Genomic DNA, 53593 nt, shown 5'->3' on the forward strand with positions numbered 1-53593 from the left:
CTGCGGGCCGAGCTCGCGCGGCGGACCGATCCGGAGGCCCGGGTCGTCGACCGGCTCTCCGAGATCCTCGCCGACGTGCCCTCGCGGCACCGGACCTCGGCCCGGCACGTGACGCTGTCGACTCCGCGCGGCGAGGAGTACCGGCGGCTGGCGGCCGAGATGCTGTCGGAGGTCGAGCTGTCGGACCTGACGGCCCGTACGGACGAGGAGCTGCACACCGCGATGGGCCGGCTCGCGGGGTACGAGCAGCAGGTCTCGCGGCGCCGGCAGCACCTCCAGCGGACCGCCGACGACTGCAGCGGGGAGATCGCCCGCCGATACCGGGAGGGCGAGGCGCAGGTCGACGACCTGCTGGCCTGAGAGCAGCGGGGCGGGCCACGGCGCGGGCGGGGAGTGGCGCGGGCGGGCCACGGTGCGGGCGGGGAGTGGCGCGGGCGGGCCACGGTGCGGGCGGGGAGCGGGCCGGGAGCGGTGGGGGAAATCGCGTGCGGTTCCCGTACGGCCGTGCGTAGTGTCGGGGGATGAGTGTCGACATGCGCGCGGTGGTGGAGTCCGAGTTCCCCGGCTGGCTGCTGGCCCTGCAGACCGGTTTCCTCCGGCCGCCCACGGCGCCCGACGAACTGGTCGCCGACCGGCTGGCCAACGCGGACCTCGCGCGGACGCTCGGTGTCTTCGACCGGGACCGGATCGTCGGTACCTTCCGGTCGTTCCGGCAGGAGGTCAGCACGGTCGGCGGCGGCAGCCTCACCGCCGACGCCATCACCCAGGTCACCGTCTCCCCGACGCACCGCCGGCAGGGGCTCCTCAGCCGGATGATGACCGCCGACCTCGGCGCCGCGAAGGAGCGGGGCGACGCGATCGCCACGCTGATCGCCGCCGAGTACCCGATCTACGGGCGGTACGGCTTCGGCCCGGCGAGCTGGGCCGCCGAGTGGAGTGTGGACGTACGGCGGGCCGGGCTCGACCCGCGGCGCTCGGGACAGCCGGAGGACGGCGGTCGGATCGATCTGGCGGACGGCGAGGAGATCCGCAAGATCGGGCCCGAGGTGCACCGCGGGCTCGCCGGGGTCCGCGCCGGGGTCACCGACCGCTCCACGCGCGGCTGGGAGCTCGGCACCGGCCTCGGCTACCAGATCGACGGGTGGAAGGAGCCGTTCTACGCGGTGTACCGCTCGGAGTCGGGTGCGGTGGAGGGGTTCGTCGCCTACTCCGCCGACGACAAGTGGGACGACTCCAAGCAGCCCGTGAACACGGCGACCGTACGGGACCTGCTCGCCGTCACCCCGGCCGCCGAGCGCGCCCTGTGGCGGTACCTCTGCTCGATCGACTGGGTCGGTACGGTCCGCTCCGGCTACCGCGCGCCCGACGACCCGCTGCCCCTGCTCCTGCCGGACCCGCGCGCGGCGAAGACGCTGACGTACGTGGACATGCTCTGGGTCCGGGTGCTCGATGTCGTCCGGGTCCTGGAGAGCCGTACGTACCCGGTGGAGGACGGCCTCGTCCTCGACCTGCGGGACGCGGACGGCCTGGCGGGCGGGCGCTACCGGCTGGACGCCTCCCCGGCGGGCGCGCGCTGCGTCCGTACCACCGAATCCGCCGATCTGGCCCTCGACATCGCGGAGTTGGGGGTGCTGGCGTTCGGCGACGAGTCGGCGGTGCGCCTCGGGCGCCTCGGTCGCGTGGAGGAGCTCACGCCGGGCGCGGCCGTCCGCGCCGACCTGTTGTTCCGTACGCCGCTGCGGCCGTTCTCGCCCGACATCTTCTGAGGGTCACGCGTACAGCGTCGTGAGTTCCGCGCCGATGCGGGCGAGGGCCGTGCGGGCCTCGGGTGGGTCGAGGAGCTCCACGCGGGCGCCCAGGCCCGCGAGTTGGGCGGCGACGACCTCGGGTGAGGGGCCGTCGATCTCGACGTGCGTCCAGCCGTCCGGGGCCCGTTCCCCGTACCGTATCCGCGCGCCGAGGAGGCCTTCCAGGACGGACTCCGTGCCGGGGGCCGCCCGGCCCCGGACCGTCGTCGCGACCATGCGGTCCTCCATGCGGGCGGCCAGCGCGCGCCACGCGGTGGGGAGGTCGAAGCCCTCGGGCCGTACGGCGGGGGCGCCCGTCTCGGTCACGGAGGTGACGCGGCCGACCCGGAAGGTGCGCAGGCCGTTCTCCGTACCGGCGACGAGGTAGCGGACACCCGTCTTCGTGGCGATCCCGAGCGGGTGGACGGTCCGTTCGCGGGGTTCCCGGCCGGGGCGGGCGTATCCGATCCTGAGCTCGCGCGCGTCGACCACGGCCCGCTGGAGCGCGGCCAGTCGGGGTTCCTCCGTGTCCGCGCCCGTCCAGTCGGTCCCGTCGGCGGTCCCGGCGCGGGCGGCGGCCTCGGCGCCCTCGCGGAGGGGCGGGGGGAGGGCCCGTACGAGCTTGCGCAGGGCGGTCCGGGTCCGTGGGCTCGGGCTCGCGGTGGCGTCCGGGCCGGTCAGGAGGAACAGTTCGTGGATCTCGGGGGCGGTGAGGCCCGTCAGGTCGGTGCGGGCGCCGCCGACCAGCGACCAGCCGCCGCCCTTCCCCGCCTGGGAATAGACCGGGACCCCGGCGCTCGCGAGCGCTTCGAGGTCCCGGCGGGCGGTCCTTTCGGACACGTCCAGTTCGGCGGCGAGTTCGGCGGCGGTGGCGCGTTGCCTGGTCTGGAGGAAGAGCAGGGCGGCGACGAGGCGGTCGGCTCTCATGGCGCCATTGTCACAGGGTGGTGAGTACGGGCTCCGTGTTCTTCCGCGAGGCTTCCTGCTCCTTGCCCTGCTCCTGTCCCTCCGGCCGGCGCGCCGGGTTGCGCAGGACGGTGAAGGCGACGGCCAGGGCGGCGAGGACGAGCGCCGTGCCGACCGCGAAGGCCAGGTGGTAGCCGCCGGTCAGGGCCTCGGCGGTGGACCGGCCGGCCGCCGTGAGGGACTCGGTGCGGGAGGCGGCCAGGGTGGAGAGGACCGCGACGCCGAGGGCCATGCCGATCTGCTGGGTGGTGTTGAAGACACCGGAGGCCAGGCCCGCGTCCGCCTCCTCGGCGCCCGACATGGCGAGCGAGGTGAGGGCGGGGAGCGCGAGGCCGAAGCCGGCGGCGAGCAGCATCACGGGGAGCAGGTCGGTGACGTAGTCGGCGTCGGCGGGGAGGCGGGTCAGCAGGCCGAGGACGCCGACGAGCAGCAGGATGCCCGCGAGCAGGACGTTCCGCTCGCCGAACCGGGCGATGAGGCGGGCCGAGACGCCGAGCGACACGATGCCGATGACGGCGGCGGCGGGCAGCATCGCGAGGCCGGTCTCGGCGGCTCCGTATCCGAGGACCTTCTGCAGGTAGAGGGCGACGAGGATCTGGAAGGAGAAGAGCGCGGCGACCATGAGCATCTGGACCAGGTTGGCGCCGGCCACGCTGCGGGAGCGGAGGATCCGCAGGGGCATGAGCGGGTTGGCGGCCTTGGCCTGGCGGAGGACGAAGCCGGCCAGGAGGGCGACGGCGAGTCCGCCGAGGCCGAGGGTGTGCGCCGAGCCGGCCCCGTACTCCTCGATGGTGACGACGGCGTAGATCCCGGTCATCAGGCCGGCGGTGACGAGCAGCGCGCCGAGGACGTCCGCGCCGGCCTTGAGGCCGAGGCCGCGGTCGGCGGGGAGGGCGGGGAGGGCGGCGAGGAGCGCGGCGATGCCGATGGGGAGGTTGATGAAGAAGATCCAGTTCCAGGCGAGGGCGTCGGTGAGGACTCCGCCGAGGACCTGGCCGAGGGAGGCTCCGGCGGCGCCGGTGAAGCTGAACACGGCGATGGCCTTGGCGCGTTCGCGGGGTTCGGTGAAGAGGGTGACGAGGATGCCGAGGCTGACGGCCGCGGACATGGCGCTGCCGATGCCCTGGAGGAAGCGGGCGGCGATCAGGACGCCGGGGGAGGCGGCGACGCCGGCGAGGAGCGAGGCGGCGGTGAAGAGGCCCGTGCCGAGGAGGAACATCCGCTTGCGGCCGATGAGGTCACCGATGCGGCCCGCGAGGAGGAGGAGCGAGCCGAAGGCGATGAGGTAGGCGTTGACGACCCAGCTGAGGCCGACGGGGGTGAAGCCGAGGTCGCTCTGGATGGCCGGCATCGCGACGGTGACGATGCTGCCGTCGAGGATCGTCATGAGCATGCTGGTGGCGAGGACGCCGAGGGCGAGCCGGCGGGAGGTGTCGGTGCGGGTGCTGGCAGGCGCGGACATGAGCACTCTCCTGTTCGATGGAGGCAACAGGAGAGACGTTAGCAGATGGTTTTGTTGCAGACTATTTTTTACGGGAGTAATGCTCGGCGCGGGCGGGGCTCAGCCGCGCTGCCGCGCCCGGCGGGCCGTCCCGGGGCCCTCGACGGGGGTCTCCAGGTGGCCGGTGACCAGGCGGTTCAGTGCGCGCAGCAGGATGTGGCGCTCGTCGTCGGGGAGCGAGGCGAGGGCGTTCTCGTGGATCCCGTCGACGATCCGCTGGCTCTCCTGGGCGACCTTCGCGCCCTCCTCGGTGACGGCGATGATCCGCGCCCGCCGGTCGGTGCTGGACGGCCGCCGCTCGGCGAGCCCGGCCTTCTCCAGGGCGTCGACGGTCACCACCATCGTGGTCTTGTCCATGTCCCCGATCTCGGCGAGCTGCGCCTGCGTGCGCTCCCCCTCCTGGGCGTGGACGAGGACGCAGTGCATGCGGGGCGTGAGGCCGATCTCGCCGAGCTCCGCGGTCATGCGGGAGCGCAGGACGTGACTGGTGTGGTCGAGGAGGTAGGAGAGGTCGGGCTCGGTGCGGGTGGGCGCCATGGCAGTCATGCCTGCCAGGGTAACGAAAGTCGATCCGTCGCGGATCGTTTGGAAGTGGATGAGTGGCGGGGGTCGCCCTCTACGGGCCCGGCATCATGGGGGGCATGACGGCACTGCTGTTCCTGGACGTGGACGGGCCGCTGATCCCGTTCGGCGCGCGTGACGGGGCGGGCGACGGGACGCGCGGGGGCGCGGGCGCGGGCGGCGGCGCCCATCCGACGTATCCGCCCGCGCCGCCCGCCTCCGTGAGCCCGCTCCTCGCGCGACTCGACCCGGCGCACGGGGCGCGGCTCGCGGCGCTCCCGTACGAGCTGGTGTGGGCGACGACCTGGGAGGCGGACGCCAACGCCTGGGTCGCCCCGCGCCTCGGACTGCCCGAGCTGCCGCTCGTCGCCTGGACGGACGGGCCCGAGGTGCCCGGGCTCCACTGGAAGACGCCGGCCCTCGTGGCGTGGGCGGCGGGGCGGCCGTTCGTCTGGGTGGACGACGAGATCGGGGACGTCGACCGGGCGTGGGTCGCCGACCGCCATCGCGGACGGGCGCTCCTTCATCGGGTGGATCCGCGGTGCGGGCTCGGCGACGCCGACTACGCGGTGCTCGCCGCCTGGGCGGGGTGAGCGGGGCCGGGCGGTCCTACATGCCGGTCGCGCCGTCGATGCGTTCGCGGAGGAGGTCGGCGTGGCCGTTGTGGCGGGCGTACTCCTCGATCATGTGGACGAGGACCCACCGCAGGGAGACGGGTCCGCGCCAGTCGTCGTGACCCGAGACGTCGAGGTCGGGGGCCTCCGCCGTGAAGCGTTCGGCGAAGTCGACCGCCGCGTGCCAGGCCTCCCAGGCGGCCGCGACGGCCGCCGGGTCGGGGGCCGCCCCGTCGAAGTCCCCGTCCGGGTCGGCCGGGGACGAGAACAGTGGGGTCGCGTCGGCCTGGCCGGCGAGGATCCGGCGGAACCAGCGGCGTTCGACGTCGGCGAGGTGCCGCACCAGGCCGAGGAGGGAGAGTGTGGACGGCCCGGCGGAACGGCGGGCCATGGCCTCCGCGTCGCCCGCGAGGCCCGCGCACTTCAGCGCCAGGGTCGCGCGCTGGTCCGCCAGGAACCCGGCGAGCAGCTGCCGCTCGTCGCCGGTCGCGGGGCCCGTGAAGCGCCGCCGCCGCTCCGGCCGATCCGACTCGTCGAGGACGTCCGCACGGCGCCGGGGGGCCACCGCGTCCCGCCCCGCACCGCCCCGCTTCGCCTCGTCCTTCTCGGCGTACGGAACGTCCAGCCGGCTCCGTGTCCCCTCAACTGCCATGCCGGGCCTCCCTGTTGGCTCCCCGTCATCCTGGCACGACGGGGGTCCGACAGGTGTGGGCGGCGCTCAGCCGGTGCGGGGCTGGGAGAACCTGAGCATGTTGCCCGCCGGGTCGCGGAAGGCGCAGTCGCGGACGCCGTACGGCTGGTCGACGGGCTCCTGGAGCACCTCGCCGCCGGCCGCCCTGATGTGCTCGAAGGTGGCGTCGACGTCTTCGGTGGAGAAGATCACGCCGCGGAGCATCCCCTTGGCCAGCAGCTCCGCCATGGCCTGCCGGTCGGCGGCGGAGGCGTTGGGGTCGGCGAGCGGCGGTTCGAGGACGATCTCCACGTCCGGCTGCGAGGGCGAACCGACGGTCACCCAGCGCATCCCCTCGAACCCGACGTCGTTGCGGACCTCCAGGCCCAGGGCGTCGCGGTAGAAGGCGAGCGCCTTGTCGTGGTCGTCGACGGCGATGAAGCACTGCGAGAGTGTGACGTTCATGGCTTCGACGCTACGGGGAGGAACCGGAGTTCGCTTCTCCGATCGTGACCGATCGCGATCGGTGGTCCCGCCCGGTCAGCCGTTCCTCGTCGGTCGCGTGAGGACCTTCGCCACGCACGCCGGGATCACGGCGCCCGTCTCGTGCCGCCGGGCCCGGTACGCGCTCGGGCTCTCGCCCACCAGCTCGGTGAAGCGCGCGCTGAACGACCCGAGGGAGGTGCACCCGACGGCGAAGCAGACCTCGGTCACGCTCAGGTCGCCCCGCCGCAGCAGCGCCTTCGCCCGCTCGACGCGGCGGGTCATGAGATAGCTGTACGGAGTCTCGCCGTAGGCGGCGCGGAAGCTGCGGGAGAAGTGCCCGGCGGACATGAGCGCGACCCGGGCCAGCGCGGGTACGTCGAGCGGCGACGCGTAGTCGCGATCCATCACGTCCCGCGCCCGCCGCAGCCGTACCAGGTCCTCCAGCGTCATGCTCCCCAGCATCGCACGGGCCGGGCGACGGCTCCCGGGGGAGAGGCGACTATTGCAAGCGCCTGCTTGCAATAGTTAGCGGAGGCTGGCATGGTCGGGGCATGGCATCGCTCAACGTCGGCAATCTCGGTGAGTACCTCCGCGAGCAGCGGAGGACCGCACAGCTGTCCCTGCGGCAGCTCGCCGACGCGGCCGGTGTGTCGAACCCGTACCTGAGTCAGATCGAGCGGGGGCTGCGGAAGCCCAGCGCGGAGGTGCTCCAGCAGGTCGCCAAGGCGCTGCGGATCTCCGCCGAGACGCTCTACGTGCGGGCCGGGATCCTCGACGAGAAGGAGCGGGAGGAGCTGGAGACGCGCGCCGTCATCCTGGCCGATCCCTCGATCAACGAGCGGCAGAAGCAGGTCCTGCTCCAGATCTACGACTCGTTCCGCAAGGAGAACGCCGCCGAGCAGGCAGCGGAGGCCGCCGCCGAGAAGGCGGCCGGCACCGGCACCGACACCGCGCCCGGCACCGGCACCGACACCGCGCCCGGCACCGGCACCGACACCGCGCCCGGCACCGGCACCGACACCGCGCCCGGCACCGACACCGCCGCCACACCCGATGCCACACCGTCTTCGAGCTAGTCCGACACACCCGGGAGGACCACCAGCATGGCCATCATCGACGAACTGCGTACCCCTCTCTACTTCGCCGCCGGCACCGCCGACCTCGCCGTGCAGCAGGCCAAGAAGGTCCCCGGCCTGATCGAGCAGCTCGCCGCCGAGGCGCCCGCCCGCATCGAGGCCGTGCGGAAGACCGACCCGAAGGCCGTGCAGGAGAAGGTGACCGCGCAGGCCAAGGAGGCCCAGGTCACCGTGCAGTCGAAGTTCGCCGAGGTCGTCGGCGGGCTCGACACGGACCTCAAGAAGCTCGGCGAGACCGCCCAGGACCTCGCCCTCCGCGGGGTCGGCGTGGCAGCCGAGTACGCGGTGAAGGCGCGCGAGAAGTACGAGGAGGTCGCCGCCCACGGCGAGGAGGCCGTCAAGGCCTGGCGCGGCGAGGCCGCCGAGGAGATCACCGAGATCGCCGTCGTCGTCGAGCCCACGTCCGAGGCGGACTCCGTGGCGGACCCCGTCGCGGAGGAGGCTTCCGCCAGGAAGCCCGCCGCCCGCAAGGCCCCCGCCAAGAAGACCCCGGTCGCCGCCGAGAAGGAGTAGCGAGCGGTACGCGGACGCGTACGGAAGAAGCAGGTGCGGGCACCAATACGGGTACCCGAGGCGTTGTACCGGGTACCTTGACCGCGAGGCGCTCTCTCCACATCACCACTAGGCGGTGCTCAGCATGTTGCGCGCGGGATTCGACTCCCTTCTCACCCTGGTGATCTTGCTGGTCTTCACCGGCTTCGCCGTCGCCGCGCTCGTCTTCGCCGCCATGGCGCGCGAGGACGCCTACCGCGCCGCCGAGAAGCAGACGAAGAAGTTCTGGCTGATCCTCCTGGGCATCAACCTCGCCCTGAACCTGCTGCTGCCGATGCTGTTCCTGCAGATCGCCGGGCTGATCGCCGCCATCGTCTTCATGGTGGACGTGCGCCCCGCGCTCGCGCAGGTCTCCGGCGGAGGCCGCGGAGGCCGCCGTGGCGGCGGCTCGAGCAGCGACGGGCCGTACGGTCCGTACAACGGCGGCCGGTAGCCGCCGCCGTACGGTCCGGTACAACGGCGCCGGTAGCCGCCGCCGTACGGTCCGTATAACGGCGCCGGTAGCGCGAAGGCGGCCACCGGCGGCCGAGCGGACGTGGACAGGGCCTGGGGGCTAACCCCGGGCCCTTTCCCTGTCTCTGTCTCTGCCCTTGTCCCTGTCCTTGTCCCGCTCCAGGGCCAGGACCGCGACGTCGTCCGTCAGCTCGCCGCCGTTCAGCGACCGCACCTCCGTCACCGCCGCCTCCAGGAGCTCCTCGCCCCGCAGGCCCGAGGACAGCTGCCGGTTGATCATGTCGACCATCCCGTCCTGGCCGAGCCGCGGCGAGCCGGGGCCGGCCGAGCGGCCCTCGATCAGCCCGTCCGTGTACATGAGCAGGCTCCACGCCCCGCCCAGCTCCACCTGGCGGCGCGGCCAGCGGGCGCGCGGCAGCAGGCCGAGGGCCGGGCCGCCGTCCTCGTACGGGAGCAGTCTGGCCGCCCGCCCGTGCCGGGCGATCAGGGGAGACGGGTGGCCGGCGAGGCAGAGACCCGCCCGGCGTCCGTCGGGCGCGATGTCGACGGTGCAGAGGGTCGCGAAGATCTCGTCGCTCTCCCGCTCGTGCTCCAGGACCTGCTGCATCGTCGAGAGCAGCTCGTCCCCGCACAGGCCCGCGAAGGTCAGCGCCCGCCACGCGATCCGCAGCTCGACGCCGAGGGCCGCCTCGTCGGGTCCGTGCCCGCAGACGTCACCGATCATGGCGTGGACGGTGCCGTCGGGCGTGCGGACGGTGTCGTAGAAGTCGCCGCCGAGCAGCGCGCGGGAGCGGCCGGGCCGGTAGTGGGCCGCGAACCGCAGGTCCGAGCCCTCCAGGAGCGGGGTCGGGAGGAGTCCGCGCTCCAGGCGGGCGTTCTCCTGGGCCCGCAGCCGGGACTCGGCCAGTTTCACCTGGACGGCGTCGGCGCGCTTGCGCTCGACCGCGTACCGGATGGCCCGGGTGAGCAGCCGCCCGTCGAGCTCCTCGCGGAAGAGGTGGTCCTGGGCCCCGACCCGTACCGCCTCGGCCGCCAGCTCCGCGTCCGCCGAGGTCGCGAGGGCGAGGACGGCGTGGCGCGGGGCGAGGCGCAGGATGTGGCGCAGCGGGGCGAGCGGGTCCTCCCCGGCGGCGCGGGGGCCGGGCAGGGAGAGGTCGACGAGGACGCAGTGGACGTCGTCGGTGAGGAGCCGCTCGGCCTCGGTGAGGTTGCGGGCGGTACGGATGCGCACCCGGGTGCCGGCGGCGTCCGCCGCGTCGAGCAGTTCGGGTACGGCGAGGACACCCGCCGGGTCGTCCTCGACGACCAGGAGGGTGAGATCGGTGCGATCGCGGTCGGTTCCTGTGCCTGTGCCAGTCATAGCGGTGGCGTCCATAGCGGTGGCGTCGCCGGGTCCCGCGGCAGCAGAGACGATTCTCTGGCGCGGTACGGATACGGGCATCGGTCCGGAGCTTCCTTCCCTCCCCCCGAGGGTGCGCAGGGCGCCGGGTGGCGCCCCGCCCGTCCCGGACCATAGCGGTAGGTCGGGGCGCAGCGGAATGGTGATCAGCGCGTGGGTGGCCTCCCGGGTCTTGGCATATGCCGCGGAAGGGGAGGTAGTTGTCGCGGGATGGGCCGGGGAACGCCGGAGGAGCGGTCCCGGGGCAATGAGAAAGGTCACGCCGGGCGGGCGAGGTCCGTCAGGTCGGTGGAACGAATCCCGCCATGCGGGACGGACGGTTCTCGCCAGGTGGTGCGGGGTGGGGCGGGGTGGTGCGGGGTGGGGCGGCGTGGGGCGGGGTGGGGCGGCGTGGGGCGGCGTGGGGCGGGTTGGGACGGGTTGGGGGTGATGTGGGGCGGGAGGCGGCTCCCGGGCTGCGCTCCTGCCGGCCCGTGCCGCCTCCGGCGCCCGGTCATCCCGGCCGGACGACCCCCAGGATCTCCATCGAGCCCGCCCCCGCGAGGGTCACGTTCCGTCCTGGGCGTGGGGCGTGCACGATCGCGCCCTTGCCGATGTACATCCCGATGTGGCTCGCGTCCTTGAAGTAGACGATCAGGTCGCCCGGGCGCATGTCCTTGATGTCCACGCGCGGCAGCAGTCGCCACTGCTCCTGCGAGGTGCGCGGGATCGGGAGGCCCGCCTTGCCCCAGGCGAGCTGGGTCAGGCCGGAGCAGTCGAACGAGTCGGGGCCCTCCGCCCCCCACACGTACGGCTTCCCTATCTGCGCCGTCGCGAACTCGACCGCCTTCTTGCCCTGCGGGGTCGCCCCGGTCTTGAGGTCGCCGAGGATGCCGGTGTCGAGCCAGGTCGTCTGGGCCCGGTACTGGGCCTGCTCCTCCAGCCGGCGCAGTCGCTCCCGCTCCTCGGCGGCGAGCTCGGACTCCAGCTTCTTGGCCGCGGCGATCTTGTCGTTGATCTCCTTCTTCGCCTGGGCCTGCTTGACCCGGTGGGCCTCCAGCTTGGTCCAGTTGTCGCCGGCGTCCTTGGCGTAGGTGCTCAACTCCGCCTGGGTGCGGGTCATCTCGCCGAGGAGGTCCGTCGTGGCCTTCGACCCGGCCTTGAGCCGCCCCGCGTTGTCGAGGAAGAGCTGCGGGTCGTTGGTGAGGACGAGCTGCGCGCCGTCCGGGAGGCCGCCGTTGCGGTACTGCGCGCGGGCTGCGGCGCCCGCCTTGGCCTTGAGGTCCTCGATCTTCTCGCGGCCCTCCACGATCATCAGGGCGAGCCGGACGATCTCGGCGGACTGCTCCTTGGTCTTCTCCTCGGCGAGGTTGTACGCGTCGGTGGCGACGGCGGCCTGCCGGTACAGGACGTCGATCTCCTTGCGTACCTCCTCCAGGTTCTTCTTCGGCGGAGGAGGCGGCAGCGGAGCGGCGGCGGCCTGGAGGGTCAGCGCGGGTGAGGCCAGCACCGTCAGGGCGCAGATCACGGTGATCGCGGCGGTGGTGTGGCGACGTCGGTTCACAAGCTCCCCCTCGTAAACGGCCCGCGGTCCATCTGATTTACCGTCAGTAACTTAGCGGCGGCCTTGGCGATAGTGCCATGCGAAACCGGAAAGCAACAGGGGAAACCGGGGCCTGTCGGGTCGATCCTCACCTGGGGGGACGAGTGATGTGCGGGAGGCGTTCCCGACGTACGGGAAATTCGGCGGCCGTTGGGGAAAGAAGAGGGAAGAAGAGGAAAGGGCGAGGAAGGATCGACCCTCAGGTCCGCGGTGCCAGCGCCTCCCACCGCACCGTCACCTCGCCCTGTCGCCACCGTCGCGGACCGTCCGTCAGCGGCCAGTCCGCCGCCAGTTCACGGACCGAGCGGATCCACCGCTGCCGCGCGCCCAGCGAGGCGTACGGGGCGGCCGCCGCCCACGCCCGGTCGAAGTCCCGCAGGAAGGCGTGCACCGGTTCGCCCGGCACGTTGCGGTGGATGAGCGCCTTCGGCAGCCGTTCCGCCAGGTCCGAGGGCCGCTCCAGCGAACCGAGCCGGGTCGCGAAGGTCACCGTGCGCGGCCCGCTCCGGTCGAGGGTCACCCACACGTGCCGCCGCCCGATCTCGTCGCAGGTGCCCTCGACGAGCAGCCCCTCGGGCGCGAGCCGCCCGCACAGTCGCGCCCACACGGCCGCGACCTGCTCCTCGTCGTACTGGCGCAGCACGTTCGCCGCCCGGATCAGGGACGGCTGGCCGGGCACCGGCACCTCGAAGCCGCCGTGAAGGAAGGAGAGGCCCTCGTGCTCGTACGGCTTCGCGGCCTCGACCCGGGCGGGTTCGATCTCGATGCCGTAGAGGCGGGTGCGGGGCTCGACGGTGCGCAGCCGGGCGAGCAACTCGACGGCGGTCCAGGGGGCGGCCCCGTAACCGAGGTCGACGGCGAGCGGCGGTTCGGCGGAGCGGCGGAGGGCGGGGCCGTGGACGGCGGCGATCCAGCGGTCCATGCGGCGCAGCCGGTTGGGGTTGGTGGTCCCGCGGGTCGGTGTGCCGACGGGGCGGGTGGTGCGCGGGGCCATGGCACGAGCGTACGGGGTGGGGCGCGACCGACCGGCCACGCCCGGAGGGCCCGGAGGACCCGGAGCGTCCGGAGTACCCGGCGTACCCGGAGTACCCGGAGTACCCGAAGTGCCCGTCGTACCCGGCGCACCCCCTGGATACATCCGCCCCACCCCCTGCCCAACCGGTAATGAATTGGCAAAGCGCCGTGCCCGGCGGAAATGAAAGGGGTCATTCCGGTGTTGTCGCGGCTGAAGGGCGCCACGCGTCCTTCAGCTGTCATGCCCGACAGCCGCCCCCAGCTCAGTTCCCGAGCGGAAGGACCGCCGACGTGAGCCAGTACGTGTCCCGGTTCGCCGGTGCCCGGCACCGGCACCAGGCGCCGGCCCGGCTCCGGCTCCCCGGCCGGAACCGCACCCCGCGCCGGATCGCCATGCTCAGCGTCCACACCTCGCCGCTGCACCAGCCGGGCACCGGCGACGCGGGCGGCATGAACGTCTACATCGTCGAGCTGGCCAAGCGTCTCGCCGCCATCGACATCGAGGTGGAGATCTTCACCCGGGCCACCACCGGCGGCCTTCCGCCGGTGGTCGAGCTCACCCCCGGCGTCCTCGTCCGGCACGTCGACGCCGGCCCGTACGAGGGTCTGGCCAAGGAGGAGCTGCCGGCCCAGCTCTGCGCCTTCACGCACGGCGTGATGCAGGCGTGGGCGGGCCACCGCCCCGGCCACTACGACCTCGTCCACTCCCACTACTGGCTCTCCGGTCACGTCGGCTGGCTCGCCGCCGAGCGCTGGGGCGTCCCGCTCGTCCACGCCATGCACACCATGGCGAAGGTCAAGAACGCGGCGCTCGCCGAGGGCGACACCCCCGAGCCCGCGGCCCGCGTCATCGGCGAGACCCAGATCGTCTCGGCCGCCGACCGGCTGATCGCCAACACGGCCGAGGAGGCCGACGAGCTCGCCCGTTTCTACGACGCGGACCCCGGCAAGATCGCGGTCGTCCACCCGGGCGTGAACCTCGACCACTTCCGTCCCGCCGACGGCCGCGCCGCCGCCCGGGCCCGCCTCGGGCTCCCGCAGGACGCCTTCATCCCGGTCTTCGCCGGCCGCATACAGCCGCTGAAGGCCCCGGACATCCTGCTGCACGCCGCCGCCAAGCTCCTGGAGCAGGACCCGTCGCTGCGCACCCGCATGGTGGTCCCCGTCGTCGGCGGCCCGAGCGGCAGCGGCCTCGCCAAGCCGGAGGGCCTCCAGAAGCTCGCCGCGCGGCTGGGCATCGCCGACATCGTGCGCTTCCACCCGCCGGTGGGGCAGGACCGGCTCGCCGACTGGTTCCGCGCGGCGAGCGTCCTCGTCATGCCCTCGTACAGCGAGTCCTTCGGTCTGGTCGCCATCGAGGCGCAGGCGGCCGGCACCCCGGTCGTCGCGGCGGCGGTGGGCGGTCTGCCCGTCGCCGTACGGGACGACGTGACCGGTTTCCTCGTCCAGGGGCACGACCCGACGGACTACGCCCGCGCGCTCGGCCGGTTCGTGACCGATCCGTCGCTGACGGCCCGGATGGGCGCGGCGGCGGCCCTGCACGCCGGTTCGTTCGGCTGGGACACGGCGGCCTCGGGGACGGCCGACGTGTACACGGCGGCCATGCACGACCATCGGGTGCGCGAGAACCGCCGTCGCGTACGCTCCCACCATGGCTGAGGACGTACGGCAGGTCATCGAGTCCACCTTCGACGACGCGGAACTGGAGTGGGAGTCCCCCGAGCCCGGCGCGTACGTCGTCAAACTCCCGGGCACGCGCAAGCTCTTCACGACGCTCTCGCTGCGCGCCGGCCGTCACTCCCTCTCCCTCAACGCCTTCGTCATCCGCCACCCCGACGAGAACGAGCCGGGCGTCCACCGCTGGCTCCTGGAGCGCAACCTCAAGCTGTACGGGGTGAGTTACGCGATCGACGGCCTCGGCGACATCTACCTCGCCGGGAAGCTCCCGCTCTCCGCCGTCACGCCCGAGGAGCTGGACCGGCTGCTCGGGTCCGTCCTGGAGGCGGCGGACGGCGACTTCAACACGCTGCTGGAGCTGGGGTTCGCGTCGGCGATCCGGCGCGAGTACGAGTGGCGGGTGTCGCGCGGCGAGTCGACCCGCAACCTCGACGCGTTCACGCACCTGATCCAGAAGTCCGACCGCTGACGGGCGGCTGTTCCGCCGCCCGCGCCCGGTACCGGCCCGGCGTGGTGCCGAACTCCCGCCGGAAGGCGTGCGAGAAGGCGTACGGCGTGCTGTAGCCGACGCGCCGGGCGACCGTGGCGAGCGGGTCCGGGGTGTCCCGGAGCAGGGCGGCGGCATGCGTCAGCCGCCACCACGTCAGGTACGCCATCGGGGGCCGGCCGACGAGTGAGGTGAAGCGGCGGGCCAGCGTGGGCCGGGAGACGCCGGCCTCGGCGGCCAGCAGCTCGTTGGTCCAGGCGGCGGCGGGGTCGGAGTGCAGCGCCCGCAGCGCGGCGGCGGCCACCGGGTCGCCGAGGACGGCGGGCCAGGCGCCGCCGGTGCTCTCGGCCATCCAGGAACGGATCATGTAGACGAGCAGCAGGTCGAGCAGGCTGGGCAGCGCGATGGAGGCGCCCGGCCGCCGGCCGTCCAGCTCGCCGCCCAGGAGCTCGATGGCGGCGCGGAGTTCGGGGTGGCGGCCGACGCGGTTCGGCAGGTGGACGAGCGGGGGGAGCTCGGCCAGGAGCGGGTGCGCGTGGCTGCGGTCGAGCCGGTACTTGCCGCAGAGCATCTCGACCTCGCGCTCGGGCGTGTGGAAGGCGGGCTGCGGCAGCGGCGGTCGGGGCGGCTTCCGGTCGGCCCACCGGGTGAACGACACCGCCCGCGCGACCGTCGCCGCGTCGGCGGGCGAGTCGGCGATGACGTGCCCCGTACCGTGCGGGAGCAGCACCGCGTCCCCCGCGCCGAGCGCGATCGGGGCGCCGCCGTCGGGCAGCAGCCAGCAGCTCCCCTTCAGGACGACGTGGAAGCCCGCGCCGTCGTACGGGTCCAGCCGGGCGCACCAGTCGCCGCCGACCCGCACGCGGTCGGAGGAGGGCCGGCCCACGCGTACGGCCGAGATCGCGTCGCTCACCACGTCCATGGCGCCAGCCTATGCACATGGCCCTCACCGGTGAGACGCATACGTATCAGGGAGAGCGAATCGAGCATTGAGAGGCTCGCTCCCCTCTCCCTAGGCTCGACGACATGAGCACGGAGAGCGCGCAGACCATCGTCCTGGGAGACGTCGAGATCATCCGGATCGCCGAGTGGCAGGGGCCGTTCGGTCCGGCCCGGGGCATCGTTCCGGGGGTCCGGGCCGAGGTGTGGAAGGAGAACGAGGAGTGGCTGGCGCCGGACCACTGGGCGCCGGACAGCGGCAGCGCGGTCATGGCGCTGCAGAGCTGGGTGCTGCGCAGCGGGGGACGGACCGTCCTGGTCGACACGGGCGTGGGCAACGGCCGGGAGCGGCCGCACTCGCCGCACTTCCACCGGCAGCAGGGGGACTTCCTCGGCCGTCTGGAGAGGGCCGGCGTCCGCCCGGAGGACGTCGACGTCGTCGTCAACACCCATCTGCACGCCGACCACGTCGGCTGGAACACGCAGGACGTCCAGGGGGAATGGGTGCCGACCTTCCCGAACGCGGAGTATCTGGTCCCGGCCGCCGACGACTTCCACTTCGGCCCGGAGAACGGGTACGGCAGGGGGGTCCGGGAGGAGGACCGGCTCGTCTACGAGGACAGCGTCGCGCCGGTGCACCGCGCGGGGCAGGTCAGGCTGTGGGACGGCGCCCACCGCATCGACGAGCACCTGACGCTGGAGGCGGCGCCCGGCCACACGCCCGGTTCCGCCGTGCTGCGGCTGGCGTCGGGGGGCGACAGGGCGGTCTTCGTCGGCGACCTGCTGCACAGCCCCGTACAGATCCTCGAACCGTCCTGCGAGAGCTGCTTCTGCCTCGACGCGGTCCAGGCGGCGGCGAGCCGCCGGAGGGTCCTCGGACGGGCGGCGGACGAACGGGAGCTGGTCGTGCCGGCGCACTTCGGCGGGGCGGGTGCCGTCGAAGTGCGCCGGGAGGGGGAGGGATTCGGCCTCGTACGGTGGGCGGCGTACGAGGCGGGGTGAGGCGGCGGCGAGGGGATCAGGCGCTGACGGAGGCCTGCCCGGCACCGGCACCGGCACCGGCTTCGGCACCGGCTTCGATTTCGTCGCCCTGGCCCTCGCCCTTGTGAACCTTGGGAGCGCCCTGCTCCGGCGAGGTGGTGGCGTCCGGGGTGGCGTTCGAGGTGCCGTCCGCCAGGGCCTTCCGCAGCCGGGTGTAGTAGCCGATGGCGGCGAGGACGCCGATGGCGGTGGTCGCCGTCCACAGGACGTCGGGGCCGGGCCCGTCGACGATGGCGCCGGCCGCGATCGGGGCGACGAAGCCGGCGACGGCCCAGGACATGCCCATGACGCCCTGGTAGCGGCCTCGGGCGTGCTCGGGGGCGAGGCGGGCGGTGGCGGCCGCGTTGGTCGGGACGTGGATCATCTCGCCGATCGTCCAGACGATCACGGTCGCGGCGAAGGCCACGGGGGAGCCGGCGAGCGCGGTGGCGCCGGTGCCGAAGGCGAAGAGGAGGGCGGAGAGGCTCAGCAGGAGCACGGGGGAGCGCTTGTCGGTGAGCTTGTTGACGAGCAGCTGGAAGGCGACGATCACGATGCCGTTGACGGCGATGACCATGCCGAAGGAGGAGGGGTCGAGGCCCTGGCCGGCCATGGTCAGCGGGAGGCCGATCCACGGGGCGGTGAAGACGAGGCAGACGAAGAGGTTGAGCAGGACGAGCGTGCGGAAGGGGGCGTCGCGGAGGACGGTCAGCATGCTGACCTTCTCCTCGGCGACGGGCTCGCCCCGCTGGTCGACGGCGGCCTCGGGCCGGGTCTCGGGGAGTCGCAGGAAGACGATCACGGCGCACAGGACGGTGGCGACGGCGTCGACGACGAAGAGGGTGCGGTAGCCGAGGAAGGCCGCGGCGCCGCCGCCGATGGCGGCGATGGCGAAGCCGAGGTTGAGGGCCCAGTAGTTGAGGGCGAAGGCCCGGCGCACGTCGTGCTCGGGGACCATGTCGGCGATCGTCGCGTTGATGGACGGCCGGACGGCCTGCATGGCGACGCCCATGAGGAGGACGACGGTGGCGATGGCCCAGGGCGCGGTGACGACGGCGAGGGCGGCGGCGCAGGCGGCGGCGGCCAGGTGCATCGTGATCATGGTGGGGCGCCGGCCCCAGCGGTCGGTGAGCGTGCCGCCGAGCGGGGAGCCGGCGATGCCGCCGAGACCGTGGAGGGCGACGACGAGTCCGGCGAACCAGGCGGAGTGCCCGAGCTCCTGCGTCAGGTACAGGGACAGGAAGGTGAGGACGAAGGCCCCGGTCCGGTTGACCAGGGTCGACAGCCAGAGCCACCAGAAGCCCTGAGGGAAGCCGGAAACCGTCGCGCGAGCTGATCGTCTGAGCGAGTCGATGGACATGTGTGGCCGGCCCCTTGTTGTCTGTAAGCCCCTATCACGGCCCTCGTAACTTACGTATCTCTCATGCCGGACGCCAGCCAATTGACGACGCGTGTCAATCGTCGACGGTCGTTTACGCTCATACGCATGGCCGACGCACCGTACAAGCTGATCCTCCTCCGCCACGGCGAGAGCGAGTGGAACGAGAAGAATCTGTTCACCGGTTGGGTGGACGTGAACCTCACCGCGAAGGGCGAGAAGGAGGCGACGCGCGGCGGCGAGCTGCTCAAGGACGCCGGCCTGCTGCCCGACGTGCTGCACACCTCCCTCCAGAAGCGCGCCATCCGCACGGCGCAGCTCGCGCTGGAGTCCGCGGACCGCCACTGGATCCCCGTGAACCGCTCGTGGCGCCTCAACGAGCGCCACTACGGCGCCCTGCAGGGCAAGGACAAGGCCCAGACGCTCGCCGAGTTCGGCGAGGAGCAGTTCATGCTGTGGCGCCGCTCGTACGACACCCCGCCGCCGGCGCTCGCCGACGACAACGAGTACTCGCAGGCGGGCGACGCGCGCTACGCGACGATCCCGCCGGAGCTGCGCCCGCGGACGGAGTGCCTCAAGGACGTCGTGGAGCGGATGCTCCCGTACTGGTACGACTCGATCGTCCCGGACCTCCTCGCGGGCCGCACGGTCCTGGTCGCGGCCCACGGCAACAGCCTCCGCGCCCTGGTCAAGCACCTGGACGGCATCTCGGACGCCGACATCGCGGGCCTGAACATCCCGACGGGCATCCCCCTGTCGTACGAGCTCGACGAGAACTTCAAGCCCCTCAACCCGGGCGGCACCTACCTCGACCCGGACGCCGCGGCGGCGGCCATCGAGGCCGTGAAGAACCAGGGCAAGAAGTAACCCTGACTTACGAAAGAGCCCCCTACCTGCGGTTTCTCCGCTGGTAGGGGGCTTCTTCGTGACTTGGGGCCGTCTGTGGGCCGTCAGGAGGATGGGGCTGTGCTTTCCCCAGGCTCTGGCTCCGCCCGCCACTCCGCTCCGGCGCCGGCGTTCCGGAGCACCGAGACGGCGGACCGGGCCTCGTAGTCGGGCTGCCCTTCGAGGACGGTGACGGGGGCTTGCCGAGCCAGCTCCCGGCAGCGCCACAAGCTCAGTCCGGTCAGCTTGCGCAGCGCCAGGATCACGTCCGTCTCGCGCGGCCCGCAGTCGACGAGCACCACTTCGTGGGACGGATCATCGCAGAGCAGCGTGTAGTACTCGACGGACTCGTCGTGGGCCATCTCGCCCTCCCCTTCTCGGCGACCAGGAGCGTAGACGCCCTCGAAGACGGCAGCCATGGCTTTTTGGGTGCGTTCCTGGCTGCTCGGCATGAGGTGGGTGTACGCACGCAGGGTCGGGGTGGTCGCTGAGCGCCCCATTGACACCAGAACTTGAACGCGTTCAAGATGATGTTCGTCGCTTCGTTGAGGCGTTGCTACCGGGTATGTCCGAGACGCGAGAGGCAGGGTCGTATGGCTGCCGACCGGCATCAGCGGATACGACGACGGGCATTCATGCGCGCCGCGTGGGGATGTGCGGTGCCGTTCCTGCTCGCCTCCTGTTCCGGCTACTACCCGGTCGAGGTCGACACCGTCGATCGGCTGACGGGCGTGTGGTCGGACTGGACCGGGGCGACAGTCGAGTTCAAGGAGGACGGCACGTTCACGGCCACGGGCCTGGACAAGGCGGACGTCATCGGCTGGGGGTGCACCGGGTTCGCCGAACGGCAACATGGCACCTGGTCCCCCACCGGAACGTACGACACGGTCACCTTCGACGGCGTGGACTGCGAGGACCTGAGCCTGGCCTTCTACGGCTCCCCGGAATCCTTCGTCTTCTGCTTCACCCGGGACGTGACCGCCGGGGGATGCTCGCACGAATTCAGCCGGGATACAGGCTGATCCGAGTGCTCCCGGCGCCGGGTGTCCTGGGGCTGTCCTGGCGGTGTTCCGGGTCTGTGACATAGCGGTCTCCGGTACTGCCGCGAGGGCTGGGGCGTTGCTACGTTCCGATTCTGGGTGCGGCCCTGGGGGCCGCCCGAAGAGGGGGAGTCCCGGATGAACGTCGATCGCCTCAGACCCACCGTCCTGACGCTGGCCGCCATCACCCTGGCCGTCGCGCTCACCGGCTGCCAGGAAGGCGGTTCCGCCGCCGGGGGCGCCGCGCCGAGTGTGACCGCCGAGGCGCCCGAGACGTCAGGGGACCCCGGGCCCACCGCGGAGCCTGCCGAGGAGCCGTCGGCAGAGCCCCCGACCGAGGCCCCGACCACTCCGGCCGCCCCCGGACCCTCGACGAAGAAGCCCTCGACGAAGAAGCCCACGACGAAGAAGCCCTCCACGAAGAAGTCCGGCGGGTCGAAGTCCGGGGCGTCCGACGACTCTTCGGCCGACTGCGTCGACGCGCCGCCGAGCCCCGACGACGTCGACCCCGACGAGATCGCCCTGTACCGCATCGAGGAACTCGACGGCAGCACCGGGAAGGTGAACCTCGTCCTCCAGCACGGAGCCTGGGGCTGCGGCATGGAGGACACCGACGGCGCTCCCTTCGTCGGCACCGGCGAGGAGAGCCGCTGGGCCCTCGACCAGGCCGCGTACGTCACCGTCACCACCCCGATCGTCGAGAGCACCGAGAACCAGCGGATCGGCGTCCAGGAGCTGATCGACTGGGTCGACGCGCATCCGGACTCGGGTCTGGTCTTCCGGTACGAGACCGGTGACGACGGGGCGATCCACCGGCTGGAGCAGGTCTTCACCCCGTGAGTCGAGAGGGGGCGGGGGCGGCGGCCCCGCTCGTCCGCACGGGTGACGGCGAAACCTTACGGCTGGCGGGCGGCGCATAGGAGACGAGGGGCGCGGTACATGTGCCGGTGACCCCTTCGTCTCACGAAACGAGAGTCCTCGTGCGTCTCCGGCACTCCGTCGCCGCCGCTTGCGGCGCCCTTGCCCTCACCGCCACCCTGGCCACCCCCGCCCACGCCGCCACCGGTGACTTCGGCTACCGGTTCGTCGGTCTGTCCGGGGAGCCGCAGGCGGCCACGCTGCACGACCCGGCGAGCGGTGAGTGCGTCACGATCGCCGAGGCCGCCGACCCGGGCGCCTCCGGGCCCGCCTTCGCTCCGCACAACGACACGGACGAGTACGCGGTCGTCTTCACCGAGCCCGACTGCAGCGGCGACTCCTGGACCCTCCGCCCCCACGGCCGCCCCGCCACGGACCGGCTCACGCTCCGCTCGGTCGTGTTCCTCCCGAACTAGGGCCTGTCCGGCCCTAGGAGGGGCCGGACCGTCAGAACCCCTCGCACGCGCGGTCGCGGAAGTCCTCCACCGTCGTCGTGCGGACGCGGTCGCCGATCGTGTAGCTGACCTGGCCCGGGGCGAGCCCGGCCAGGTCGGCGAGGGTGAAGGAGTGGTGCCCCGTCGACCAGGAGTTGTCACGGGCCGCCCCGTACAAGGTGTAGAGCCGCCCCGCCTCCAGCGGTCGCGGGGCCGCGTCCGGTGTCCATCCGCCGGCGCCCTCCGGGCTGGTCAGCGGCCAGGACGTGAAGCCGGTGACGGGTTCGGCGGCGGTCCAGTGGTCCGTGTACTCCGGCTCCACGGCGTCCGCGGTCACCTCCGCGTCCGGGTCGCCGATCGGCTCGTCCGGGTAGAACAGCGCCGAGTCGATCCGGTCGTGGCACATCAGGATCACCCCGAGGGGTTCGCCCTCCGCCGTCACCGAGACACCGGTGATCCCCGCGACCGGGACACCGCAGCCGGCGAGCAGGGGCAGCGCGGGCAGCATGACGGCGGCGAGCAGCCCGCGACGGAGTACGAGGCGGGGTGCGCGACCGGATACGCGACCGGATACGCGACGGAGCCGGGGAGCCATGTCGCCATCCTGGCCCGTGCCGCCCCGCACCGATATTGACGGGCGTCGATCGCCCCGAATCGTTAGCCTCCAGGCCATGAGCACGTCACTCCGCCTGGAGAAGGTCACGCCCGAGAACGTCGACGCGGCCCTCGCGCTGCGCGTCCACCCCCATCAGGAGGGCAACGTCGCCCCCGTCGTGCGCTCCCTCGCCGAGGCGTACGCCTTCGGGGAGACCGCCTGGCCACGGCTGATCTTCGATGGGGACGAGCTCGTCGGCTTCCTGATGGCCTTCCTCGACATCCCGTGGAACGAGAAGGAGGAACCCGCCGAACGTCGCAGCGGGCTCTGGCGCCTCAACATCGCCGCCACCGGGCAGGGCAAGGGGTACGGACGCTTCGCCGTCGAGGCGGTGCGCGACGAGCTCCGGCGACGCGGTACGCGACAGCTGTACGTGACCTGGGAGCCCGGCGACGACGGCCCCGGCGAGTTCTACCGCCGGCTCGGCTTCCGTACGACCGGCGAGGTCAGCGGCAGGCAGACCGTCGGCGTCCTCGAGGTCTGAGAGCCCCCGAGAGATCCGGGGCGAGAGGACCAGGGGTGGGGAGGGGCGGGGTGTGACACCCCCCCCCTCCCCACCCGCACCGGTCAGCCCGAGCAGCCCCCGCACTGGCACGGCGCGCCCGACTGGCAGCCGCAGCCGCAGCCCGAGCCGCAGCCGCAGGCACCGAGGACGGGCAGGAACTCCGCCCCGCGCGGGGCCTCCTGCTGGGGGTCGGTCGTCATGGGGGATTCGGCCATGGGGGTCCCTCCCTTTCGAGGCGCGCGTCGCCTCCCCCCATTGCATGCCCACTCGGACCGGCGCATCAACGGCGCATCGGCGCCCGTGCGCTCAGGGCCTGTCCGGTGGAGCACGGCCGGGGCCGCGGGACAGGCCCTACGCGCCCTCCACCGGAGCGTCCGCCGCCTGCAGCTCGTCCGCGTGCTCACCCGTCACCAGGTACACGACGCGCTTCGCCACCGACACCGCGTGGTCGGCGAACCGCTCGTAGTACCGGCCGAGCAGCGTCACGTCCACGGCCGTCTCGATGCCGTGCTTCCAGCGGTCGTCCATCAGGTGCTGGAACAGCGTCCGGTGCAGCAGGTCCATCTCGTCGTCGTCCTGCTCCAGCTGGAGCGCCAGGTCGACGTCCTTCGTGATGATGACCTCCGCGGCCTTCGCCATCAGGCGCTGCGCGAGCTGTCCCATCTCCAGGATGGTCGCGTGCAGGTCCCGCGGCACCGCCGTGGCGGGGAACCGCAGCCGCGCCAGCTTCGCCACGTGCTGCGCGAGGTCGCCCGAGCGCTCCAGGTCGGCGCTCATCCGCAGCGAGGTCACCACGATCCGCAGATCCGTCGCCACCGGCTGCTGCCGGGCGAGCAGCGCTATCGCCCGAGCCTCCAGGTCGTGCTGGAGGTCGTCGACCTTCTGGTCCGCCGCGATCACGCTCTCCGCGAGCTTCAGGTCCGCGTCGAGCATCGCCGTCGTGGCGCGCCCGATCGCCGAGCCGACGAGTCGGGCCATCTCGACCAGGCTCTCGCCGATCGAGTCCAGTTCCTCGTGGTACGCGTCCCGCATGGATGTCCCTCTCTACGCAAAGCTCCGGGGTCCGGGTGGGGCTTCGGACCCCCACGCTCCCACGTTCGGCCCCCTACGCGTCCGGCTTCACCACCTCATGTGAACCGTCACTTTCCCCAAGGTGAACTCTGGGCGACACGCGCCACTGTCGCCGTCAGGACAAATGAACCAGCACCGTCTCCACGGTGAACTCTGGGCGACGACTGTTCGAGCAGCCACTCGGACGGCTGGGAGAGTGTCCGTCACCCCGCATAACCTGGTGGGCATGGACGTGAACGCGGCAGTCGCCGCATTGGCAGCGATCGCCGGCGTGTGCACCGGTGTGATCGCCATGCTGGCGTTCCGCTGGAGCGAGCGCGACCAGGCGCGGCCCACCCGAACCTCCCTGCACACCGACGCCGTGCTCCCGCCCGGCGTCGACACCGTACTGTCCGTACTGCGCTCGTCCGCGGTCGTCCTCGACGAGAGCGACTCCGTGGTCAAGGCCAGCTCGGCGGCGTACGCCCTCGGCCTGGTCCGGGGCGGCAAGCTGGCCGTGGAGCCCATGCTCAACATGGCCCGCGACACGCGCCGCGACGGAGAGATACGCCAGGTCGAGCTGGACCTGGCCCGGCGCGGTACCGGACGCGGCGAGGCCCTCGCCGTCTCCGCCCGGGTCGCCCCGCTGGGCTCGCGGCTCGTGCTGCTCCTCGTCGAGGACCTCACCGAGGCCCGCCGTATCGAAGCGGTACGGCGCGACTTCGTCGCCAACGTGAGCCATGAGCTCAAGACACCGACCGGCGCGCTCTCCCTGCTCTCCGAGGCGGTCATGGACGCCTCGGACGACCCCGAGGCGGTCACCCGCTTCGCCGGCCGGATGCAGATAGAGGCGACCCGCCTGACCAACCTCGTACAGGAGCTCATCGACCTCTCCCGCGTGCAGAACGACGATCCGCTGGAGGACTCCGAGCCGGTCTCCGTGGACGAACTCGTCGTCGAGGCGATCGACCGCTCCCGGCACACCGCCTCCACCAAGCAGATCAGCATGGTCTCCGGCGGAGCGGCCGACCTGCGCGTCTGGGGGAGCCGCGGCCAGCTCGCGGCCGCCCTCGGCAACCTCGTGGAGAACGCCGTCAACTACTCACCAGCCCACACCCGCGTCGGCATCGCGGCCCGCAAGGTCGCCGCGCCCGGCGGCGACCTGATCGAGATAGCCGTCACCGACCAGGGCATCGGCATCCCCGACAAGGACAAGGAGCGCGTCTTCGAGCGCTTCTACCGCGTCGACCCGGCCCGCTCCCGTGCCACCGGCGGTACGGGCCTCGGCCTGGCCATCGTGAAGCACGTGGCCGCCTCGCACGGCGGGGAGGTCACCGTCTGGAGCACCGAGGGTCAGGGCTCCACCTTCACCCTGCGGCTGCCCGAGGCCGGCTCCGTACGGGACCGCCGGCCCGTCTCCTCCCCCACCCCAGATCTCATGACCGAACCGCTTCCCGCCCCGGAGGTCCTTCCGTGACCCGAGTGCTCGTCGTCGAGGATGAGGAATCCTTCAGCGACGCCCTGTCGTACATGCTCCGCAAGGAAGGCTTCGAGGTCGCCGTGGCGGCGACCGGGCCCGACGGCCTCGACGAGTTCGAGCGCAACGGAGCCGACCTCGTCCTCCTCGACCTGATGCTTCCGGGCCTGCCCGGTACCGAGGTGTGCCGCCAGCTGCGCGGCCGCTCGAACGTCCCGGTGATCATGGTGACCGCCAAGGACAGCGAGATCGACAAGGTCGTCGGCCTGGAAATAGGAGCCGACGACTACGTGACCAAGCCCTTCTCGTCGCGGGAGCTGGTGGCCCGCATCCGCGCGGTGCTCCGCCGCCGCGGCGAGCCGGAGGAGGTCACCCCGGCGGCCCTGGAGGCCGGCCCGGTCCGTATGGACGTCGACCGCCACGTGGTGACGGTCTCGGGCGGCAAGGTCGACCTGCCGCTGAAGGAGTTCGACCTCCTGGAGATGCTGCTGCGCAACGCGGGCCGCGTGCTGACCCGTATGCAGCTCATCGACCGGGTCTGGGGCGCGGACTACGTCGGCGACACCAAGACCCTCGACGTCCACGTGAAGCGCCTCCGCGCCAAGATCGAGCCGGACCCGGGAGCCCCGCGCTACCTGGTGACGGTCCGAGGCCTGGGCTACAAGTTCGAGCCGTAGACCGCACCCCCCCCGTACGCGGGGCGGTGGTTCGAGCCGTAGACGACGGACGTACGCGTGAAGGGGCGCCCCCACCGGGGGCGCCCCTTCACGTATGTCCTGCCGCCGCGGTCAGTGACCGGCGGTCGTGGCCTCGCCCGAGGGCTCGGCGCCGTGTCCGGCCTCGCCCTCGCCCTCGCCGTGGCCGGCTTCGGCGGACGCCGAGGCCGTCGGCGTGGCGCCCGGGGGAGCCGGGACGATCGACGGACCGAAGTCCTTGAAGTAGCTCGTCGCCGGGACGACGAAGGCGCTCAGGCCCACGTCGCCGGTCTTGCTGAGCTTGAAGACGACCTTCTGGGCGTCGCCGTTCCTGGCGGCCTCGGTGCCGTTCTCGATCACGGCGGTGGCGTTGCCGGCGCCGCCGATCACGACGGAGCCCAGCGCCGGGACGGTGATCGGGCCGGTGCCCTCGGCCGGGGTCAGCTTCACCGTCGCGGTCGTACCCGGCAGGGTGATCGCGTCGAGGGTCTGCGGCGTGTTGCCGTTGTTGAAGACGGTGGCCGAGACGACGGCCGGACCCTTCACGCCCTGGTGGGGCTGGGTGATGACGAGCGCGTTCTGGATCTTGACGTCGTCCACGGTGACGGCCGCGTTGTCCGGCTTGACGCCGAGCGTCTGCGCGTCGTTGCCCGCAGCACAGGCGGACAGTACGGCGATCGAGAACACGATGGCAGAGGCGGCGAGGGCGCCGCGTCGAAGGCTGCGGCTCACGGCGGCGGCATCTCCTAGGACGAACGGACAGGTCTGGGACTAAGAACCAGCTAAAGGTGTGTCAGCGCGCTTAGGTTACCGAGCCGCACTCTCCGTCCCGCACCCGACCCGCCCCTAACCGGCCACCGTCGTCTCCGAGCGGTCCTCGGGTGACTCTCGCGCAGCCCGCGGGCGACTCGCGCGCAGCCTGCGGGCAGCTCGCGGGTAGGCCGCCGGTAACGACCTCGGGAGACGCTCGGGAGGTTCTTGCGAGCTTCTTGCGAGCTCCTCGAGAGGTCCTTGAGAGGTCCTTGGGAGGCCCTTGGGTGATCCGTGGGGGCATCCCGCCGACCGTCGAGATCGGGTCGGAGTGGCCGGATCACGACCCGTTGACCCGTTGTTCACATAACCGCCTTGATCAATTCGGCGGCCGCCCCGCATTCCCCGTGGCCCCGCTCCGGGAAATCCCGGACGCCGACGGCGTGATCAATTCGGGAATCACCCCGGCGTACATCCGTACGGGTGGACGATCCTCGAACGGAGTACGCGAAGAAGGCCGCTCCGAACCCGGCAAACCGGGACATCACCCCTCCCTGGAGGGGCACCTGGTACGTGTAACGTACGCGTTTCTCTCCGTCGACACAGCCGCTCCGACCTGCGAATACCGCCTTCCGGAAGCCCTCCGCAGCACGTCCGCGATGCTGTTGTCAAGCCCTGAGATATGCCCTGACCTGCGAAAACGCCATTCAGAAGAAGCTGTATCCGTGTTACCCTGGATAGCCACGGAAGGGGTACCTGTCACATGACGTTCAAGGTTGGCGACACCGTGGTCTATCCCCATCACGGGGCCGCGCTGATCGAGGCCATCGAAACTCGCCAGATCAAAGGCGTGGACAAGACCTACTTGGTGCTCAAGGTCGCGCAAGGCGACCTGACAGTTCGTGTACCGGCGGACAATGCGGAGTTCGTCGGAGTTCGCGACGTTGTCGGTCAGGACGGGCTGGACCGGGTCTTCGAGGTGCTGCGTGCGCCGTACGCCGAAGAGCCGACGAACTGGTCCCGTCGCTACAAGGCAAATCTCGAGAAGCTCGCCTCCGGCGATGTCATCAAGGTCGCCGAAGTAGTGCGCGACCTGTGGCGCCGGGAGCGCGAGCGCGGGCTGTCCGCCGGTGAGAAGCGGATGCTGGCCAAGGCTCGGCAGATCCTGGTGAGCGAGCTGGCTCTCGCGGAGAACACGAACGAGGACAAGGCCGAGGCTCTCCTCGACGAGGTCCTCGCGTCCTGAGTGAGCGCGCTCTGAATCGCTCCGGGCTCTTCCGGGCGACCGGGTCCTTCCCGGCGACCGGATCTTTCCGGGCGATTCGCTCCGAGCGTGCTTCCAAGTGAAGCGATGCCGCGGTGCCCGCTGGCGCGCTGTGAACCACACAGCGCTGTCGTCGGGCGCTGCGGCATGTTCGCGTACGTATGCGGAGCGTACGCGCGACCGTACGGACACGGGACGACGGTCAGCGGAACCGATCCCTGTGCGCACCGCTGAAGAAACCCGCACCCCCTGTTACGTCCGAACCCCTGTGCTCTCGCGGCAACGCCTCGACCGTCGTCACGGAAAGGGCCCGGTCAAGGCGTCGCGTCCGGCACGGTGAGGCCATACCCATGTCGGCCGCGGAAACAAACCTGCCGGAGTGCAACCGATGTCAGACGAAGAGCGTCCTCCTCGTACCGCCGTGGTGATCCCGGCGGCCGGACGGGGCGTACGCCTCGGCCCGGGCGCCCCCAAGGCGCTCCGCGCGCTGAGCGGCACCCCCATGCTGATCCACGCCGTCCGTGCGATGGCCGCCTCCCGCGCGGTCTCGCTCGTCGTCGTGGTCGCACCCTCCGACGGCGCCGCCGAGGTCAAGAACCTCCTCGACGCCCACGCCCTCCCCGAGCGGACCGACTACCTCGTCGTCCCCGGCGGCGAGACCCGCCAGGAGTCCGTGCACCTCGGCCTCCAGGCGCTGCCCGAGGGCATCACCACCGTCCTCGTCCACGACGCGGCCCGCCCCCTGGTGCCCGTCGACACCGTGGACGCCGTCATCGAGGCCGTACGGGACGGGGCCGTCGCCGTCGTCCCCGCGCTGCCCGTCACGGACACCGTCAAGGAGGTCGAGCCGGCCGAGAAGCCCGGCGACCCCGAGCAGGTCGTCGCCACACCGGTCCGCGCCCGCCTCCGTGCCGTCCAGACCCCGCAGGGCTTCGACCACGACACGCTGGTCAACGCCCACGCCACCATCGCCCTCACCGGTGACGGCGCCACCGACGACGCCGGCATGGTCGAGCGGCTCGGCGCGCCCGTCGTCGTCGTGCCCGGCCACGAGGAGGCGTTCAAGGTGACCCGTCCGCTCGACCTCGTCCTCGCCGAGGCCGTACTCGCCCGCAGGAGGGCCAACGATGGCTTCTGAGCCCACGCCCCGACCGCCGCTGCCCCGTACCGGCATCGGCACCGACGTCCACGCCTTCGAGAAGGGCCGCGAACTCTGGTGCGCCGGCCTCCTCTGGGACGCCGAGGAGAACGACGGCTACGGCCTCGCCGGGCACTCCGACGGTGACGTCGCCGCCCACGCGGCCTGCGACGCCCTCTTCTCCGCCGCCGGCATCGGCGACCTCGGCGCCCACTTCGGCACCTCGCGCCCGGAGTGGTCCGGCGCCTCCGGCGTCACCCTCCTGACGGAGGCCGCCCGGATCGTCCGCGCCGAGGGATACGAGATCGGCAACATCGCCGTACAGGTCATCGGCGTCCGCCCCAAGGTCGGCAAGCGCCGTGACGAGGCCCAGAAAGCGCTGAGCGAAGCGGCCGGCGCGCCGGTCTCCGTCTCCGGCACGACCACCGACGGACTCGGTCTGACCGGCCGCGCCGAGGGCCTCGCCGCCCTCGCGACCGCCCTGGTCTACCCCCTGTAGCACCGGAGTCGGTGAAGGAGTCGGAGAAAAACGTGCCCCTCGATCGTGGGCAGGTCGCGGGGCACTACCACACGCCCACTACCCTGGAGTGGTGACTATTCGCCTGTACGACACCAGCGCCCGGCAGATCCGTGACTTCATCCCGCTCACGCCGGGCTGCGTCTCGATCTACCTCTGTGGCGCGACCGTGCAGGCCGCCCCGCACATCGGCCACATCCGGTCGGGGCTGAACTTCGACATCATGCGCCGCTGGTTCGCCTACCGCGGCTACGACGTCACGTTCATCCGCAACGTCACCGACATCGACGACAAGATCATCGCCAAGGGCGCGGACCAGGGCCGCGCCTGGTGGTCGATCGGGTACGAGAACGAGCGCGCGTTCAACTCCGGTTACGACGCGCTCGGTTGCCTGCCGCCCACCTACGAGCCCCGCGCCACCGGGCACGTACCCGAGATGATCGAGATGATGCGCGGCCTCATCGAGCGCGGACACGCGTACGAGGCCGACGGCAGCGTCTACTTCGACGTGCGCTCCTTCCCGGGCTACCTGGAGCTGTCCAACCAGGACATCGACGACCTGCGTCAGCCCTCCGAGGACGGCATCACCGGCAAGCGCGACCCGCGCGACTTCGCGATGTGGAAGGCGACCAAGCCGGGCGAGCCCGACTGGGAGACCCCGTGGGGCCGCGGCCGGCCCGGCTGGCACCTGGAGTGCTCGGCCATGGCCCACAAGTACCTGGGCTCCGCCTTCGACATCCACGGCGGCGGTCTCGACCTGATCTTCCCGCACCACGAGAACGAGATCGCCCAGGCCAAGGCCTTCGGCGACGAGTTCGCGCACTACTGGGTGCACAACGCCTGGGTCACCATGGCCGGCGAGAAGATGTCGAAGTCCCTCGGCAACAGCGTGCTGGTGTCGGAGATGGTCAAGAACTGGCGCCCCATCGTCCTCCGCTACTACCTGGGCACCCCGCACTACCGGTCGATGATCGAGTACAGCGAGGAGTCCCTGCGCGAGGCCGAGTCGGCGTTCGCCCGTATCGAGGGCTTCGTCCAGCGCGCCACCGAGAAGGCCGGGGCGCCCGTCGCCCCCGCCGCCGAGGTGCCGCCGGCCTTCGCCGAGGCCATGGACGACGACCTGGGCGTGCCGCACGCGCTCGCGATCATCCACACCACCGTCCGCCAGGGCAACAGCGCCCTCGCGGCGGACGACAAGGACGAGGCCATCGCCCGCCTCGCCGAGGTCCGGGCCATGCTCGGCGTCCTCGGCCTGGACCCGCTCGACCCGCAGTGGGCCGAGGAGTCCGGTGGCGGCGAAGAGCTCCACGGCGTCGTCGACACCCTCGTACGGCTCGTGCTCCAGCAGCGCGAGTCGGCCCGTGAGCGGAAGGACTGGGCGACCGCGGACGCGATCCGCGACCAGCTGAGCCAGTCCGGTCTCGCCATCGAGGACAGCCCCGACGGCCCCCGCTGGACGCTGGGCAACCGTTAGAAATGTGCCGCTCGGGGCTCCGGGCGGCACACTTCAGTTACAGACTTGTGTACGCAGGCATTAGAGGAAATAGGTAGTCATGGCCGGGAACAGCCAGCGCAGGAACCGTCGCACGTCCAACAAGAAGGGTGCGACGGTCGGCAGCGGTGGCCAGCGGCGCAAGGGCCTCGAAGGCAAGGGCCCGACGCCCAAGGCCACCGACCGCAAGGGCCACAAGGCGTTCCGCGTCACCAACGCGATGGCCCGCCAGGCGGCCAAGCGCAAGCCCGTCGCGCGCCGCGGCGGCAAGGGGACCTCCGAGATGGTCGTCGGCCGCAACCCGGTCTTCGAGGCCCTGCGCGACGGCGTCCCCGCCTCGACCCTGTACGTGCAGCAGTTCATCGACAACGACGAGCGCGTGCGCGAGGCCCTCAACCTCGCCACCGGCCGCGGCAACATCAACATCATGGAGGCGCCGCGCCCCGAGCTCGACCGGATGACGAACGGCCTCAACCACCAGGGCCTCGTCCTCCAGGTCCCGCCGTACGAGTACGCGCACCCCGAGGACCTCGCCGCGACGGCCTACGACCACCACGAGGACCCGCTGATCGTCGCCCTCGACGGCATCACCGACCCGCGGAACCTCGGCGCCATCGTCCGCTCCGTCGCGGCCTTCGGCGGCCACGGCGTGGTCGTCCCCGAGCGCCGCGCCGCCGGTATGACGGCCGGTGCCTGGAAGACGTCGGCCGGCACCGCCGCCCGTACCCCGGTCGCCCGCGCGACCAACCTGACCCGCTGCCTGGAGCAGTACCAGAAGGCCGGCCTCACGATCGTCGGCCTCGCCGCCGACGGCGACCACGAGGTCCACGAGCTGGAGGCGCTGTCCGGCCCGGTCGTCATCGTCGTCGGCTCCGAGGGCAAGGGCCTGTCGCGCCTCGTCGGCGAGACCTGCGACTACCGCGTCCGCATCCCCATGCCGGGCGGCGCCGAGTCGCTCAACGCCGGTGTCGCCGCCGGTGTCGTGCTGTACGAGGCGGCCCGCCGCCGCATGGCCTGACACAGGCCCCTCGTACCGGCATAGCGGCACCCCGGCCCCGGCCGTGGCGTTGATCTTGACGGGTCTCGGACATTTGCGAGCCGTCAAAGCAGTGTCCTAAACCCAGATCACTCGGTTAGATGAGTGTGGACACCAGAACGCCCCGGCCGGGGTTCGACGATCAGCCCGCGCTGAGCATGGTCAAAGTGGACTCCGATCCCGCCCAGGTGATCGTGAACCACGCCAGCTTCCGTGTGCGTCTCGCGCCGGCCAAGGCGCCGACGTTCGCCGCGAACCCGCGCGTCGCCGCACTCTCCGGAGCGGGGGCGGGCGCACCGCGTCGCCGCCCCGTCGTATGGACCGGAAAGTCCGCGCCGGGCGCGACCGGACTTCTCCAGGCGGTACGCGAGTCCTCCGTCTCCACACTCGACCGGGCCGTCGGTCACGGCGGACTCGGCGGGCCCGACGGTCACTCCGGCCTGGACGAGGGCGTCACCCAGGCCATCCCGCGCGTCGACGACACCATGCCCACCCCCATGGTGCCCGCCGAAGCCGCCGGACCGCTGCTCCCGCCGATGCGACGCGCCGAGGGCGCGTACGACGACGTGTACCAGCTCCGGCCCGAGGCCCCCGGGCCGTACGAGGACGACACGGCCGACGGCCGCACGGGCCGGCGCGCCGCGCACGACCCCGTCCGGCACGCCTACTACCCCGGGCGCCGGATGAACCTCGGCGTCGTCCTCCTCCCGCTCCGCGTCTTCCTCGGCTTCATCTCCATCTACGCGGGCATGGGCAAGCTCTGCGACCCCGTCTACTTCGACGGCGGCGAGCGCGGCTCCATGGTGAAGTGGCTCAACTCGCTGCACCCGTGGGCCCTTGCCGAACCCCTCCGCGACTTCGCGCTCCAGCACCCCGTGGGCGCCGGGCTCACCGTCGCGTTCCTCCAGGTCGTCGTCGGAGTCCTCACCGTCCTCGGCCTCTGGCAGCGGACGGCGGCCGTCGTCGGCGCCCTGCTCTCGGCCGCGCTCATCCTGACCGTCAGCTGGCGGACCGTCCCGGTCTACGACTCCGCCGACATCATCTACCTGGCCGCCTGGTCCCCGCTGATCATCGCCGGCGCCCCCGTCTACTCGCTCGACGGCCGCCTCGCGAGCGAGGCCTGGCGCACCCTCGGCCCCCGCGCCGAACTCTGGGCCCTGCGCCGCCGCGTCACGCGCCGCAGCACCCTTCTCGCCTCGGTCGTCGTCGGCCTCACCCTGCTCATCGGTTCCGTCCTCGGCGGCGCGGTCCGTTCCACCGAGATGGTCACCGTCCCGGGCCCCAACGACGACCCGATCAACCACCTCCCCGGCCGGCCGCTCACCAGCGAGGCGCCGCGCCGCACCCCGTCGCAGAGCGCCTCCACGGCGCCCGAGCCGACGGCGACCAGCGAGGCTCCCGCGGCGTCCGAGGAGACCGAGGAGGCGACCCGGCCGACCGAGACGACCCGGGAGTCGACCCGTACGCGGGAGCAGAGCCCGACGGCCACGGAGGACGGCAGCACCGGCTCCTCCGCCACGACGACCACGAGCCGTCCGCCCGCGGAGTCGAAGCCGGCGCCCCCGCCGACGACGAGCGACACCCCGACGACCACCGGCGGCACGTCGAGCGGCGGCTCCACCGGGTCCACGGGCTCGACGGGCGGCAGCACCCCCACGGAGAGCGGCTCGACGTCGGGCGGCGCGCAGAACCCGATCGGCGGCCTCCTGGGCTGACCCCGGGGCGTACGCGAACGAGGAGGGCGGCACCGCGTCGACGCGGTGCCGCCCTCCTCGTACTCGCACCCGTACGCCTTCGGGGGCAGGGGTTACTCGTACACCTTCGGGGTCACGGCGTCCCCGTACACCCTCGGGGTCACGGCGTCCCCGTACACCCTCGGGGTCACGGCGTCCCCGTACAGCCTCGGGGGTACGGCGTCCCCGTACAGCCTCCGGTCAGGCGCGCTGGGCGGCGAGCTCCTTGGCGGCCTCCGTGAGGTCCTTGGCGGTGTCGATGGCCCGCCAGTACGCCCCCTGAGGCAGCGGGAAGCCGGCCAGGCGGCGCTCGCGGGCGAGCCGGGGGAAGGTGGTCCGCTCGTGGTCGCCGAGGTCGGGGAGGAGCTCGGTGAAGGCGGCGGAGAAGACGTACACGCCGGCGTTGATGAGGAACGGCGACGGCGGGGACTCGACGAAGTCGGTGATGTGCCCGAAGGTGTCGGTCTCGACGGCGCCCCAGGGGATACGGGGGCGGGCGAGGGCCAGCGTGGCGACGGCGTCCCGCTCGGTGTGGAACGCGGCCATCTCGCGCAGCGAGAAGCGGGTCCAGATGTCGCCGTTGGTCGCGTACCAGGGCTGGTCCGGCGCGGGCAGATGCGCGGCGGCGTACTTGAGGCCGCCACCGCGGCCCAGGGGCTCGGACTCGACGACCGTCGTCACCTTGAGAGGGAGGTCGGCGGTTTCCAGCCACTCCTGGAGTACTTCGGCGAGGTGGCCGCAGGAGACGACGGCGTCGGTCACGCCCTCGGCCGCGAGCCAGGAAAGCTGATGGCCGATGATCGGGGTCCCGGTTCCGGGGATCTCGACCATCGGCTTGGGGCGGTCGTCGGTGTAGGGGCGCAGCCGCGAGCCCTGGCCGCCCGCCAGGACCACGGCCTGCGTCGGAGTGGTGTGCATACGGGGAACGATAGGCGCCCCGCACGCCCGACCGCCGGATACGCGACGGTGCTCAGCTCGCGGCTCAGCTCGCGCGCATGACGCCGGTCGCGTACGCGGTGTCGCAGACCGGGCGGGAGAAGGACTGGGCGCGGGAGGGACCGTAGTGCTCGACGGCGGCGCGGCCGAGGGCGCGGGCGATGGAGATGCAGTGCTTGGCGAGCGACGGCCGGTTCTCGACCTCGCGCTGGAGGTGCGTGAGGGCGGTGCCGGGGTCCTTCTCCTGGAGCTCCGCGAGGAGCTGGTCGCGGAGGACGTCCTGCGGGGCGCGGGACTTGGCGCGGACGGAGACCTCGGCGGAGGAGGCCGTCAGCTGGGTGGCGGAGTCCTGGCCGGCCCACGGAACGGCGGACACCGCGAGCGTTCCCGAGAGCACCAGGACGACGGGCAGGACGAGGGCGAGAGAGCGGCCGATTCGGCGGGCAGTGTGGGTCACGCAGGCGAGCGTAGCGGCCGGTAGTGATATGGCGACATTTAGTCACTCTCGCGGGGGATGGTTCGAGGCGGCTTTTCGAATTCCGTGTTGACGCGGAGGTCGAGGGCGGGCCCCGAATGCCGGGTTCTGCCGTGATCTGCCGGGGTTTTTCCACCGTAAACCCGAGCCGTGACGCCACATGGACGAACGGCCCCGCATCCGGGAAGGATGCGGGGCCGTCCTGCAGACGTCGGAAACGCCGTCGGTGTCAGTCGCTGATGCGCTGCTCCGTGGACTTCGAGAAGACGTGCAGCTCGTCGGCGCGCGGGACGACGTGCAGCGTGGTGCCCTTGGCGGGGACGTCACGGCCGCCGACGCGGACCACCAGGTCCTTGTCCTCGCCGCCGACGCGGGTGGAGCCGTAGATGAAGCCGTCGGAGCCGAGCTCCTCGACGACGTTGACCGTCACGGCCAGGCCCTGGTCGCTCTCGGGGCCCGCGACGTCGAAGTGCTCGGGGCGGACGCCGACCACGACGGTGGTGTCGCCGTTCGCGGACGCGGTGGCGATGGCGTCGCGGGAGACGGGGACGATGCTGTTGCCGAACTTCACGCCGCCGTCGGTGATCGGGACCTCGATCAGGTTCATGGCGGGGGAGCCGATGAAGCCGGCGACGAAGAGGTTGGCGGGGCGGTCGTACATGTTGCGCGGGGAGTCGACCTGCTGGAGCAGACCGTCCTTCAGCACGGCGACGCGGTCGCCCATGGTGAGCGCCTCGGTCTGGTCGTGGGTGACGTAGACCGTGGTGATGCCGAGGCGGCGCTGGAGGCCGGCGATCTGCGTACGGGTCGACACACGCAGCTTCGCGTCGAGGTTCGACAGCGGCTCGTCCATGAGGAAGACCTGCGGCTCACGCACGATGGCGCGACCCATGGCGACACGCTGACGCTGACCGCCGGAGAGCGCCTTCGGCTTCCGGTCCAGGTACGCGGTGAGGTCGAGGATCTTCGCGGCCTCTTCGACCTTGGCGCGGATCTCGGCCTTGTTGACGCCGGCGATCTTGAGCGCGAAGCCCATGTTGTCGGCGACGGTCATGTGCGGGTACAGCGCGTAGTTCTGGAACACCATCGCGATGTCCCGGTCCTTCGGCGGCAGGTGCGTGACGTCGCGGTCCCCGATGCGGATGGAGCCGGCGTTGACGTCCTCGAGCCCCGCGAGCATGCGGAGCGAGGTCGACTTGCCACAGCCGGAGGGTCCGACGAGGACGAGGAACTCGCCGTCGGCGATCTCGATGTCGAGCTGGTCGACGGAGGGCTTGGTGGCGCCGGGGTAGATCCGGGTCGCCTTGTCGAAAGTGACGGAAGCCATGGTGATGTGTCCCTTCACCGGCAGGAACGTGCCGGACGATCCGAGTAAAGGAAGGATTGAGGTCTAGTCCACCTAGGTGAACCGCAAGTGACGCTACCTGCCGATGCCCGATCTGTCAGCAGTTCGAAGCCCGCGAGATTTCCCACCGGTCGCGGGGCGCGGTTGGTTACACTGCACTCGCTGCCTCCTTAGCTCAGCTGGCCAGAGCACCGCTCTTGTAAAGCGGGGGTCGTCGGTTCGAACCCGACAGGGGGCTCAACGCAAAGGGCCAGCGCAGGGGCATGTTTCCCCCGCGCTGGCCCTTTCGCATGATCACGGCCGTGCCACCTACGTGCCAGAAGGCCCTTCCTTGTGGTCTTGGCGGGCCTGGCGGATCATCTCGCCGAGCTTCCCGGCGATGTGCTGATCACGGTCGCTCGTCATGTGCTGGTAGATCAGCGCGGCTCGGGTTGTGCTGTGCCCCATCCGCGTCATGAGCTCGCGCGTGCTGGCTCCGGCGCTGGAGGCGAGGGTGTTCCCGGTGTGGCGGAGATCGTGGAAGTGCACGTCCCCGGAGATGCCGGCCTTGGCGCGGGCGGCGGTCCAGTCGTCCCGGAAGTTGCTCCGTCGGAGGAGTCCGCCGCGGGGACCCTGAAACAGATGGCCATCCTGCCCGGCCCCGGTGAAGCGCTCCAGGTGGTGAACGAGCTCGGGGACGAGTTCGGCAGGGAAGGCGACGGGCCGGACACCGGCGGCGGACTTCGGAGTCTTGTCGGCCAGGGTGCCGTTCTGAAGCTCGGCCTGTGCGCGACGGACCATGACCACGGAGCGGGTCAGGTCGAGGTCCCGGCGGCGGAGTGAGGCCAGCTCGCCGAAGCGGAGCGTGGTGAAGGCGGCGAGGAGGACGAGCGCGCGGTGGTGCGGCTGGATGGCGTCGGCCACGGCGTACACCTCGGCCACGGTGAGGACGGGCCGCTCGGGCACGTCGTAGCGGTCGGCGCCCTTGATCCGGCACGGGTTGGTCATCGACATGCTCGTAGGTGCTCTCCAACGACTACTGATCTAGCCGGACCAAGGCTTCATGATCAGCCAACAGGTGCCTAGCGATGTGGCAGATGCGTATGAGCGCCTCTGCCAAGGGGGCTTCACGAGCCGCCTCCTCCGGGACGAGGAAGGTCACGTCCTCAGCCAGGCTCGCCGGTGACGGGCGACTGCGTACACGGATTCCACTTGCTCAGGCGTGAGCTTGCCAGCGAGAGGGCCGAGAGCTGCAACCTCACGCTCCTGATAGACGCGGACGCTGTACTGGGTTGCCGCGCGCTGTAAGCGCTCAACGCCGACGAACACCAAGACGGGCTCCACGGGCACGTCGGAATCGCAGTACCGCCCCAACACCCCTCGCACGTACTCGGCCTCAGCCTTGCTCGCGGCTGCATAGGGGTGCGGCTTGCCGCTGTTGACCTTGGCCATCGTGTCGCCGACCCAGACCGAAGCACCCCGGTGGGTCTTGGTGTTGATGCTGAACACGCCGCCCGGACCAATCAACAGGTGATCGATGTCGCCGCCATTGCTCTTCTGAATGCCGTGGATGGTCCGCCAGCCAAGTGGGGCTAGACGCTTCAGCTCTCGGCCGACCCGCCGCTCCCCCTCAAGCCCGGTGTACCAGCTGTCCCAATCGGATGACCGGCGTAGCAGCTTGGCCACCCAGCGTTCGGCGGTTGAAGGTCCTTGCTCAGCCATCCGGCGGAGAATCCCAGCGCCAGGGCGGCTGTCTGCCAGGTCTTCAATGGGCGAGAGAGGCGGGAGGGATGCCGGCCGTGAAGGACGTCTCCGAGCCGATGGTGTTGGTTGTTGAGCGCGAGGCGCAGGAACCGGTGCAGCAGCACCGGCGCGCGTGGAACCGACGATCACGCCTTCACCGAGATGTCTGCTGAGGAGGGCTAAGGCCTCATCCTGATACTTCTGATTCTTGATCGTCACGACCTTGGTCGCCCGGTCTGCCCATGCGACGGCGTCCCCGTTCGGCAGGTTCACATAGAGCCGATCCTTGCCATGCCGCTTCCACGGACTCACCGTTAGATCGCCCATCAGTCCCCCCATGCAGCCGCCCCGAGTTACATGCCAGCAGTTGGCGGCTACGTCGGCAAGACCGCCCTCACAGGGGGAGCTGTTACAGGTTTCTCCACCTCATCAAGGCACCCGCCGCGCACGGCGCGGCGCGCGCGGCCCGTCGCCCGGGCCTGCGCTCCTGTCTGCGCCCCGCTCCAGCCCTGCCGCCGTCCGCACGCCTGACAGCTCGGGTTGATGGGTGACGACCCAGAGACGGCCAAAGCGCTCGGGCCAAGACAAGCCTCCGGCGGGGGCGCTCAGGCTCCAGGATGGCGGGGGCTCCGTGAGCGGGTGCCGGCCGGTGGGGTGTGGCGGTGGGGACTCCCATCCCGTCTGCCGTCGACCCAGGCAGAGCCGAGCAGACACGGCACCGGGCGTCCAGGTCGTTCGTACAGTGGCGCGCTCCACCTGGACGCCCGGCACCGCGCCTGCTCCACGGTGTGTGGGTCGACGGCAGACGGGATGGGAGTCGGGGTGGGTGCTGTGGCGAAGGTGCACGTTAGGGTGCCGCTGGGAGGTGGGATGGCAAACAAGAACGATTGGCGGAACCACCCGCATTGGTACCTCTTGATCCTGGTACCGGTGCTGGTTTTTCTGATCATCGAGGATGATGTAATCACCCGCAGTCTCCTGGCCGGGGGGCTCTTCTCAGGTGGCGTGCTCTACGGACGCGGCTGGGTGAAGCGTGGCGACCGGATGGCTGACCGATCCGGCTAGAGCTACGGATCAGGTGTTGCCCACGCGGAGGGGTTGTGCGCGGTCGGCGCTGGCAGGTCACTCCTGGCCATCGACGAAGCCCGACCGTCGGTTAGGTCCCGGACGAGTCTCCGGGCCGCCCCCAGACAGACCGGGGATGCAACCATTCACTTCAGAGCTGGAACCCCCGGAAGCCGACCGCGCGCTTGAAACCATAGGCGCCGGCACTGACAACGGTCCTGCCTGTGATGGGCCGTTGAGGGGTGAGTATCTAACTGCGTGACAACGCCGACGAACAGCGGCGGACGAGTGAGGATGCCTGCGGACCATCAGCGCAGGTGAGAGACACACCAGCCCAAGGCAGGGCTCGCACCCGAGTTGCTTCGGGACGAAGGAGTGCTCGTGCCCTCTGCATGCCCGATCGAGCGGTGATGGAGGGGAAGCAGCGGGGAACTGCGGAACCAGCACCGGAAACCGGTAGGTCAGTTCTGTGCAAGTAACGCACCATCTACGTATGAGGTCTTCCAAACTAGGGCTCTTTGGTTGACGGAGGCTTGCCCGTCCGGTGGACTCCACCTGTGGCCACAGACCCGAGCGAGTACGACAAGGCAATGCCGACGGTCTCAGCGTTCCTGAAGAAGATGGAACGAGGCATCGACCGTACGCGGGCGACGCACGCCGGGCAGCCGTACGCAACGGTCCGGCAGTCCCTGGTCCTCGCACTGGAGGAGGAGGGCGCTCGCCCGATGGTGCCGCAAGTAGTCGACGAGCTGGCCCGACAGATTTCCGAGGGGAGCGACCACTGATCCGTACCCTGCCAGACCGCATCGGGCGTGCCAGATGCGTGCCAGGTGGGACGGGGAACAGCGGTAGAGCAGCGGGTTCCTCGGGGAGTCCTAGGGTTGTCTTTGGCGCCCGTTGGCCCTGATCAGAGCGCTACACGGGGCTGAAAGATCTGTGATTCCCAATCTCATGGCGCGCCTCCCATGTCATACGATCAGCGGATGTCTATGGAAGAACCCAAGGTCGTGTGGGCTTTGGAGGGGTACAGCAAGGCAGACGAATTCCTGCGCACCGAGTACCCCGTCAGTCGCGAGCAGATTCTGCAGCTTCGGGAAGTGATCAAGCCGGATGCGGATGACCCCGGGATGCTCTACTGCTACTCCGTACCGGTCGAGGTCTGGCCAGCGGTGGACGCGATCCTGCGGTGCGGGCCGCCTGATCCAGGACTCGACTACTTCACGAGCGCCTATGCGGCGGAGTAAGCGAATCCGCTGAAGTACAGCAACGGCGTACCGCAACCGCAGCGACCATCCTTGACCGAGAGCGCCTTGGAGTGACCGGGTAGCGACCGGGTAGCGACCGGGTAGCGACCGGGTAGCGGCCGGTATGGCCGTAACTGACCGATCCGGCTAGAGCTACGGATCAGAAGGCGGCGGCAGCCGTGCCACTTCCGTGCCAGAAGTGGCGGGGAGCCACGGGGAATCGGGAGCAACGGCGGTGCATGCTCCGTGCGGCGCCCAAGCCAGGAGCTTGCAGGTCAGGCCAGTGATCGCCATCCCTCTCTTGTAAAGCGGGGTCGTCGGTTCGAACCCGACAGGGGGCTCTTGGGCGAAGACCCCCGACCGATCATGGTTGGGGGTCTTCGACATCTACGGGTGCCATCGACGCGGGCGGTCGGTCGAGTCCAGGCGAGGGCGGGCGCGGGCGCACGGAGTGAAATGCGGATGCCGGCTCCCGGGCCTGGCGGGCAGGATCGCGTCATGTCGACCGATGTCAGTGGAATGATCGAGTGCCGGCCAGGGGCCCGGCTGTGGGGTCCGGACGATGAGGACACAGTCTGGGAAGCGGGCATCGACCTCTTCCTGCTGAACAGGGGCAACGCCTACGACGGCTTGGCCTGCCTCTTCGGAGTCCGAAACTACTTCGGCTTCCGCCCGCTTGCTGAGGACCGCGGCTTCCCGGATGACGCGTCGGAAGGGTTGTGTCGTGAGTACGCCGACTACGGCGGCCCCCGCTACGTACACGGGACGACATGGCTGACCTGGGCCGAGCTGTCCGCTACGGACTGGCAGGAGACGGACGACTCCGGCACACGAAGCCGCGCATCAGCCGCAGGGCCCGACACCGGCTGGGGTCCGGTCTGGAGCGTCATGCGCATCCTCGGCGAAGTCCACGGCGCGGAGAACGTGCGTCTCGTCGTCTGGTTTCACTGACCCGACTCCATGCCGCGCAGGTCGAGGCCCTGTCCCAGCGGGTACTGAAGGAGATCGACGGCGGCGTCTGGCTTGTGGTCGAACTCCGCTGAAAGGTAGGGGAGTACGGCGCTGTGGAATGCCGGATCCGCACGGGGGTGGGGCCCCTATGCTGCGGCGGTGACCATACCCTCCGAGCCCGTCGTGCCGGCCCAGCCCGCCGCGACCTCGCGTCTCGCCTTCGCCGCCGCGATCGCGCTGATCGTCGTCACCCTGGCCGCCTTCTGGACGTGGCGGTGGTGGGACGGCAAGCAGGAGGGCGAGTTCGCGGCCGACCCGAAGCCGTTCTGCAGTCTCGTCACCCCCGAGACGATCCACCGTCTCGTGCCCGAGTCGTACGGCGGACGCGAGGACGTGGCGTCCTGTACCTGGTCCGCCCCGCGCGAGAAGGGGAAGTACCGGGCCAACGTCCATCTCTTCGCCAGCCGCCTCAACGTCGAACTTGCCGAAGAGGACATGCGCGAGCAGCGCGCCGACGGTGAACTGGGCTGGGAGAAGGGCACCCAGGAGGACCTGCTCGGCCTCGGCGACGAAGCCTTTCTCCGTTTCAGCCCGCCCGTACCCGGCAAGAACATCACCGCTCAGGTCGTCTTCCGCCGCAGCAACGTGATGATCTACCTGGCCTACGCGCGCAGCGACGACGACCGGGCGGCCGCCCGTGCCGGAGCCGTCGACGCCGCCCGCGAGGCAGCCGCCCTCCTCAAGCCCTGACTTCTGTACGTGGGTTGCCTCCCCCGCCGGCCTTCCCCGTCAGTGGCGGCCCGTGACCTTGTCCGCGAGGACCGCCACCTGGTCCGTCTTCGCGCTGTGGCCCGTGAGTTCGCGGCGGTCCGCGCCTCGGAACGCCGCGTACATCGTCTGGACCGCGAGCCAGCGCAGCGGTTCGGGTTCCCACTTGCGGACCTTGTGGTTCACCCAGGGCAGTGCCGTGAGGTCCGTCGGGCCCGACTGGCCCGAGTCCTGCTGGATCAGGTCGCGCAGGGTGCGGGCCGCCAGGTTGGCGGTGGCGACGCCCGAGCCGACGTAACCGCCCGCCCAGCCCAGGCCCGTCGAGCGGTCCAGGGTGACCGTGGCGCACCAGTCGCGCGGGACGCCGAGGACGCCGGACCAGGCGTGGTCGACCCGGACGCCGGCGAGCTGGGGGAAGAAGCGGACCAGGATCTCGCGGAGGGCCTCGATGCTCTGGGGCTGCGTGCGGCCGTCGTTGTCCGTCTTCGAGCCGTAGCGGTACGGGACTCCCCGGCCGCCCAGCGCGATCCGGCCGTCCGCCGTGCGCTGCGCGTACATGTAGGCGTGCGCCATGTCCCCGAGGGTCTCGCGGCCCTCCCAGCCGATCGACTCCCACTGGGCGTCCGTGAGCGGCTCGGTGGCGATCATGGAGGAGTTCATGGGCAGCCAGGTGCGGCGCTGGCCGGCGAGGGAGGCCGTGAAGCCCTCCGTGCATCGCAGGACGTACGGGGCGCGGACCGTGCCGTACGGGGTGATCGCGTGCTTCGGCTTGATCTCCGTGACCGGGGTCGACTCGTGGATCGTCACGCCGAGGGACTCCACGACCGCTGCCAGGCCCTTGACCAGTTTCACCGGGTGCAGACGGGCGCCGTGCGGCGTCCACGACGAGCCGACCGCGCCGGTCACGCGCACGCGGGCGGCGGTCTCGCGGGCTCCGTAGAGTTCGCGGTCCGATTCGCCGAAGGTGAGTTCGGTGGCGTGGAAGTCCTTCAGGCGGGCTAGTTGGGCCGGGGTGAGGGCTACTTCCAGGACGCCTCCGCGGTGCTGGTCCGCCTCGATCTTCTCCGTCTCGCAGACGTCCAGGACCTCGTCGACCGTGGCGTTCATGGCCTGCTGCAGGCGGACCGCCGCCTCGTGGCCGTGGAGCCTGGCGTAGCGGGCGCGCCCCGCGATGCCGTTGTAGAGCCAGCCGCCGTTCCGTCCGGAGGCGCCGTAGCCGCAGAACTTCGCTTCGAGGACCGTGATGTTGAGGAAGGGGACGGCCTTCTTGAGGTAGTAGGCGGTCCACAGGCCTGTGTAGCCGCCGCCGACGATGCAGACGTCCGCCGTGGTGTCTCCGGGGAGTGGTTCGCGGGGCGCGGGGGCGCCCTCCTGTGCGTACCAGAACGAAATGCCGCCGTTGACCGTACTCATGTGTATCCCTCTTCCGGGTGCGTGGGCCGGACGTTACCGGGGGCCTCGAGCCTGTGGATACGGGTCTTTGGGCGGCCGCTCCCGGGCGGGCGCCTGCCTGGGTTCGAGGGTGCGGATTCCCGGTCGATCCCGCGTGGTCGCGGTGCGGATTTCGTTGCTGCGGGAGCGCCTCCCCTGGACCCGTCGCGTTGGTCCCATCGGGCTTGTTCGGGTGGGGTGTTCGGGGGCGTCATGGATCCGGGCGGTGTCACCGTGTACGTCGTCGACGGGACGGCGCGCCGCCGGACCCCTAGTCTCGGTGCGTGATTCACGTACCCGAGGAACTCGCGCGGTCGCAGGCGAAGTGCAACGGTGAGGCGGGGCGGGCGTTCGTCGCCGGGCTGCCGGGGCGGGCCGAGGAGTTCCTCGGCCGGTGGGGGCTGGAGGTCACCGGGCCCTCGATGTACGGCGCGGCCTCGCTGGTGCTGCCCGTGCGGCGGGTCGCCGACGGCACGCGTGCGGCGCTGAAGATGCAGCTCCTGGACGAGGAGACCGCCGGGGAGCCCGACGGTCTGCGGGTGTGGGACGGGGCGGGCGTCGTGCGGTTGCTCGACCATGACCCCGGGACCGGGACGATGCTCCTCGAGTGGCTCGACGCCGCCCGGCCGTTGTCCTCCGTCGCGGAGACCTCGGGCGTCCGGGAGGCCCTGCGGATCGTGGCGGGGCTGCTCGCCCGGCTCGTGGCGGTCCCCGCGCCCCCGGGGCTGCGGACGCTCGGTGACATCGCCGCCGGGATGCCGGCGGCGGTGCCGGAGGCGGCCGGCCGGCTCGGTACGGAGGACGCGGCCGTCCTGCGGGAGTGCGCCGCGGCCGTACGGGACGTGGCCGGCGAGCCGGGGGACCGGCTGCTGCACTGGGACCTCCACCTGGACAACGTCCTCGCGGCCGAACGCGAGCCCTGGCTGGCGATCGACCCCAAGCCCCTCGCCGGGGACCCGGGGTTCGAGCTCCTGCCGGCCCTGATGGACCGGTTCGATCCCGATCCGGGCGAGGCGCTGTGGCGGTTCGACCTGCTGGCCGAGGTCGTCGGGGACCGGCGGCGGGCGGTGGCGTGGACGCTCGGCCGCGTGCTGCAGAACGGGCTCTGGGACGTCGAGGACGGCGAACCGGAGCTGGACGCCGAACAGGTGGCGCTCGCGCGAATCCTGCTGGCCAGAAGGGCCTGAGCGAGGCAGGCTGGCCCCATGATCCGTACCGCCACGCCCGCCGATGTCCCCGTCGTCTTCGCCATGATCCGCGACCTCGCGGAGTACGAGAAGGCCCTCCACGAGGTCCGTACGACCACGGACCAGCTCCACGAGGCCCTCTTCGGCGCCCACCCCGCCGCCTTCGCGCACATCGCGGAGACGGAGACCGGCGAGGTGGCCGGCTTCGCGCTCTGGTTCCTCAACTTCTCGACCTGGCGCGGGGTCCACGGCATCTACCTGGAGGACCTGTACGTCCGTCCGGAAGCGCGCGGCGGCGGCCACGGCAAGGCCCTGCTCCGTGAACTGGCCCGTATCTGCGTGGACCGCGGCTACGAGCGCCTGGAGTGGTCCGTCCTGAACTGGAACAAGCCGTCGATCGACTTCTACGAGTCCCTGGGCGCCCGCCCGCAGGACGAGTGGACGGTCTACCGCCTCACGGACGGGGCGCTGGCGGAGCTCGGCGGGGCGGGAGTTCTCTAGGGGGTGTTCGGCGCCTCGTGGCCGGGTCCGCGGAACCGGGCCCGCGCGGGAGTGGTGTCGGAAGTGTTGTAGGAAGGGGCCATGGATATCGAGCAGCGGTTTCAGCGGATCACCGACTTCATCGAGGCGCGCCTGACGCCCCTCTTCGACCCCGCGAACGGGAAGGACCACGGGTTCGGGATGGACGACACCTCCCGTGCCCTGCGCGCCCTGCGCTACACGGTGCAGGCCGCCTCGGCGGTGAAGGGGCTCGTGGAGAAGCGGGAGTCGGCGCCGGAGCTGCGGCCCGTGGTCGACCAGGCTCTCGAGCACAACTGGGACGTGCTGCGCTCCGCCGCCCGGATGTGGGAGGACCACGCCGACTTCCAGAAGGAGTTCAAGGCGCATTCCTGGGACGTCATCGGCGTCTGAGCGGCGCGAGGTCTGCGGGATCAGGACCGCCTTGTCCCCGCGACGTCTGCGGGATCAGGACCGCCTTGTCCCCGCGACGTCTGCGGGATCAGGACCACCTTGCCCCCCCGCGACGTCTACGGGATCAGGACCACCTTGCCCGTCGTGCCCCGGATCTCCAGGGCGCGGTGGGCCTTCGCCGCGTCCGCCAGGGGGAAGCGGTGGACGGCCGGGCGCAGCGTGCGGTCGGCCGCGGCGGCGAGGGCGGCGAGTTCGAGGGTGCGGATGTCGCCGCCCGCCTTCCGGATCATGACGGGGCCGAGGACGGACTCCGAGGTGATGCCCCGGGCCGCGAGTTCCTCCGCGGTGTACGTCAGCGGCTCGCCGTCGTGGAGGCCCGCGCCCGACCAGCCGAACACGAGGTGCTGTCCGCCCTCGCCGAGCAGGTCGACGGCGGCGCGGCCGGTGTCGCCGCCGACCGAGTCGAAGACGACGGTCGCGGTGCGCCCGCCGAGGTACGCGCGGACCTTCTCCGGCCAGTCCGGTTCCTTGTAGTCGACGGCCAGGTCGGCGCCGTTGTCCTCGACGAGGGCGACCTTCGCGGGGCCGCCGGCCAGGCCGACGACGGTCGCGCCGGCGTTCTTCGCGTACTGGACGAGCAGGGTGCCGATGCCGCCCGCGGCGGCCGGGACGATCGCGACCGAGCCGGGGCCGAGTTCGGTGAACAGCAGGATGCCCAGGGTCGTGCGGCCGGTGCCGATCATGGCGACGGCCTCCGCCTCGCCGAGGTGGTCGGGCAGGGCGTGCAGACGGTCCGCGTCGGTGACGGCGAGCTCCGCGTACCCTCCGGGGACCATGCCGAGGTGGGCGACGACCCTCGTGCCGAGCCAGGACGGGTCGGTGCCCTCGCCGAGGGCGTCGACGGTGCCGGCGACCTCGCGGCCGGGGATCGTGGGGAGTGCGGCGGGGGCGGGGAAGGGGCCCGTCATCCCCTGGCGGAGCGCGGTGTCGAGGAGGTGCACGCCGGCGGCCGCGACGCGGACGCGGACCTGGCCGGGGGCCGGTACGGGGTCGGCCGTCTCCTCGTAGGTGAGGTTCTCGGCCGGGCCGAAGGCGTGGAGGCGGACGGCGTGCATGACGGTTCCCCTGTCGTCGTACGGGTGGCTTCTTCCGTGACAGAGCCTCCGCCCTCAAGCGTGCTTGAGGTCAAGCCGCTCCGCGCGGACGGCCAGTGACACCGCCTCTATCGCGCTCGTGAACGACACCTCCGACAGCACTCCGGGCGCCGCCACCTGGTCGCCCACCAGGTACACGCCGTCGCCCCGGTCGACCGCCGGCCGGTCGCGCCAGGTCGTGCCGGGCCGGTCCACCGCTCCCGTACGGCCTTGGGAGACGGACTCCCGCCGCCACACCGTCCGCTCGCGCCAGCCGGGGAAGCCGCGGTCGAGGAGCCGTTCCGCGTGGGCGACGCCGTCCGCCTTGGACTCGCCGGGGCCGATGGGCAGCTGGGCCTGGACCAGCTGCTGTCCGGCGGGGGCGAGCGAGGGGTCCTGCGCCGTGAACCGCTCGATCCAGCCGGGCGCGTCCAGGTCCGAGACGGCGAACGGGTCGCCCTTCCGGGTCCGCAGCGCCAGGTCGAGCAGGACCGTACGGCCGCTTTCCCAGGTCAGTGACGGGTCGCCGAGGAGCCGGGCGGCGGCGGGCAGGGCGGTGGCGACGACCACCGGTCCCTCGCCGAGCGGCAGTCTGTCGACGCGGGACGAGGTCTCGATCCGTACGCCCATCTCCCAGGCGCGCGCGACCATCCGCTCGATCAGCTGACCCCAGCCGCCCCGGATGTAGTGGGCCTCGGGCGGCAGCGAGCCGGCCCGGTGCAGGCGCTCCTGCACGAAGCGGGCCGAGAGCGAGCCGGGGTCGTGGTGGAAGAGGGCGACCGCGCTGTAGGCGGCGGCCTCACGGGCGGTCCGCTCGCCGGCGAGGCCGGTGACCCAGGTGCGGAAGTCGAGGTCGACGGGGGCCTGCGTGGCGCCGCGGAGGGTCTGGCGCAGCAGGCCGAGCGGCGGGGTGCGGCGCAGGGCGCCGGCGCGGTGGAAGCGGAGGCGGAGGGCCTCGGCGGGCGGCAGCGGGGCGAGCGGGCCGAGGAGGCCGCGCTGCTTGAGCCAGGTCCAGTGGGGGCCGCCGCTGTAGAGGGCGTGCGGGCCTTCGTTGGTGCCGTACGGGCCTTCGGCGGTACGGGCCCGGCCACCGGGCGTCCGGTGGGCCTCGTGCACGGTCACCTTGGCGCCGGCCTCGGCGGCGGTGATCGCCGCGGTGAGCCCCGCGAAGCCGCCGCCGATGATCGTGAGCTTGCGCATGTCCGTCTCCCTCGTGTCCCGTTCCGTTCCCGGTCTCGGAGGGGGGACGGACGGCGGGGGCGTGTTTGTGACATCGGGGCGGGGGTGTTGTCAGTGGCGTGGATCACCATGGGGGCATGGTGGCGAAGAGGAAGAACAAGGTGGCGGGGGCGCGGCGGCCGGAGGTGCGGCTGCCTCCCCTGGTGGCGTATGAGGGCGGGATCGAGCCGGACGGTGACTACGACGGGCTCGAACTGACCGGGCTCGACCTGACGGGTCAGTCGGGGGCGGGCGCGCGGTTCCTGGACTGCGCGCTGCGGGAGTGCGGGCTCGACGAGGCGCGGCTCACGGGGGCGCGGTTCCTCGACTCGGTGCTGACCGGGGTACGGGGTGTGGGCACGGACCTGGCCGGGGCGCAGCTGCGGGACGTGGAGCTCGTGGACGCGCGGCTCGGCGGGGCGCAGCTGCACGGAGCGGTGCTGGAGAGAGTCGTGGTGCGGGGCGGGAAGAGCGACTACCTGAACCTGCGGGCGGCGAAGCTGAAGGACGTCGTCTTCGAGGGGTGCGTGCTGAGCGAGCCGGACTTCGGGGGCGCGGTGCTCGACCGGGTCGAGTTCGTGGACTGCGTGCTGACCGGGGCGGACTTCTCGGGGGCGCGGCTGAAGGACGTGGACCTGCGGGGCGTGCAGCGGCTGGAGATCGCGCGGGGGGTGGAGTCGCTGGGGGGTGCGGTGATCTCGACGGCGCAGCTCCTCGACCTGGCGCCGGTGCTCGCGGCCAGGCTGGGGGTGCGGGTGGAGGAGTGAGGCGGGGCCGTCGCCAGGGGGGGGTGTCTTGCCGATCAGGCCGGGCTCGTCGGCAAGACGCCCCTAGGGCCTGTCTGACAATTGGCGTCGGATAGGCCCTAGGGAAGGCGGGGGAAGCGGGCCTGGAGGGACCAGATCGCCGGGTTGTCGCCGAGGCCCTCGTGCATGTCGGTGAGGTCGGCGATCAGGTCGTGCAGGAAGTCGCGGGACTCGCGGCGCAGTGCGGCGTGGTTGAAGGTGACCGGCGGTTCGTCGCCCGGCATCCAGTCGGCCTCGACGTCGACCCAGCCGAAGCGGCGCTCGAAGAGCATCCGGTCCGAGGACTCGGTGAAGTCGAGCTCCGCGTACTGCGGCTGCGCGGCGCGGCTGCCGCGCGGGTCCTGGTCGAGCTGCTCGACGATGTCGCACAGGGCCCAGGCGAAGTCGAGGACCGGCACCCATCCCCAGGCCGTGGACACCTCGCGGTCCGCCTCGGTGTCGGCGAGGTAGACGTCGCCGCAGAAGAGGTCGTGGCGCAGGGCGTGGACGTCCGCGCGGCGGTAGTCGGTCTGCGGCGGGTCGGGGAAGCGACGGGAGAGGGAGTAGCCGATGTCGAGCACGGGACCGATGGTGTCACGGCACCAGGCCCGCCTCGTACGCGAGGACCACGAGCTGCACCCGGTCGCGGGCGTCCAGCTTGCCGAGGAGGCGCGCGACGTGCGCCTTGGCGGTGGCCATGGTCGCGGTCCACCGCCGGGACGTGTGAGGCGCCGCGCGAGGTCCACCGCCGGGACGTGTGAGGCGGGCGCGCCGGAGAGGGCTCAGCGGCGGCCGTGGACCGCTCGGGCGACGCGGGGGCCCAGCCAGCGCTTGAGACGGCGCAGTGGTTCCAGCTGTTCGGCGGCCCGGTCGATCCGGTAGTAGAGCTGCGGCGGGATGTGCGGGAGCAGCGGCGAGTGGCGCTGGCCGAGGAGCGCGAACATCGTGGCCGGCTCCAGGCGCATGTAGCGGGGGAGGTTCTCGTACCACTGGGCGCTGTAGCGGGCCGAGCTCTGGGCCGAGACGAGTTCGGCGCGGCGGCGCTTGCCGTACGAGGTGAGGGCGGCGTCGAGGCCGGCGGGCGTGCGGAGCGCCTCGGGGGCGCGCAGGGCGTCCGCGAGGGCGAGCGCGTCCTCCAGGGCCAGGGTGGTGCCCGCGCCGATCGAGTAGTGCGTGGTGTGGGCGGCGTCGCCGAGGAGGACGAGGTTGCCGTGGTGCCAGACCCGGGTGGTGAGCGTGCGGAAGGTGAGCCACTGGGCGGCGCCGTCGGCCTGCGCGCGTCCGATCAGCTCGTGGCCGTCGAGGAGGTCGTGGAAGAGCTTCTCCAGGAGGCGGAGGCTGTCGGTCTCACTGCTCGTGTCGAGGCCGAGGCCGGTCCAGGTCTCCGGGGAGCACTCGACGACACAGGTGGAGCGCTCGCCGCTGAACCCGTAGGCGTAGCACCAGATCCAGCCGTGCTCGGTCTCCTTGAAGGCGAAGCTGAAGGAGTCGAAGACCTTGGTGGTGCCGAGCCAGATGTACTGGTTGCGGCCGGCGGTGACCTCGCTGCCGAAGCGGTCCGCGTGGGCCTCGCGCAGCACGCTGTTGACGCCGTCGGCGGCCACGACCAGGTCCGCGTCGGCGAGTTCGGGCGCGTCCCGGCCGGTCACGTCGTGCTCGAACGCGACCCGTACGCCGAGCTCCTCGGCCCGGTCGGCGAGGAGCGCGAGCATCCGCCGCCGCCCGATGCCGAAGCCGGCGTCGCCGCGATGGACGGTCCGCTCGTCGCGGACGATCGCGACGCCGTCGGTCCAGGTGACGGAGGCCTCGGCGACGGCCGTGGCGGACTCGGGGTCGCCGGCGCGCAGCTTGTCGAGGAGCCCGGCCCAGTAGGTGACGCCCCAGCCGTACGTGGAGCCCTCGGGGTTCCGCTCGTACACGGTGATGTCATGGGACGGGTCCTGCCGCTTCAGCAGGATCGAGAGGTAGAGGCCGGCGGGGCCGCCGCCGACGATCGCGAGCTTCACGTGCGCTCCCACTGGGACTGATATGACACCGTGCGGTCGGACGGTAGCGCACAGTAGCAGTGCCGGTGGGGTCGCGGCGGGAAGCGGCGCTACGTCAGCAGGCGGCGTTCCTTCGCGACCGCCACGGCGCCCGCGCGCGTGTCGACGCCGAGCTTCGCGTAGATCCGGCCCAGGTGCGTCTTCACCGTCGCCTCGCTGATGAACAGGGCGCGTGCGATCTCCCGGTTGCCGAGGCCGCGTCCGAGCTGGCCGAGGATGTCCCGCTCGCGGTCGGTGAGGCTCGGCCCGGCCGCGCCCCGCATCCGGTCCATGACCCGGCTCGCGACCGGCGGGGAGAGGGCGGTGCGGCCCTGCGCGGCGGAGTGGATCGCGGCGAACAGCTCCTCGGGCCGCTCGGCCTTCAGCAGGTAGCCGGTCGCGCCCGCCTCGATGGCCCGGGTGATGTCGGCGTCCGTGTCGTACGTGGTGAGGACGAGGACGTGGACACCGGTGGGCGCGATCCGGCGGGTCGCCTCCACGCCGTCGATGCCCGGGCCGAGCTGGAGGTCCATGAGGACGACGTCGGGCTTCAGCTTGGCGGCCATGGCGACGGCCTCCTCGCCGTTGCCGGCCTCGCCGACGACCTCGATGTCGGGGGTGCTGCCGAGCAGGGCGAGCAGCCCGGCGCGGACGACGACGTGGTCGTCGCAGAGGAGGATCCGTACGGACATCACGACTCCAGGGGCAGGGGGGTCACAGGGATCAGGGGGATCGCGGCGGAGAGCACCGTGCCCTCGCCCGGGGCGGACTCGACCGTCAGGGTGCCACCGAGCTGCTGGGCCCGCACCCGCATCGCGGGAAGCCCGTGGCCCCGGTCGCCGCGTTCGCCCGGGTCGCGCGCGAGCGCCGGGTCGAAGCCGTGGCCGTCGTCGGCGATGTCCAGGACGACCTGGTCGTCGAGGTAGGTGAGGGTCAGGGCGGCGGAGTCGGCGCCCGCGTGCTCGCGGATGTTGGCGAGGGCGCCCTGCGCGATCCGCAGGAGCGCCGACTGCGTCCGGTCGGGCAGCGGCACCGCGGTCCCGTCCACCCGGAACTCCGCCGCCTCGCGGGCCGCCAGGCCGCGCAGCGCCTCTTCGAGGCCGCCGCCCTCGGCGAGGTCGGCGGGGGCGAGGTCGTGGACGAAGCGGCGGGCCTCGGCGAGGTTGCGCTCGGCGATGGACTCGGCGGTACGGACGTGGCGCCGGGCGGTCGTCGAGTCGCTGTCCCAGGTGCGGTCCGCCGCCTGCAGCAGCATCTGCTGGCTGGACAGGCCCTGCGCGAGGGTGTCGTGGATCTCCATGGAGAGCCGCTGGCGCTCGGCGAGCGTGCCCTCGCGGCGCTCGATGGCGGCCAGTTCACGGCGGGTGCGGATCAGGTCGTCGATGAGCGCCCGCTGCCGCGCGGCCTGCCGGTCGGAGTACACGAACACCCCGGTGGCGATGGCGGCGACGGCCGGCGGCGCGACGATCAGGTTGGGGTCCCAGCCGCCGTGCGCGAGCTGCACCTGCGCGAAGACCACGAAAGCGGTGAGCAGGACGACCAGGCCGAGCGCGGCGCGCGGCGGGAGCGTGCGCAGGCCCGTGTAGAAGAGCGGCACCGCGCACCAGGCGAAGCTGGGCGCGAGGACGACGAGGACGATCCAGACGGCGACGACCGTGCCCAGCCAGGCGATCCGGCGCGGGGCGGCGCGGGTGCCGAGGACGGGGCCGAGGAGGTAGAGGGAGGCGAGTGCGCCGGAGAGGGCGACGATCCAGGGGCTGCGGTCCTCCCAGGGGTGACGCAGCAGGAAGCGTGCGAGGGAGGCGCCGAGGAGGAGGAAGAAGGCGATGTGCATGACCCGTGCGAGCCAGGGGGCGTCCGGGTCCGGTTCGGTGGGCGGCTGTGTCACCTGCCTGCCTTCCATTCTCTGTCGCTCCCTTGTGACCTGGGGATATCCGTCCATCCTGGCCCGGAGTGACCAGGCCGGCATCAGCCGATCGGCTGACCCGCCCGTCCTCCAGTGTGCGTGAGGAGGGCAGCCGGAACGTGGACCGGACGGCTCGGGTTCCGGCCCCAGGATTGGTTGCAGAGCGAACGAAGGAACGCATCACCCGCCCCACAGACGCACTCCTCCGGCGCACTCACCGGTACACCCCACCTCACGTCACGGAGTCCCTCATGAAGAAGATCCTCTTCGGCGCCACCGCCGCCGCTGTCGTCGCCGCCGGCACCTTCGGCGCGGTCTCCGCGAACGCCTCCGCCCCGGCCGCGGCCCCCGCCGCCGTCGTCCGTGCCGACGCCGGCAACGACAACCTCCAGCAGTCGACGCACCTGACGATCGAGGCCGCCACGAAGGCCGCGCAGGCGACCCTGGACGCCGCCGAGAAGGAGAACCAGCGTGTCTCCGTCGCGGTCGTCGACCGCAACGGCAACACCATCGTCACCCTGCGCGGCGACGGCGCCGGCCCGCAGTCCTACGAGTCCGCCGAGCGCAAGGCGTACACCGCCGTCTCCTGGAACGCCCCGACCTCCGTCCTCGCCGGCCGCCTCGCCCAGGCCCCGACCCTGAAGGACATCCCCGGCACCCTGTTCCTGGCCGGCGGCGCC

General features: G+C 71.7%; 60 protein-coding genes, 1 tRNA gene and 2 pseudogenes (2 of these 63 only partly in view). 34 read left to right on the plus strand and 29 right to left on the minus strand.

Annotated features, from left to right (window positions below; all coding sequences use genetic code 11):
* Nucleotides 1-360, plus strand: partial view of an ABC transporter substrate-binding protein gene (locus OG580_RS19445; protein WP_267044936.1) — the 3' portion only. The gene continues 285 nt to the left of window position 1, outside the view; 360 of the gene's 645 nt are visible here — the last part of the coding sequence; its start codon lies beyond the left edge, outside the window; it ends in the stop codon at nt 358-360.
* Between the two features lie 161 nt (nt 361-521).
* Complete coding sequence (locus OG580_RS19450; protein WP_267044937.1) at nt 522-1766, plus strand: GNAT family N-acetyltransferase; 1245 nt, start codon at nt 522-524, stop codon at nt 1764-1766.
* Between the two features lie 3 nt (nt 1767-1769).
* On the opposite strand, the gene OG580_RS19455 is transcribed toward OG580_RS19450, so the two are convergent.
* The 3 genes from OG580_RS19455 to OG580_RS19465 all read right to left on the minus strand — a co-directional run bounded on the left by OG580_RS19455 (nt 1770) and on the right by OG580_RS19465 (nt 4800).
* Entirely contained in the window at nt 1770-2714 is a 945-nt protein-coding gene (locus tag OG580_RS19455) for a YafY family protein (RefSeq protein ID WP_267044938.1), read from the minus strand.
* A 10-nt stretch (nt 2715-2724) separates the two neighbouring features.
* Nucleotides 2725-4215 (minus strand): MFS transporter, encoded by a 1491-nt coding sequence (locus OG580_RS19460; protein WP_267044939.1) that lies wholly within the window; start codon nt 4213-4215, stop codon nt 2725-2727.
* Between the two features lie 99 nt (nt 4216-4314).
* Complete coding sequence (locus OG580_RS19465; protein WP_267044940.1) at nt 4315-4800, minus strand: MarR family winged helix-turn-helix transcriptional regulator; 486 nt, start codon at nt 4798-4800, stop codon at nt 4315-4317.
* A 95-nt stretch (nt 4801-4895) separates the two neighbouring features.
* Here OG580_RS19465 and OG580_RS19470 point away from each other — a divergent pair, with 95 nt between their 5' ends.
* Complete coding sequence (locus OG580_RS19470) at nt 4896-5408, plus strand: hypothetical protein (protein ID WP_267044941.1); 513 nt, start codon at nt 4896-4898, stop codon at nt 5406-5408.
* 16 nt (nt 5409-5424) lie between these two features.
* On the opposite strand, the gene OG580_RS19475 is transcribed toward OG580_RS19470, so the two are convergent.
* The 3 genes from OG580_RS19475 to OG580_RS19485 form a co-directional block, all read right to left on the minus strand.
* Entirely contained in the window at nt 5425-6081 is a 657-nt protein-coding gene (locus OG580_RS19475) for a DUF664 domain-containing protein (RefSeq protein WP_323182580.1), read from the minus strand.
* A 66-nt stretch (nt 6082-6147) separates the two neighbouring features.
* Nucleotides 6148-6564, minus strand: a complete 417-nt coding sequence (locus tag OG580_RS19480; protein ID WP_267044942.1) for a VOC family protein — start codon at nt 6562-6564, stop codon at nt 6148-6150.
* A gap of 75 nt (nt 6565-6639) precedes the next feature.
* The gene (locus OG580_RS19485) at nt 6640-7035 is read right to left on the minus strand and encodes a helix-turn-helix transcriptional regulator (RefSeq protein WP_267044943.1); all 396 of its coding nucleotides are present in this window, start codon (nt 7033-7035) and stop codon (nt 6640-6642) included.
* Nucleotides 7036-7136: 101 nt separating this feature from the next.
* On the opposite strand from OG580_RS19485, the gene OG580_RS19490 reads away from it, so the two are divergent.
* The 3 genes from OG580_RS19490 to OG580_RS19500 all read left to right on the plus strand — a co-directional run bounded on the left by OG580_RS19490 (nt 7137) and on the right by OG580_RS19500 (nt 8706).
* Nucleotides 7137-7661: a helix-turn-helix domain-containing protein gene (locus tag OG580_RS19490; RefSeq protein ID WP_267044944.1), complete on the plus strand. Its 525-nt coding sequence runs from the start codon at nt 7137-7139 to the stop codon at nt 7659-7661.
* A gap of 27 nt (nt 7662-7688) precedes the next feature.
* On the plus strand, nt 7689-8234 hold the full coding sequence (locus OG580_RS19495) for a hypothetical protein (RefSeq protein WP_267044945.1): 546 nt from the start codon (nt 7689-7691) through the stop codon (nt 8232-8234).
* Nucleotides 8235-8358: 124 nt separating this feature from the next.
* Nucleotides 8359-8706 (plus strand): DUF2516 family protein, encoded by a 348-nt coding sequence (locus tag OG580_RS19500; protein WP_267044946.1) that lies wholly within the window; start codon nt 8359-8361, stop codon nt 8704-8706.
* 120 nt (nt 8707-8826) lie between these two features.
* Here the strand turns inward: OG580_RS19500 and OG580_RS19505 are convergent, their stop codons facing one another.
* The 3 genes from OG580_RS19505 to OG580_RS19515 form a co-directional block, all read right to left on the minus strand.
* Nucleotides 8827-10101 carry a PP2C family protein-serine/threonine phosphatase gene (locus OG580_RS19505; protein WP_267044947.1) on the minus strand — a complete coding sequence of 425 codons (1275 nt, stop codon included), beginning with the start codon at nt 10099-10101 and terminating at the stop codon, nt 8827-8829.
* 517 nt (nt 10102-10618) lie between these two features.
* Entirely contained in the window at nt 10619-11668 is a 1050-nt protein-coding gene (locus tag OG580_RS19510; RefSeq protein WP_267044948.1) for a C40 family peptidase, read from the minus strand.
* A gap of 238 nt (nt 11669-11906) precedes the next feature.
* Nucleotides 11907-12701 carry a class I SAM-dependent methyltransferase gene (locus OG580_RS19515; protein ID WP_267044949.1) on the minus strand — a complete coding sequence of 265 codons (795 nt, stop codon included), beginning with the start codon at nt 12699-12701 and terminating at the stop codon, nt 11907-11909.
* Between the two features lie 311 nt (nt 12702-13012).
* On the opposite strand from OG580_RS19515, the gene mshA reads away from it, so the two are divergent.
* Together mshA and OG580_RS19525 are read left to right on the plus strand one after the other, a co-directional pair.
* Entirely contained in the window at nt 13013-14380 is a 1368-nt protein-coding gene (mshA, locus tag OG580_RS19520) for a D-inositol-3-phosphate glycosyltransferase (RefSeq protein WP_267044950.1), read from the plus strand.
* Nucleotides 14373-14867, plus strand: a complete 495-nt coding sequence (locus OG580_RS19525; protein WP_267044951.1) for a YbjN domain-containing protein — start codon at nt 14373-14375, stop codon at nt 14865-14867. The genes mshA and OG580_RS19525 overlap by 8 nt, the downstream gene beginning before the upstream one ends.
* On the opposite strand, the gene OG580_RS19530 is transcribed toward OG580_RS19525, so the two are convergent.
* Nucleotides 14836-15807 carry an AraC family transcriptional regulator gene (locus tag OG580_RS19530; RefSeq protein ID WP_267044952.1) on the minus strand — a complete coding sequence of 324 codons (972 nt, stop codon included), beginning with the start codon at nt 15805-15807 and terminating at the stop codon, nt 14836-14838. The two genes, OG580_RS19525 and OG580_RS19530, sit on opposite strands and share 32 nt — an antisense overlap.
* 104 nt (nt 15808-15911) lie before the next feature.
* On the opposite strand from OG580_RS19530, the gene OG580_RS19535 reads away from it, so the two are divergent.
* Nucleotides 15912-16826, plus strand: a complete 915-nt coding sequence (locus OG580_RS19535) for an MBL fold metallo-hydrolase (RefSeq protein ID WP_267044953.1) — start codon at nt 15912-15914, stop codon at nt 16824-16826.
* A 16-nt stretch (nt 16827-16842) separates the two neighbouring features.
* Here OG580_RS19535 and OG580_RS19540 read toward each other — a convergent pair whose 3' ends face one another.
* On the minus strand, nt 16843-18204 hold the full coding sequence (locus OG580_RS19540) for an MFS transporter (protein WP_267044954.1): 1362 nt from the start codon (nt 18202-18204) through the stop codon (nt 16843-16845).
* Nucleotides 18205-18330: 126 nt separating this feature from the next.
* Here OG580_RS19540 and OG580_RS19545 point away from each other — a divergent pair, with 126 nt between their 5' ends.
* Nucleotides 18331-19089: a phosphoglyceromutase gene (locus tag OG580_RS19545; protein WP_267044955.1), complete on the plus strand. Its 759-nt coding sequence runs from the start codon at nt 18331-18333 to the stop codon at nt 19087-19089.
* Nucleotides 19090-19172: 83 nt separating this feature from the next.
* Here OG580_RS19545 and OG580_RS19550 read toward each other — a convergent pair whose 3' ends face one another.
* Complete coding sequence (locus OG580_RS19550; protein WP_267044956.1) at nt 19173-19559, minus strand: ribosomal protein L7/L12; 387 nt, start codon at nt 19557-19559, stop codon at nt 19173-19175.
* Between the two features lie 207 nt (nt 19560-19766).
* Between OG580_RS19550 and OG580_RS19555 the strand changes: the two genes are divergently transcribed.
* From OG580_RS19555 to OG580_RS19565, 3 genes are all read left to right on the plus strand, one after another.
* Complete coding sequence (locus OG580_RS19555; RefSeq protein ID WP_267044957.1) at nt 19767-20129, plus strand: hypothetical protein; 363 nt, start codon at nt 19767-19769, stop codon at nt 20127-20129.
* Between the two features lie 156 nt (nt 20130-20285).
* Nucleotides 20286-20987: a hypothetical protein gene (locus tag OG580_RS19560; RefSeq protein ID WP_267044958.1), complete on the plus strand. Its 702-nt coding sequence runs from the start codon at nt 20286-20288 to the stop codon at nt 20985-20987.
* 140 nt (nt 20988-21127) lie between these two features.
* On the plus strand, nt 21128-21481 hold the full coding sequence (locus OG580_RS19565) for a hypothetical protein (protein WP_267044959.1): 354 nt from the start codon (nt 21128-21130) through the stop codon (nt 21479-21481).
* A 31-nt stretch (nt 21482-21512) separates the two neighbouring features.
* Here the strand turns inward: OG580_RS19565 and OG580_RS19570 are convergent, their stop codons facing one another.
* Nucleotides 21513-22094, minus strand: a complete 582-nt coding sequence (locus OG580_RS19570; protein ID WP_267044960.1) for a hypothetical protein — start codon at nt 22092-22094, stop codon at nt 21513-21515.
* Between the two features lie 76 nt (nt 22095-22170).
* Between OG580_RS19570 and OG580_RS19575 the strand changes: the two genes are divergently transcribed.
* Complete coding sequence (locus OG580_RS19575) at nt 22171-22638, plus strand: GNAT family N-acetyltransferase (RefSeq protein WP_267044961.1); 468 nt, start codon at nt 22171-22173, stop codon at nt 22636-22638.
* A gap of 83 nt (nt 22639-22721) precedes the next feature.
* Here the strand turns inward: OG580_RS19575 and OG580_RS19580 are convergent, their stop codons facing one another.
* Both OG580_RS19580 and phoU read right to left on the minus strand, forming a co-directional pair.
* Nucleotides 22722-22874, minus strand: coding sequence for a hypothetical protein (locus OG580_RS19580; RefSeq protein WP_267044962.1), 153 nt, complete (start codon nt 22872-22874; stop codon nt 22722-22724).
* Between the two features lie 136 nt (nt 22875-23010).
* Nucleotides 23011-23691: a phosphate signaling complex protein PhoU gene (gene phoU, locus OG580_RS19585; RefSeq protein WP_267044963.1), complete on the minus strand. Its 681-nt coding sequence runs from the start codon at nt 23689-23691 to the stop codon at nt 23011-23013.
* Nucleotides 23692-23956: 265 nt separating this feature from the next.
* Between phoU and OG580_RS19590 the strand changes: the two genes are divergently transcribed.
* Both OG580_RS19590 and OG580_RS19595 read left to right on the plus strand, forming a co-directional pair.
* Nucleotides 23957-25186 carry a cell wall metabolism sensor histidine kinase WalK gene (locus tag OG580_RS19590; protein ID WP_267044964.1) on the plus strand — a complete coding sequence of 410 codons (1230 nt, stop codon included), beginning with the start codon at nt 23957-23959 and terminating at the stop codon, nt 25184-25186.
* Nucleotides 25183-25863 (plus strand): response regulator transcription factor, encoded by a 681-nt coding sequence (locus OG580_RS19595; RefSeq protein WP_017242433.1) that lies wholly within the window; start codon nt 25183-25185, stop codon nt 25861-25863. The genes OG580_RS19590 and OG580_RS19595 overlap by 4 nt, the downstream gene beginning before the upstream one ends.
* Nucleotides 25864-25974: 111 nt before the next feature.
* On the opposite strand, the gene OG580_RS19600 is transcribed toward OG580_RS19595, so the two are convergent.
* A complete protein-coding gene (locus OG580_RS19600) occupies nt 25975-26613 on the minus strand; it encodes a DUF461 domain-containing protein (protein WP_267044965.1) in 639 nt (212 codons plus the stop codon).
* Nucleotides 26614-27394: 781 nt separating this feature from the next.
* Between OG580_RS19600 and OG580_RS19605 the strand changes: the two genes are divergently transcribed.
* The 6 genes from OG580_RS19605 to OG580_RS19630 all read left to right on the plus strand — a co-directional run bounded on the left by OG580_RS19605 (nt 27395) and on the right by OG580_RS19630 (nt 33793).
* Nucleotides 27395-27877 carry a CarD family transcriptional regulator gene (locus OG580_RS19605; protein ID WP_003953493.1) on the plus strand — a complete coding sequence of 161 codons (483 nt, stop codon included), beginning with the start codon at nt 27395-27397 and terminating at the stop codon, nt 27875-27877.
* Nucleotides 27878-28283: 406 nt separating this feature from the next.
* The gene (gene ispD, locus OG580_RS19610; RefSeq protein WP_267044966.1) at nt 28284-29033 is read left to right on the plus strand and encodes a 2-C-methyl-D-erythritol 4-phosphate cytidylyltransferase; all 750 of its coding nucleotides are present in this window, start codon (nt 28284-28286) and stop codon (nt 29031-29033) included.
* On the plus strand, nt 29023-29532 hold the full coding sequence (gene ispF, locus OG580_RS19615; RefSeq protein WP_267044967.1) for a 2-C-methyl-D-erythritol 2,4-cyclodiphosphate synthase: 510 nt from the start codon (nt 29023-29025) through the stop codon (nt 29530-29532). The genes ispD and ispF overlap by 11 nt, the downstream gene beginning before the upstream one ends.
* 91 nt (nt 29533-29623) lie before the next feature.
* Nucleotides 29624-31024 carry a cysteine--tRNA ligase gene (gene cysS / locus OG580_RS19620; protein ID WP_267044968.1) on the plus strand — a complete coding sequence of 467 codons (1401 nt, stop codon included), beginning with the start codon at nt 29624-29626 and terminating at the stop codon, nt 31022-31024.
* Nucleotides 31025-31103: 79 nt separating this feature from the next.
* Complete coding sequence (rlmB, locus tag OG580_RS19625; protein ID WP_267044969.1) at nt 31104-32060, plus strand: 23S rRNA (guanosine(2251)-2'-O)-methyltransferase RlmB; 957 nt, start codon at nt 31104-31106, stop codon at nt 32058-32060.
* Nucleotides 32061-32179: 119 nt separating this feature from the next.
* Complete coding sequence (locus OG580_RS19630; RefSeq protein WP_267044970.1) at nt 32180-33793, plus strand: DoxX family membrane protein; 1614 nt, start codon at nt 32180-32182, stop codon at nt 33791-33793.
* Between the two features lie 219 nt (nt 33794-34012).
* On the opposite strand, the gene OG580_RS19635 is transcribed toward OG580_RS19630, so the two are convergent.
* The 3 genes from OG580_RS19635 to OG580_RS19645 form a co-directional block, all read right to left on the minus strand.
* The gene (locus OG580_RS19635) at nt 34013-34729 is read right to left on the minus strand and encodes a nucleotidyltransferase family protein (protein WP_267044971.1); all 717 of its coding nucleotides are present in this window, start codon (nt 34727-34729) and stop codon (nt 34013-34015) included.
* Between the two features lie 64 nt (nt 34730-34793).
* Nucleotides 34794-35204, minus strand: a complete 411-nt coding sequence (locus tag OG580_RS19640) for a hypothetical protein (protein ID WP_267044972.1) — start codon at nt 35202-35204, stop codon at nt 34794-34796.
* Nucleotides 35205-35451: 247 nt separating this feature from the next.
* On the minus strand, nt 35452-36549 hold the full coding sequence (locus OG580_RS19645) for an ABC transporter ATP-binding protein (protein ID WP_267044973.1): 1098 nt from the start codon (nt 36547-36549) through the stop codon (nt 35452-35454).
* Nucleotides 36550-36731: 182 nt separating this feature from the next.
* On the opposite strand from OG580_RS19645, the gene OG580_RS19650 reads away from it, so the two are divergent.
* Nucleotides 36732-36805: transfer RNA gene (locus OG580_RS19650), tRNA-Thr, on the plus strand.
* Between the two features lie 71 nt (nt 36806-36876).
* On the opposite strand, the gene OG580_RS19655 is transcribed toward OG580_RS19650, so the two are convergent.
* The gene (locus OG580_RS19655; RefSeq protein ID WP_323182582.1) at nt 36877-37560 is read right to left on the minus strand and encodes a site-specific integrase; all 684 of its coding nucleotides are present in this window, start codon (nt 37558-37560) and stop codon (nt 36877-36879) included.
* On the opposite strand from OG580_RS19655, the pseudogene OG580_RS19660 reads away from it, so the two are divergent.
* A pseudogene (locus tag OG580_RS19660) lies at nt 37547-37732 on the plus strand (YdcF family protein); the annotation flags it as partial. The gene OG580_RS19655 and the pseudogene OG580_RS19660 overlap by 14 nt on opposite strands.
* Here OG580_RS19660 and OG580_RS19665 read toward each other — a convergent pair.
* Entirely contained in the window at nt 37705-38616 is a 912-nt protein-coding gene (locus OG580_RS19665) for a nuclease-related domain-containing protein (RefSeq protein ID WP_267044975.1), read from the minus strand. The pseudogene OG580_RS19660 and the gene OG580_RS19665 sit on opposite strands and share 28 nt — an antisense overlap.
* A gap of 543 nt (nt 38617-39159) precedes the next feature.
* On the opposite strand from OG580_RS19665, the gene OG580_RS19670 reads away from it, so the two are divergent.
* The 5 genes from OG580_RS19670 (at nt 39160) to OG580_RS19690 (ending at nt 42299) form a co-directional block, all read left to right on the plus strand.
* Entirely contained in the window at nt 39160-39354 is a 195-nt protein-coding gene (locus OG580_RS19670; protein WP_267044976.1) for a hypothetical protein, read from the plus strand.
* Between the two features lie 590 nt (nt 39355-39944).
* Complete coding sequence (locus OG580_RS19675; protein ID WP_267044977.1) at nt 39945-40139, plus strand: hypothetical protein; 195 nt, start codon at nt 39945-39947, stop codon at nt 40137-40139.
* A gap of 198 nt (nt 40140-40337) precedes the next feature.
* The gene (locus tag OG580_RS19680) at nt 40338-40598 is read left to right on the plus strand and encodes a hypothetical protein (RefSeq protein WP_267044978.1); all 261 of its coding nucleotides are present in this window, start codon (nt 40338-40340) and stop codon (nt 40596-40598) included.
* Nucleotides 40599-41096: 498 nt separating this feature from the next.
* A complete protein-coding gene (locus tag OG580_RS19685) occupies nt 41097-41549 on the plus strand; it encodes a hypothetical protein (RefSeq protein ID WP_267044979.1) in 453 nt (150 codons plus the stop codon).
* Between the two features lie 159 nt (nt 41550-41708).
* Nucleotides 41709-42299, plus strand: coding sequence for a hypothetical protein (locus tag OG580_RS19690; RefSeq protein WP_267044980.1), 591 nt, complete (start codon nt 41709-41711; stop codon nt 42297-42299).
* A gap of 39 nt (nt 42300-42338) precedes the next feature.
* Here the strand turns inward: OG580_RS19690 and OG580_RS19695 are convergent, their stop codons facing one another.
* Nucleotides 42339-43730, minus strand: a complete 1392-nt coding sequence (locus tag OG580_RS19695) for an FAD-binding oxidoreductase (RefSeq protein WP_267044981.1) — start codon at nt 43728-43730, stop codon at nt 42339-42341.
* Between the two features lie 302 nt (nt 43731-44032).
* On the opposite strand from OG580_RS19695, the gene OG580_RS19700 reads away from it, so the two are divergent.
* The 3 genes from OG580_RS19700 (at nt 44033) to OG580_RS19710 (ending at nt 45847) form a co-directional block, all read left to right on the plus strand.
* A complete protein-coding gene (locus OG580_RS19700; RefSeq protein WP_267044982.1) occupies nt 44033-44935 on the plus strand; it encodes an aminoglycoside phosphotransferase family protein in 903 nt (300 codons plus the stop codon).
* A gap of 18 nt (nt 44936-44953) precedes the next feature.
* Nucleotides 44954-45436 (plus strand): GNAT family N-acetyltransferase, encoded by a 483-nt coding sequence (locus OG580_RS19705; protein WP_267044983.1) that lies wholly within the window; start codon nt 44954-44956, stop codon nt 45434-45436.
* 81 nt (nt 45437-45517) lie between these two features.
* Nucleotides 45518-45847 carry a hypothetical protein gene (locus OG580_RS19710; protein WP_056652160.1) on the plus strand — a complete coding sequence of 110 codons (330 nt, stop codon included), beginning with the start codon at nt 45518-45520 and terminating at the stop codon, nt 45845-45847.
* Between the two features lie 116 nt (nt 45848-45963).
* Here OG580_RS19710 and OG580_RS19715 read toward each other — a convergent pair whose 3' ends face one another.
* Both OG580_RS19715 and OG580_RS19720 read right to left on the minus strand, forming a co-directional pair.
* Entirely contained in the window at nt 45964-46962 is a 999-nt protein-coding gene (locus OG580_RS19715) for a zinc-binding dehydrogenase (protein WP_267044984.1), read from the minus strand.
* A gap of 54 nt (nt 46963-47016) precedes the next feature.
* On the minus strand, nt 47017-48180 hold the full coding sequence (locus tag OG580_RS19720; protein WP_267044985.1) for an NAD(P)-binding protein: 1164 nt from the start codon (nt 48178-48180) through the stop codon (nt 47017-47019).
* Between the two features lie 116 nt (nt 48181-48296).
* On the opposite strand from OG580_RS19720, the gene OG580_RS19725 reads away from it, so the two are divergent.
* The gene (locus tag OG580_RS19725; RefSeq protein ID WP_267044986.1) at nt 48297-48965 is read left to right on the plus strand and encodes a pentapeptide repeat-containing protein; all 669 of its coding nucleotides are present in this window, start codon (nt 48297-48299) and stop codon (nt 48963-48965) included.
* Between the two features lie 98 nt (nt 48966-49063).
* On the opposite strand, the gene OG580_RS19730 is transcribed toward OG580_RS19725, so the two are convergent.
* The 5 genes and pseudogenes from OG580_RS19730 to OG580_RS19750 all read right to left on the minus strand — a co-directional run bounded on the left by OG580_RS19730 (nt 49064) and on the right by OG580_RS19750 (nt 52910).
* On the minus strand, nt 49064-49564 hold the full coding sequence (locus OG580_RS19730) for a hypothetical protein (RefSeq protein ID WP_267044987.1): 501 nt from the start codon (nt 49562-49564) through the stop codon (nt 49064-49066).
* 13 nt (nt 49565-49577) lie between these two features.
* Nucleotides 49578-49685, minus strand: a pseudogene (locus OG580_RS19735) (DNA-binding response regulator); the annotation flags it as partial.
* Nucleotides 49686-49765: 80 nt separating this feature from the next.
* Nucleotides 49766-50989 (minus strand): FAD-dependent monooxygenase, encoded by a 1224-nt coding sequence (locus tag OG580_RS19740; RefSeq protein WP_267044988.1) that lies wholly within the window; start codon nt 50987-50989, stop codon nt 49766-49768.
* An 89-nt stretch (nt 50990-51078) separates the two neighbouring features.
* A complete protein-coding gene (locus OG580_RS19745) occupies nt 51079-51699 on the minus strand; it encodes a response regulator transcription factor (protein ID WP_267044989.1) in 621 nt (206 codons plus the stop codon).
* Nucleotides 51699-52910 carry a sensor histidine kinase gene (locus tag OG580_RS19750; protein WP_267044990.1) on the minus strand — a complete coding sequence of 404 codons (1212 nt, stop codon included), beginning with the start codon at nt 52908-52910 and terminating at the stop codon, nt 51699-51701. The genes OG580_RS19745 and OG580_RS19750 overlap by 1 nt, the downstream gene beginning before the upstream one ends.
* Before the next feature lie 254 nt (nt 52911-53164).
* Here OG580_RS19750 and OG580_RS19755 point away from each other — a divergent pair, with 254 nt between their 5' ends.
* Nucleotides 53165-53593 carry the 5' portion of a heme-binding protein gene (locus OG580_RS19755; protein WP_267044991.1) on the plus strand. 111 nt of this gene lie beyond the right edge of the window, so the window shows 429 of its 540 coding nt (coding positions 1-429); the start codon lies at nt 53165-53167; its stop codon lies beyond the right edge, outside the window.

Source organism: Streptomyces sp. NBC_00094 (assembly GCF_026343125.1).
GTDB lineage: Bacteria > Actinomycetota > Actinomycetes > Streptomycetales > Streptomycetaceae > Streptomyces.

Coding starts and splice junctions, on each gene's coding strand:
- OG580_RS19450 (WP_267044937.1), top strand. CDS start 522: ATGAGTGTCGACATGCGCGCGGTGGTGGAGTCCGAGTTCCCCGGCTGG.
- OG580_RS19455 (WP_267044938.1), bottom strand. CDS start 2,714: ATGAGAGCCGACCGCCTCGTCGCCGCCCTGCTCTTCCTCCAGACCAGG.
- OG580_RS19460 (WP_267044939.1), bottom strand. CDS start 4,215: ATGTCCGCGCCTGCCAGCACCCGCACCGACACCTCCCGCCGGCTCGCC.
- OG580_RS19465 (WP_267044940.1), bottom strand. CDS start 4,800: ATGACTGCCATGGCGCCCACCCGCACCGAGCCCGACCTCTCCTACCTC.
- OG580_RS19470 (WP_267044941.1), top strand. CDS start 4,896: ATGACGGCACTGCTGTTCCTGGACGTGGACGGGCCGCTGATCCCGTTC.
- OG580_RS19475 (WP_323182580.1), bottom strand. CDS start 6,081: ATGGCAGTTGAGGGGACACGGAGCCGGCTGGACGTTCCGTACGCCGAG.
- OG580_RS19480 (WP_267044942.1), bottom strand. CDS start 6,564: ATGAACGTCACACTCTCGCAGTGCTTCATCGCCGTCGACGACCACGAC.
- OG580_RS19485 (WP_267044943.1), bottom strand. CDS start 7,035: ATGACGCTGGAGGACCTGGTACGGCTGCGGCGGGCGCGGGACGTGATG.
- OG580_RS19490 (WP_267044944.1), top strand. CDS start 7,137: ATGGCATCGCTCAACGTCGGCAATCTCGGTGAGTACCTCCGCGAGCAG.
- OG580_RS19495 (WP_267044945.1), top strand. CDS start 7,689: ATGGCCATCATCGACGAACTGCGTACCCCTCTCTACTTCGCCGCCGGC.
- OG580_RS19500 (WP_267044946.1), top strand. CDS start 8,359: ATGTTGCGCGCGGGATTCGACTCCCTTCTCACCCTGGTGATCTTGCTG.
- OG580_RS19505 (WP_267044947.1), bottom strand. CDS start 10,101: ATGGACGCCACCGCTATGACTGGCACAGGCACAGGAACCGACCGCGAT.
- OG580_RS19515 (WP_267044949.1), bottom strand. CDS start 12,701: ATGGCCCCGCGCACCACCCGCCCCGTCGGCACACCGACCCGCGGGACC.
- OG580_RS19525 (WP_267044951.1), top strand. CDS start 14,373: ATGGCTGAGGACGTACGGCAGGTCATCGAGTCCACCTTCGACGACGCG.
- OG580_RS19530 (WP_267044952.1), bottom strand. CDS start 15,807: ATGGACGTGGTGAGCGACGCGATCTCGGCCGTACGCGTGGGCCGGCCC.
- OG580_RS19535 (WP_267044953.1), top strand. CDS start 15,912: ATGAGCACGGAGAGCGCGCAGACCATCGTCCTGGGAGACGTCGAGATC.
- OG580_RS19540 (WP_267044954.1), bottom strand. CDS start 18,204: ATGTCCATCGACTCGCTCAGACGATCAGCTCGCGCGACGGTTTCCGGC.
- OG580_RS19545 (WP_267044955.1), top strand. CDS start 18,331: ATGGCCGACGCACCGTACAAGCTGATCCTCCTCCGCCACGGCGAGAGC.
- OG580_RS19550 (WP_267044956.1), bottom strand. CDS start 19,559: ATGCCGAGCAGCCAGGAACGCACCCAAAAAGCCATGGCTGCCGTCTTC.
- OG580_RS19560 (WP_267044958.1), top strand. CDS start 20,286: ATGAACGTCGATCGCCTCAGACCCACCGTCCTGACGCTGGCCGCCATC.
- OG580_RS19570 (WP_267044960.1), bottom strand. CDS start 22,094: ATGGCTCCCCGGCTCCGTCGCGTATCCGGTCGCGTATCCGGTCGCGCA.
- OG580_RS19575 (WP_267044961.1), top strand. CDS start 22,171: ATGAGCACGTCACTCCGCCTGGAGAAGGTCACGCCCGAGAACGTCGAC.
- OG580_RS19580 (WP_267044962.1), bottom strand. CDS start 22,874: ATGGCCGAATCCCCCATGACGACCGACCCCCAGCAGGAGGCCCCGCGC.
- phoU (WP_267044963.1), bottom strand. CDS start 23,691: ATGCGGGACGCGTACCACGAGGAACTGGACTCGATCGGCGAGAGCCTG.
- OG580_RS19590 (WP_267044964.1), top strand. CDS start 23,957: ATGGACGTGAACGCGGCAGTCGCCGCATTGGCAGCGATCGCCGGCGTG.
- OG580_RS19605 (WP_003953493.1), top strand. CDS start 27,395: ATGACGTTCAAGGTTGGCGACACCGTGGTCTATCCCCATCACGGGGCC.
- ispD (WP_267044966.1), top strand. CDS start 28,284: ATGTCAGACGAAGAGCGTCCTCCTCGTACCGCCGTGGTGATCCCGGCG.
- ispF (WP_267044967.1), top strand. CDS start 29,023: ATGGCTTCTGAGCCCACGCCCCGACCGCCGCTGCCCCGTACCGGCATC.
- rlmB (WP_267044969.1), top strand. CDS start 31,104: ATGGCCGGGAACAGCCAGCGCAGGAACCGTCGCACGTCCAACAAGAAG.
- OG580_RS19630 (WP_267044970.1), top strand. CDS start 32,180: ATGAGTGTGGACACCAGAACGCCCCGGCCGGGGTTCGACGATCAGCCC.
- OG580_RS19635 (WP_267044971.1), bottom strand. CDS start 34,729: ATGCACACCACTCCGACGCAGGCCGTGGTCCTGGCGGGCGGCCAGGGC.
- OG580_RS19645 (WP_267044973.1), bottom strand. CDS start 36,549: ATGGCTTCCGTCACTTTCGACAAGGCGACCCGGATCTACCCCGGCGCC.
- OG580_RS19655 (WP_323182582.1), bottom strand. CDS start 37,560: ATGTCGATGACCAACCCGTGCCGGATCAAGGGCGCCGACCGCTACGAC.
- OG580_RS19665 (WP_267044975.1), bottom strand. CDS start 38,616: ATGGGCGATCTAACGGTGAGTCCGTGGAAGCGGCATGGCAAGGATCGG.
- OG580_RS19670 (WP_267044976.1), top strand. CDS start 39,160: ATGGCAAACAAGAACGATTGGCGGAACCACCCGCATTGGTACCTCTTG.
- OG580_RS19675 (WP_267044977.1), top strand. CDS start 39,945: ATGCCGACGGTCTCAGCGTTCCTGAAGAAGATGGAACGAGGCATCGAC.
- OG580_RS19680 (WP_267044978.1), top strand. CDS start 40,338: ATGTCTATGGAAGAACCCAAGGTCGTGTGGGCTTTGGAGGGGTACAGC.
- OG580_RS19685 (WP_267044979.1), top strand. CDS start 41,097: ATGTCGACCGATGTCAGTGGAATGATCGAGTGCCGGCCAGGGGCCCGG.
- OG580_RS19695 (WP_267044981.1), bottom strand. CDS start 43,730: ATGAGTACGGTCAACGGCGGCATTTCGTTCTGGTACGCACAGGAGGGC.
- OG580_RS19705 (WP_267044983.1), top strand. CDS start 44,954: ATGATCCGTACCGCCACGCCCGCCGATGTCCCCGTCGTCTTCGCCATG.
- OG580_RS19710 (WP_056652160.1), top strand. CDS start 45,518: ATGGATATCGAGCAGCGGTTTCAGCGGATCACCGACTTCATCGAGGCG.
- OG580_RS19715 (WP_267044984.1), bottom strand. CDS start 46,962: ATGCACGCCGTCCGCCTCCACGCCTTCGGCCCGGCCGAGAACCTCACC.
- OG580_RS19720 (WP_267044985.1), bottom strand. CDS start 48,180: ATGCGCAAGCTCACGATCATCGGCGGCGGCTTCGCGGGGCTCACCGCG.
- OG580_RS19725 (WP_267044986.1), top strand. CDS start 48,297: ATGGTGGCGAAGAGGAAGAACAAGGTGGCGGGGGCGCGGCGGCCGGAG.
- OG580_RS19745 (WP_267044989.1), bottom strand. CDS start 51,699: ATGTCCGTACGGATCCTCCTCTGCGACGACCACGTCGTCGTCCGCGCC.
- OG580_RS19750 (WP_267044990.1), bottom strand. CDS start 52,910: ATGGAAGGCAGGCAGGTGACACAGCCGCCCACCGAACCGGACCCGGAC.